Below are 57,671 nucleotides of genomic sequence, written 5' to 3'. Positions count from 1 at the left end.
GGTAAGATCAAAAAGTGGAACGATGCCGCCATCGTGAAACTGAACCCGGGCGTGAAACTGCCAGAAACCAATATCGCGGTGGTGCGTCGTGCTGACGGTTCCGGTACTTCATTCGTCTTTACCAGCTACCTGGCTAAAGTTAATGAAGAGTGGAAATCGAAAGTCGGCGCCGGTTCAACGGTAAACTGGCCAACCGGTCTGGGCGGTAAAGGCAACGACGGCATCGCCGCCTTTGTTCAGCGTCTGCCAGGTTCAATCGGTTACGTTGAGTATGCCTACGCCAAACAGAACAACCTGACCTACACCAAACTGGTGGATGCGGGCGGTAAAGCGGTAAGCCCGACCGAAGAGAGCTTCAGCAATGCGGCGAAAGGCGCAGACTGGAATAAAACCTTCGCTCAGGACCTGACCAACCAGAAAGGCGACAACGTCTGGCCAATCACCTCTACCACTTTCATCCTTCTGCATAAATCTGCCGCTAAGCCAGAGCAGACCGCTGAAGTGCTGAAGTTCTTCGACTGGGCCTATAAAGATGGCGCGAAAGAAGCCAGTGCGCTGGATTACTCGCCACTGCCAAAAGAAGTGACTGAGCAGATCCGTGCCGCATGGAAGACCAATATCAAAGACAGCACCGGTAAAGCGCTGTACTAAGCCATACTCAGTGCGGAACCGAAGGGATTCGGTTCGTCACACAGGGCGGCCTCGTGCCGCCATTTCCATCTTAACGTCGAGAATTCTATGGCTGCAAGCAAGCCGACATTTAAGGCCCCCGGCAAACAGGGCGATATCCTCTTCGGTGCGCTGGTCAGACTGGCTGCGCTGATTGTGCTATTTCTGTTGGGCGGCATTATCGTCTCTCTGATTATTGCCTCCTGGCCCAGCATCGAGAAATTCGGTTTTGCCTTCCTGTGGACCAAAGAGTGGGATGCGCCAAACGAGAATTTCGGTGCGCTGGTACCGATTTACGGCACCCTGATCACTTCCTTTATCGCCCTGCTGATCGCGGTACCGGTCAGTTTCGGCATCGCGCTGTTCCTGACCGAACTGGCGCCGGGCTGGTTGCGTCGTCCGCTTGGCGTGGCGATTGAGCTGCTGGCAGCGATTCCCAGTATCGTATATGGCATGTGGGGGCTGTTTATCTTCGCTCCGCTGTTTGCCGAATATTTTCAGACGCCAGTAGGTAATGTGCTCTCCGGCATTCCGTTAGTCGGCGCACTGTTCGAAGGTCCGGCGTTCGGGATCGGTATTCTGGCTGCCGGGGTGATCCTCGCCATTATGATTATTCCGTATATCGCTTCGGTGATGCGTGATGTGTTTGAACAGACGCCGGTACTGATGAAAGAGTCCGCATATGGCATCGGCTGCACTACCTGGGAAGTGATCTGGCGCATCGTGTTGCCGTTTACCAAGAACGGAGTCATTGGCGGCGTGATGCTCGGTCTTGGCCGTGCGCTGGGTGAAACCATGGCGGTGACCTTTATCATCGGTAACACCTACCAGCTGGACAGCGCTTCGCTGTTTATGCCGGGCAACAGTATTACCTCGGCGCTGGCTAACGAATTTTCTGAAGCCGAATCGGGTCTGCATACCGCCGCGCTGATGGAACTGGGTCTGATTCTGTTTGTGATCACCTTTATTGTGCTGGCCTGCTCGAAGCTGATGGTGATGCGTTTAGCGAAAAGTGAAGGGGCGCGCACATGACAACCATTGAAATGCAGGCGCGTGAAGAGCTGAATGCTTCACGCCGCAAGATGCAGGCGTGGCGCCGGATGAAAAACCGCATTGCGCTGACGTTATCGCTGCTGACCATGGCATTTGGTCTGTTCTGGCTGATCTGGATCCTGTTTTCGACCGTCACCCGCGGCATCGACGGGATGTCGCTGGCGCTGTTTACCGAAATGACGCCGCCACCGAACAGCCCGGGCGGCGGTCTGGCGAATGCCTTTGCCGGTAGCGGCCTGTTAATCCTGTGGGCGACTATATTTGGTACGCCGCTGGGGATTATGGCGGGGATCTATCTGGCGGAATTTGGCCGTAAATCGATACTGGCAGAAGTCATTCGCTTTATTAATGACATCCTGCTGTCGGCGCCGTCGATTGTGGTCGGTCTGTTTGTGTATACCATTGTGGTGGCCAAAATGGAGCACTTCTCCGGCTGGGCCGGGGTGATTGCGCTGGCGCTGCTGCAGGTGCCGATTGTGATCCGCACCACCGAAAATATGCTGAAACTGGTGCCAGACAGCCTGCGTGAAGCGGCTTATGCTCTCGGCACACCGAAGTGGAAAATGATCTCCGCTATCACATTAAAAGCCTCAGTCTCCGGTATCCTGACCGGTGTATTGCTGGCGATAGCGCGTATTGCTGGTGAAACCGCGCCGCTGCTGTTTACTTCATTGTCGAACCAGTTCTGGAGTACCGACATGATGCAGCCGATCGCCAACCTGCCGGTCACTATCTTTAAATTCGCCATGAGTCCGTTTGCCGAATGGCAGAGTCTGGCCTGGGCGGGGGTACTGATTATTACGCTGTGTGTGCTGTTACTGAATATTCTGGCACGTGTAATCTTTGCCAAAAGCAAACATTAATTTAACAGCGCGGCTGCGGCGGCACTGAATAAGAGAGAAGAGAATGAGTATGGTGAATAAAGCTCCCGGCAAAATGCAGGTTCGCGATCTGAACTTCTACTACGGGAAATTCCATGCCCTGAAGAATATCAACCTGGATATCGCCAAAAACCAGGTGACGGCGTTTATCGGTCCGTCAGGCTGTGGTAAATCAACGCTGCTGCGCACTTTTAACAAGATGTTCTCGCTCTATCCTGAGCAGCGCGCGGAAGGCGAAATTTTGCTGGATGGCGAGAATATTTTGACCGCAACGCAGGATATCGCCCTGCTGCGCGCCCGCGTCGGCATGGTGTTCCAGAAGCCGACGCCATTCCCGATGTCGATTTACGACAATATCGCTTTTGGTGTCCGTCTGTTTGAGAAGCTGTCGCGCACTGATATGGACGAGCGCGTACAATGGGCGTTGACCAAGGCGGCATTGTGGAATGAAACCAAAGATAAGCTGCATCAGAGCGGTTACAGCCTTTCAGGTGGCCAGCAGCAGCGTCTGTGTATCGCCCGCGGCATCGCCATTCGCCCGGAAGTGCTGCTGCTGGATGAGCCATGCTCCGCGCTGGATCCGATCTCTACCGGCCGCATTGAAGAGCTGATTACCGAACTGAAGCAGGATTACACTGTGGTGATTGTGACGCATAACATGCAACAAGCCGCACGCTGTTCTGACCATACTGCCTTTATGTATCTCGGTGAACTGATTGAGTTTAGCGATACTGATACGCTGTTTACCAAGCCGCATCAGAAGCAGACTGAAGACTATATTACCGGGCGCTACGGCTGATTTGACTGGAGAAACCATGGATAACTTAAATCTGAACAAACATATCTCCGGCCAGTTCAATGCCGAGCTGGAGCACATTCGTACTCAGGTGATGATCATGGGTGGCATGGTGGAGCAACAGCTCACCGATGCGATTACCGCGATGCATAACCAGGATGGCGAGCTGGCGAAACAGGTGATTGAAGGCGATCACAAGGTCAATATGATGGAAGTGGAGATTGATGAAGCCTGCGTGCGCATCATCGCCAAACGTCAGCCGACTGCCAGTGACCTACGCCTGGTGATGGCGATTATCAAAACCATCTCTGAGCTGGAGCGTATTGGTGATGTAGCAGAGAAAATCAGCCGCACTGCGCTGGAGAAATTCAGTCAGCAGCATCTGCCGCTGCTGGTCAGCCTGGAATCCCTCGGCCATCACACCGTGCAGATGCTGCATGATGTGCTGGATGCCTTTGCGCGTATGGATCTCAATGCGGCAATCCAGATTTACCGCGAAGACAAGAAGGTCGATCAGGAGTATGAAGGTATCGTGCGTCAGCTGATGACCTATATGATGGAAGATCCACGCACCATTCCCAGCGTGCTGACCGCGCTATTCTGCGCGCGCGCCATTGAGCGTATCGGCGACCGTTGTCAGAACATTTGCGAAATTATCTTCTATTTCGTTAAAGGTCAGGACTTCCGTCATGTTGGCGGCGACCAGCTGGACAAGCTGCTGGCTGGCGACGACGGCGGCAGTAATCCCGCATAATCCTTCCATCTCCCAGGGGCGACGTTCTCGCCGCCCATGCCCCTTGCCAGGCGGAGCCGAAAACGGCTCCCCGACGCCGGTTTCAGAGATTACGTGGTAGGGGCGACGTTCTCGCCGCCCGTGCCCCTTGCCAGGCGGAGCCGAAAACGGCTCCCCTCGAGTGTTTCAAATTGTTCCGCCTGCTATATACTTGGCGCACAATTTGAATTGTCTGGTCCTGAAACATGTCGATACCCAAGCACGCGAAGCAGAGCGCGACCCCTGCGAAAGCGATGCTCGCTGCCGTTAGTGGCTATGCCATGGATGGTTTTGATCTGCTGATCCTTGGCTTTATGCTGCCAGCCATTAGTGCCTCTCTGATATTAAATCCCTCGCAGGCCGGTTCGCTGGTGACCTGGACGCTGATCGGCGCCGTGCTCGGCGGTATTATCTTTGGCCATCTCAGTGACCGTCTTGGCCGTATTCGTGTACTGACCTTTACTATTCTGATGTTTTCACTGTTTACCGGCTTATGCGCCGTGGCGCAGGGCTACTGGGATCTGCTGATTTATCGCACGCTGGCGGGAGTTGGCCTCGGGGGGGAGTTTGGCATCGGTATGGCGCTGATTGCTGAAGCCTGGCCCGCCAATAAGCGTAACCGCGCCTCGGCATGGGTCGGTATGGGCTGGCAGCTTGGCGTGCTGCTGGCGGCGTTTATCACCCCTTTCCTGCTGGATATCATTGGCTGGCGCGGCATGTTTCTGGTCGGTCTGCTGCCTGCGCTGCTGTCGTTTATGATTCGCCGCGGCATGGGAGAGCCGGAAGCCTTTAGCCGTCAGGTAGAAACCGCGCCAGCGCTGTCGTTTGTCGCGCGGCTGAAGCTGCTGTTTAAAGACGCGCCAACCAGCAAAGCCAGCCTCGGAATTCTTATCCTCTGCTCGGTGCAGAACTTCGGCTATTACGGTCTGATGATCTGGATGCCAAGTTATCTCTCTTCCAACTTTGGTTTTTCCCTGACTAAATCCGGATTATGGACGGCGGTTACTGTGGTCGGCATGACCTTCGGTATCTGGCTGTTTGGCGTGCTGGCTGACCGTTTTGCCCGCTGGAAGATTTTCCTGATCTACCAGTTCGGCGCAGTAATTATGGTGGTGATCTATGCCCAGCTGCGCGATCCGATGGTGATGCTGTTTACCGGCGCGCTGATGGGGATGTTTGTAAACGGCATGATTGGTGGCTACGGCGCGCTGATCTCCGATACCTATCCGGTGCAGGCGCGCGCCACGGCGCAAAACGTGTTATTTAACCTTGGACGTGGCGTCGGTGGTTTTGGTCCACTGGTGATTGGCCTGCTGGTGACGCAATGGTCGTTTGTCGCGGCGATCACCCTGCTGGCGCTGATCTACCTGCTGGATATTATCGCCACGCTGTTTTTGTTACCGAAGCAGCAGGGCAATGAAGATGCGCTGGGCGCCATTGGCTAACCTCCAGGGGCGGCGTTCTCGCCGCCCGTGCCGATGATATGCGTTGGCAGTAATGACGGCGTTCTCGCCGCCCGTAGCGTCAGGCCGTAATCGACCAGCCGCGCGCTTTCCACAGCGCCGGTAGCTGCGCCATATCGTCAAACATGGTTACCAGCGGATGATCAAGCGGCTGATTATGGGCATCAGCGCAGTAGTAAAATACCGGAATGCCGGCAGCAATGCCGGCTTTTGCACCCGCTTCGGAATCATCGACCAGAATGCAGCGCTCAACTGCGACGTCCATCTTCTCCGCCGCGTGAAACATCAGTTCAGGATCGGGTTTCCAGCGTTCGATATCGTAACCGCTATACAACCGGTCATCAAAATAGCGTAGCATATCGGTTAGCCCAAGGGAGTGCTGCATCTTCTTCACCGTACCGTTCGATACCACGCACATCGGCACACTCACCTGCGCCAGCAGCTGCTGCGCCCCGGCAATCGGTTGCAGGCCGGCATCGAACAGTCGGGCTACTTCCTTGCGGTAAGCGCTTTCCAGTTCTGCCACCGGCACATCCAGCTGATGCTGTGCGCAGACATCGGCAACAATGTCATACAGCTTCACGCCCTTGTACTTTTCAAACATCTCCTGAAGCGATAACGCAACGCCATACTGCGCAAAGGTATTTACATAGGATTGGGTGCAAATCAGTTCGCTATCCACCAGCGTACCGTCACAATCAAAAAACACACATTCAATACTCATCGCGCTTGTCCTTTAAGGGTCGAAGATGTCATCACATCTTTAACCAACTGTGTCAGGATTGCGACCAGCAAATGTCAATTACTGTTAATGGCGGCGATAAAGCGGTAAAAACTGCGCAATCGGTTGCGAAAAATCAATGTGATCCGCATCAAAAATGTGCTTTTTGGTATAGGATAGCCAACGACAACATTTCCTTTCGTTCGGAATCTGATAATGAACAAACAAGGTTTACTGCAGCGCCTGTTTAAACTGCAAGAGCATGGCACCACAGCACGGACTGAAGTGATCGCGGGGTTCACCACCTTTCTTACCATGGTGTATATCGTCTTTGTGAACCCACAAATTCTTGGCGTCGCTGGCATGGATACGCAAGCGGTGTTTGTCACCACCTGTCTGATTGCGGCCTTCGGCAGTATTCTGATGGGGCTGGTGGCTAATTTACCGGTGGCGCTGGCGCCAGCGATGGGGCTGAACGCCTTCTTCGCTTTTGTCGTGGTCGGCGCGATGGGGATCTCCTGGCAGACCGGTATGGGCGCCATTTTCTGGGGCGCGGTGGGCCTGCTGCTGCTGACCATTTTCCGCGTGCGCTACTGGATGATTGCCAATATTCCGGTCTGTCTGCGTGTCGGTATCACCAGCGGCATCGGTCTGTTTATTGCGATGATCGGCCTGAAAAATGCCGGAATTGTGGTGCCAAATAAAGATACGCTGGTGGCTGTCGGCAACCTGACCTCGCACAGTGTTCTGCTGGGCGCGCTGGGCTTCTTTATTATTGCCATTCTGGCCTCGCGCAATATTCATGTGGCGGTACTGGTATCGATTGTGATTACCACCGTTATCGGTCTGCTGTTAGGCGATGTGCAATATACCGGCTTCTTCTCTGCGCCACCGCCGGTAACATCGATTATTGGTCAGGTTGATCTGGCGGGTTCGCTGAACCTCGGTATGGCCGGAATTATCTTCTCCTTTATGCTGGTAAACCTGTTCGACTCCTCGGGCACCCTGATTGGCGTGACTGATAAAGCCGGTTTAGCCGATGATAAAGGCAAATTCCCCCGCATGAAGCAGGCACTGTATGTGGACAGTATCAGCTCGGTCGTCGGCTCCTTTATCGGCACCTCTTCGGTTACCGCCTATATTGAAAGCTCTTCCGGCGTGTCGATCGGCGGCCGTACCGGCCTGATGGCGGTAGTTACCGGTATTCTGTTCCTGCTGGTGATCTTCCTGTCGCCGCTGGCGGCAATGGTGCCGGCCTATGCCGCGGCCGGTGCGCTGATCTACGTTGGTGTGCTGATGACGTCCAGCCTGGCGCGGGTGAAGTGGGACGACCTGACCGAAGCGGTTCCGGCGTTTGTTACCGCAGTTATGATGCCATTTAGCTTCTCGATCACCGAAGGTATCGCACTGGGCTTTATTGCTTACTGTGTGATGAAGGCAGGCTCCGGGCGCTGGCGTGAAATCAGCCCATGCGTGGTCGTGGTGGCGCTGCTGTTTGTATTAAAGATCGTGTTTATTGATGCGCATTAAGCGCGTTGTAACGCGTTAAGCACCGAAAAGGCGGTATCAGGCAACCCTGATGCCGCTTTTTTAATGCTGCTGTACCTGACGCTCCTGCGGCATGCTGGTGAGGCGCAAGGCGCGCGGCCCTATATTCGGTTTACTCACTTCCACATCGCGCAGCGCATGCCAGTTATTTTCCTGATCTAATTCCCACAGACGAAGACGCTGTGTGCCTGGCGACAGGGCGCATGACCATACCATCAGCGGCTCAACATCACTGAGAGCCTGAATATCGGGAAAGGCGGCTGAACGCAGGCGGCCGGAAGCGGGATGCAGGCGTAAAGCATCAGCATCATGCTGGCTTTCACCGGTCAGTTTCAGCACGCTCTGGCGCAGAGTCCATAGCTGGGTGGCGGCCTCAACCGGATCCTGTTGGGCATTGATCCAGGCTTTCTCACCTGAAGAGAGGCATTGCAGCTGATTTTCCACCGTCTGACGGCTATGGGCGCGGACAATCTCCATATCCAGCCCGGCGCGCCCACCCTCTTCTGCCAGCAGTACGCCAACCTGATTACCGGCGTAGGCGATGCTAAAGTCAGGCAGATCGGCATCGGCAAAGCAGGGGCGTCCGCTGCTCATAGTGATCAGCGCCGGTAGTTGCTGCATGCCATACACGCGCAGCATCAGTTCGGCCAGCAACCATCGCGCGGCAAGAAAACGCACACGGCGTTTTTCATTCAGGTTTACGGAATCTTCTAGTAATTTCTGAGGTAGCCGCGATAAACGTGCCGGTGTCTGGACGTACGCCCAGCGTACAAAATGACTTGCCATCTGTCGCTCCGTGAAAATGGTCGGATAATCATCAGTACGTATTGTAAGAATTTTCTGAATCAATTTCATCCGACTTTCCGTTTCCTTACGGAAAATAGGACAAATGACTAATACTGAGCGTGCTAAGTCCCCCAGGCTTAACCTGAAGAGTGGCTGGCGTAAGGCGTTAGCAGGTCACTGAAATCACGTTGCTGGCAAATATCCCGCAGCTTCTGCAGTAGTGAGTCAGGCAATGGCACGCCATATTCCACACGCTGGCGGCGGGTGTGGTTTTCCGGTTCACCCGCCACCAGTACAGGTGCGGTCGGGTCGCTGGCAGGTGTGGCATGCAGCGTATCGATCACTTCATCCAGGCCCTGCTCGAACTGTGCCAGCGGTCCAAAAGCCGTGGGATTGATGGCGAGGAAAAAGTGGCCGATATCCGGGATCTCGCCCGCCGGACGGGTGGCGGCAAAGGCGGAACCCGCCAGTGTGCCAGCCAGAATTTGCGCCATCATCGCCAGGCCATAGCCTTTATGGCCGCCGTTTTGTTCCAGTCCACCCAGCGGAGTAAGCCCGCCTTCCGGCTGCTCATACACGGTGATCATCCCCTCGCGACTGCTGGTTACCGCTTCGCCCCGGGCATCGACCACCCACCCGGCAGGCAGATCTTTCTCCTGATAGTCATAAACTTTGATTTTATTAGCGGCAACGGTGGTGGTGGCCATATCCAGCGCAAAATCTTCATTACGCCCTGCCGGGGCAGCAAAGGCGATGGGATTGGTGCCTAATACCGGCATCGCGGCGCGTGATGGCACCAGCATGCGACTGCGCGTGGTGCTGGTGACCAGTGCTATTTTGCCTCTGGCAGCGGCGTAGCGGGCATATAAACCGGCAGCGCCAAAGTGGTTAGCATTGCGCACCACCACGCAGCCAAGGCCAGACTGCTCACTTTTATCGACCGCCAGCTCGATTGCGCGCTGTGCCGTGGCATGTCCCAGCGCATGGCCGCCATCAAGCACCGCTGTGGTTGGCGTTTCTGACAGCAGACGCGTTTCGCCAGTGGGATGCCACTGAGCATCGCGTAGTAAGCGATCATAGTGTGGCAGCATTGATATGCCATGGGAGTCGATACCCAGCAGATCGGTTTCAATAATTAATTTTGCGGTTTGCTGCGCAGCATCAGCGGCGATACCCCATCCACGCAGGATGGTTTCCGTCTGCTGCAACAGTAATTCCGCAGGAAAAAGGAGAGGTTTTTTCATCAGGCTTTGGCGGCATCATGCAGAAATTCAAAAACGGATGATAACACTGCTTTTTTTAGGTTTTATATGCGCATATGGCAACAGGTTATGCGGAAATCGGCAATATAGCCGTATCAGAGCAGGCAGCAGAGACAGCGGAGGCTGGTGCTTTTGTAAGTTAAAAGCGATGGCGGAAAATAATTGTCCAACAGGGTGTTGGACAATTATTGTGTCTTATTTCCCGATACAGAAACTGGAGAAAATCCGCCCCAGCAGGTCGTCGGAAGTAAACTCACCGGTGATTTCCGTCAGCGCCTGCTGCGCCAGACGCAGCTCTTCCGCCAGCAACTCACCAGCCCATGCGCCTAACAGCTGATGCTTACCCTGCTGTAAGTGCTGTGCCGCCAGTTCCAGCGCCTGCAGATGACGACGACGGGCAAGGAAGCCACCTTCCATATTGCCAGCGAAACCCATGCTCTGTTTCAGATGGTCGCGCAGCAAATCAATACCTTCGCCAGTACGTGCTGACAGACGAATTAGTGAGTGGTTATTCACTTCGCTGATACCCAGAGTTTCACCGGTCATATCCGCTTTATTACGCACTACGGTAATCGGTAAACTGGCGGGCAGACGGGCAATAAAATCAGGCCAGATATCTGCCGGTTCGGTGGCATCGGTGGTGGTGCCGTCAACCATAAACAGCACGCGGTCCGCCTGCTCAATCTCCTGCCAGGCACGTTCAATACCAATGCGCTCTACTTCGTCACTGGCTTCACGTAAGCCCGCAGTATCAATAATATGCAGCGGCATGCCGTCGATATGGATATGTTCGCGCAGCACATCGCGGGTGGTGCCAGCAATATCGGTCACGATAGCGGCGTCACGCCCGGCTAAAGCATTCAGCAGGCTGGATTTACCGGCGTTCGGCCGCCCGGCGATCACCACTTTCATCCCTTCACGCAACAGGCTGCCCTGACGCGCTTCCGCACGTACCGCGTCGAGATCGGCGATTACCGTATGCAGCTGCCCTTCAATTTTCCCGTCAGAGAGAAAGTCGATCTCCTCATCCGGGAAGTCGATAGCCGCTTCAACATAGATTCGCAGGTGAGTAAGTGCTTCCACTAAATGATTTACGCGCGCGGAAAAAGCGCCCTGCAACGAGTTCAGCGCCGAGCGTGCCGCCTGCTCTGAACTGGCATCGATCAGGTCGGCAATCGCTTCTGCCTGGGCTAAATCGAGCTTATCGTTGAGGAAGGCGCGTTCGGAGAACTCGCCTGGCTGCGCAATGCGCACGCCGGGCAGCGCGACAATACGTTTCAGCAGCAGATCGAGGATCACCGGGCCGCCATGGCCCTGCAGTTCCAGCACATCTTCACCGGTAAAGGAGTTCGGACCAGGAAACCACAACGCGATCCCCTGATCGAGCGCGTTACCCTCAGCGTCACGGAATGGCAGATAATCGGCGTAACGGGGCTTAGGCAGTTTGCCCAGCAGCTGTTGCGCGACGTCGGCCGCTCTGGCGCCGGAAACGCGCAGGATACCGACGCCGCCGCGTCCCGGAGGTGTCGCCTGGGCTACGATCGTATCGCTATGGCTCATGTTTAACTCTCTTTTGCTGCAAAAAAATAAGGCGGTCAATTGACCGCCTTATGATAACCATTGTGCCATTTTTTAGCACGGGCGGCGAAAACGCCGCCCCTACAAGTTTTACGGTAATTCGTAGCGAATTACGCTTTTTTCTTGTCGCGGCTATGCAGGCCACGTTTTTCCAGGCCGCGATAAATCAGCTGCTGCTGGAGAATGGTCACCAGGTTACTGACGATGTAGTACAGCACCAGACCTGACGGGAACCACAAGAAGAACACGGTGAAGATAACCGGCATAAAGGTCATGATCTTCTGCTGCATTGGATCGGTCACGGTGGTCGGTGACATCTTCTGAATGAAGAACATCGTCACGCCCATCAGGATCGGCAGGATGTAGTACGGGTCCTGTGCGGCAAGGTCATGGATCCACAGTGCAAACGGCGCATGACGCAGTTCAACCGAGCCCATCAGCATGTAATACAGGGCAAGGAAGATTGGCATCTGAATAATCAGCGGGAAGCAGCCACCCAGTGGGTTGACCTTCTCGGCTTTATACAGCGCCATCATCTCCTGCGACATTTTCTGCTTATCGTCACCTAAACGCTCACGCATCGCCGCCATTTTTGGCTGCAGCATGCGCATTTTCGCCATCGAGGTGTACTGCGCTTTGGTCAGCGGGTACATGATGCCGCGCACGATAAAGGTGATCACGATAATGGAGAAGCCCCAGTTACCGATAAAGCTGTGCAGGAATTTCAGCAGTTTAAACAACGGCTGAGAGATAAACCACAACCAGCCGTAATCCACGGTCAGATCGAGGTGCGGTGCAACCGCCGCCATCTTGTCCTGGATTTCCGGGCCAACCCACAGGGTTGCTGCAAGGTTCTGCTGCGCGCCTGGCGCCACCGTTACCGGCGTCGATTTGTAGCCAATCGCCGCCACACCGTTGCCCAGGTTAGTGGTATACAGTGAGTTATTGCCGGTGGTCATTGGCACCCATGCGGTAGCAAAGTATTGCTGCAGCATCGCCACCCAACCGTTGGCGGTTGAGGCGCTCAGGTTTTCGTTATCGGCGATGGTGTCAAATTTGTATTTTTCATACTTAGATTCGCTGGTGGAGTAAGCCGCACCGCGGAAAGTATGTAATGCAAAGTTGTTGCTGCCGGTATCACGATGCTTAGGCAGGTCGATGGTTTGCTTCAGCTGACCAAACATCGCCACTTCCAGCGGCTGCTGTGTGGTGTTGTTCACCTGATAATCGACGCCAATTGCATATTCACCGCGCTTCACAACGAAGGTCTTGGTGTAAACCGCACCGTTTTCCGCAGTGAAAATCATCGGGATACGCAACTCGCTCTGACCCGGGGCCAGTTCGAAGTGATCCTGCTGGGTGGTAAACAGTGGACGCGCGCCGTTAGACGGATTGTCCGGACCGTTACGCCCGGTCAGGCCACTCTGTGCCTGATACAGGAAAGACGGCGTGGTTTCCAGCAGCTGGAACGGCTGATCAGAACCCAGTTTGTCCGGGTAAGTCAGCAGCAGAGCCTGTTCGATATCACCACCGCGGGTGTTGATGTTCAAAGACAGGACATCAGTCTTAACGGTGATCGTCTTACCCTGACCGCTGGCTGGAACGCCCTGGTTGGCGGCATCACCTGCTGCGCTGGTCGTGTTTTGTGTGGTCTGGGTCTGCTGTGGCTGCGGAGCATTGTCCGTCTGCCAGGCTTGCCAGATCATAAAAGACACGAACAGAAAAGCGATGAGAAAAAGATTACGTTGCGAATCCATCGTTAATGTTCTCTGTTATCGTCGGTTTTGGGCGGCACCGGATCGTCGCCACCTGGGTTCAAAGGGTGGCATTTTAATACGCGTTTCACTGTCAACCAACTGCCTTTTATCACACCAAACCTGCGCAATGCCTCAATACTGTATTGAGAGCAGGTTGGATGGAAGCGACAGTGCGGTCCTAACAGCGGACTGATGACGCGCTGATACACACGTATCAGCGCAATCAGGAGCCGCGAGCCAGGCGACAGTGACGACGCCATAGTTTCTCCAACGCTTCCGCCAGCGCACGATTATCCAGATCAGCAACCCCTTTCTTCGCCACTACCACAAAATCCATTGATGGCAGTTCGTGTTGTCGCAGGCGAAAGCTTTCGCGGGTCAATCGCTTGATCCGGTTACGCTCATGCGCACGCTTAACATTTTTTTTAGCGACGGTAAGACCGATGCGGGGATGCCCCAGCGCGTTAAGGCGGCCGAGAATGGTAATTTGCGGCATGCCAGCCCGTTGTGGCTGCTGGAAGACGAAAGTGAAATGAGTGGGAGTTAACAAACGTAACTCCCTGGGAAATGCGAGCTTAACCACTCAGGGTTAGCTTTATTACTTGGAAACGGTCAGACGAGAACGGTTTTTAGCACGACGACGTGCCAGAACCTGACGACCATTTTTTGTTGCCATACGAGCACGGAAGCCGTGTGAACGGTTGCGCTTCAGTACGGACGGTTGAAAAGTGCGTTTCATGGCGATTTCTACCTAAACTTGAAAAAAATTTCACTTGGTGACGCGTGTATGGGCCAGTAAATATGACCGACGCCTCAGTGTGTCTTTAATAAAGAGGCGGGATTGTAATAATTGTACAGTCCAGAGTCAATTTACTTCGCATTATGGCGCGTCCTGATGTCCCGGGTTGACCCGTAAAACCAGCCAAATCGGGCCAGAGCGCAACACGTCGGGGCGAGAATTATACGGCGTCCATTATAAAGCGCAAGGATCGGCCAGGATCTTATCGCGATCGTTTGCCAGCAAATTACGCGAAAACGTGATGGCGCCAGGAAAAATCACCGAATCCGGACGATCCTGAATGCCTTTTGAGCAGGGTGGCGTACACTTATCAGCCTGTGGATAAAATGGATCAAAACTGTGTAGAAAGTGAAGATCTCTGGCGCGCTTTGCGCTATGATCCGCCCTTCCGCTAACGATCCTTCCGTTGATCGTCATCGGATTAACCGCAGATAGCGGTTCGCATGCGTTTCGTCTGCATGCGTCAACAATGATTAAATTATCGTTTCAGCGCCTTTTTCTTATCGATTTTGTTCGAGTGGAGTCCGCCGTGTCACTTTCGCTTTGGCAACAGTGTCTTGCCCGCCTGCAGGATGAGCTACCTGCCACAGAATTCAGCATGTGGATACGCCCGCTACAGGCCGAACTGAATGACAATACACTGGCCTTGTATGCACCAAACCGGTTTGTACTCGACTGGGTTCGTGATAAATATCTCAATAATATCAACGGATTATTAAATGAATTCTGCGGCGCGGACACACCGTTGCTGCGTTTTGAAGTGGGCAGTAAGCCGGTAACGCGCACCATCAGTCAGCCCGTTGCCGCCAGCGCCAGCTTCAGCGCGCCACCTGCTCCGGCGGGGATCCTGCGCCCTGCGCCATCACGTCCAAGCTGGGATAATGTTCCGGCACCGGCCGAGCTTTCGTACCGTTCGAACGTCAACACCAAACATAACTTCGACAACTTCGTTGAAGGTAAATCAAACCAGCTGGCGCGCGCAGCTGCGCGTCAGGTTGCCGATAATCCAGGTGGCGCGTATAACCCGCTATTTCTGTATGGCGGCACGGGCCTCGGTAAAACGCACCTGCTGCATGCGGTAGGTAATGGCATTATGGCGCGCAAGCCGAATGCCAAAGTGGTGTATATGCACTCCGAGCGCTTTGTGCAGGATATGGTGAAAGCGCTGCAAAATAATGCCATTGAAGAGTTCAAGCGCTATTATCGTTCTGTCGATGCGCTGCTGATCGATGACATTCAGTTCTTTGCCAATAAAGAGCGCTCGCAGGAAGAGTTTTTCCACACCTTTAATGCGCTGCTGGAAGGTAACCAGCAGATCATTCTGACCTCGGATCGTTATCCAAAAGAGATCAACGGGGTGGAAGATCGTCTGAAGTCGCGCTTTGGCTGGGGCCTGACGGTGGCGATTGAGCCGCCGGAACTGGAAACCCGCGTCGCGATTCTGATGAAAAAAGCCGATGAAAACGACATTCGCCTGCCGGGCGAAGTGGCGTTCTTTATCGCCAAGCGCTTACGCTCTAACGTGCGTGAGCTGGAAGGCGCACTGAACCGTGTGATTGCCAACGCCAACTTTACCGGCCGGGCGATTACTATCGATTTTGTGCGTGAAGCGCTGCGCGATCTGCTGGCGCTGCAGGAAAAGCTGGTCACCATCGATAATATTCAGAAGACGGTGGCCGAGTACTATAAAATCAAAGTGGCTGATTTGCTCTCCAAACGTCGCTCCCGTTCAGTGGCGCGTCCGCGCCAGATGGCGATGGCGATGGCGAAAGAGCTGACCAACCACAGTTTGCCGGAAATCGGTGATGCTTTCGGGGGTCGCGACCATACGACCGTGCTGCATGCCTGCCGTAAAATAGAGCAGCTACGCGAAGAGAGTCACGACATTAAAGAAGATTTCTCAAATTTAATCAGAACATTATCTTCCTGACGCTATGAAATTTATTGTAGAACGCGAGCATTTACTCAAGCCATTACAGCAAGTCAGCAGCCCACTGGGCGGCCGTCCAACGCTGCCTATCCTTGGCAACCTGCTGCTGCAGGTGAATGAAGGCAGCCTGTTGCTGACCGGCACTGATTTAGAGATGGAAATGGTAGCGCGTGTCGCGCTATCGCAGGCGCATGAGCCGGGGGCAACCACCGTGCCGGCGCGTAAATTTTTCGATATCTGTCGTGGTCTGCCCGAAGGGGCGGAGATCACTGTGGTGCTGGAAGGTGACAGAATGCTGGTGCGCTCAGGCCGCAGCCGCTTCTCATTGTCCACCTTACCGGCCAGCGATTTCCCGAATCTCGACGACTGGCAGAGTGAAGTTGAATTCACCCTGCCGCAGGCCACAATGAAACGCCTGATTGAAGCCACGCAGTTTTCGATGGCCCATCAGGACGTGCGTTACTATCTGAACGGCATGCTGTTCGAAACCGAAGGTGAAGAGCTGCGTACCGTCGCCACCGACGGCCACCGTCTGGCGGTCTGTTCGATGCCGGTAGGTCAGGCGCTGCCGAACCATTCGGTGATTGTGCCGCGTAAAGGGGTGATTGAGCTGGTACGTCTGCTTGACGGTGGCGATACGCCGCTGCAGGTGCAGATCGGCAGCAATAATATCCGTGCGCATGTCGGCGACTTTATCTTCACCTCTAAACTGGTGGATGGCCGTTTCCCTGACTACCGTCGCGTATTGCCGAAAAACCCGGATAAAACGCTGGATGCGGGCTGTGATCTGCTGAAGCAGGCTTTTGCCCGCGCGGCGATTCTGTCAAACGAGAAGTTCCGCGGCGTTCGCCTCTATATCAGCGAAAATCAGCTGAAAATTACGGCGAACAACCCGGAGCAGGAAGAAGCGGAAGAGATCCTCGACGTCACCTATGGCGGCACCGATCTGGAAATTGGCTTTAACGTCAGTTACGTGCTGGATGTGCTGAACGCGCTGAAATGTGAAAATGTGCGTTTACTGCTGACCGATTCGGTTTCCAGCGTGCAGATCGAAGATGCAGCCAGTCAGTCGGCGGCCTATGTCGTCATGCCAATGCGCTTGTAATTGCTGAATTTATCACCATATCGTAGGGGAGGCGTTCTCGCCTCCCGTGCGGGAGCCGATAACGGCTCCCCTACAGCGTCTGTGGAATATCTTTACCTATGGCTTTAACCCGCCTCCTTATCAAAGATTTCCGTAATATTGAAAATGCGGATCTCGCGCTTGCGCCTGGTTTTAACTTTCTGGTCGGCGCCAATGGCAGCGGCAAAACCAGCGTGCTGGAAGCCATCTATACCCTTGGCCACGGGCGTGCGTTTCGCAGTTTGCAGGCCGGGCGCGTGATTCGTCACGATCAGGATGCCTTTATCCTGCATGGGCGTATCGACGGTGCGGAACGTGAAATCTCGCTCGGTTTAACCAAAAATCGTCAGGGCGACAGCAAAGTGCGTATCGACGGCAGCGACGGCCATAAAGTGGCGGAGCTGGCGCAGTTACTGCCAATGCAGCTGATTACGCCGGAAGGTTTTACCTTGCTTAATGGCGGGCCAAAATACCGCCGTGCCTATATTGACTGGGGCTGTTTTCATAACGAACCCGGCTTCTTTAACGCCTGGAGCAATTTGCGGCGGCTGTTAAAGCAGCGCAATGCGGCGTTGCGCCAGGTCTCTCGTTACCAGCAGATCCGTGCATGGGATCAGGAACTGGCTCCGCTGGCGGAGCAGATCAGCCAGTGGCGCGCGCAATATAGCGAGGCGATCGCGGCGGATATTACCGCGACCTGCGCCCAGTTTCTGCCGGAGTGTCAGCTCAGTTTCTCTTTCCAGCGCGGCTGGGACAAAGAGAGTGACTATGCCGAACTGCTGGAACGGCAGTTCGAACGCGATCGTGCGTTAACTTATACCGCCAGCGGCCCGCACAAAGCGGATTTTCGTATTCGCTCTGAGGGGACGCCGGTAGAAGATTTACTGTCGCGCGGGCAATTAAAGCTGCTGATGTGTGCTTTACGCCTGGCGCAGGGTGAGTTTCTCACCCGACAGAACGGGCGACGTTGCCTGTATCTGATAGATGATTTTGCCTCTGAGCTGGATGAGAGTCGTCGTCGCCTGTTAGCGACGCGTCTGAAGGCCACTCAGGCCCAGGTTTTCGTTAGTGCCATCGGTGCAGAGCATGTCATCGATATGACTGATGAAAAGGGCAAGATGTTCCACGTAGAACAGGGTAAAATAGCGGTTCAACCTGAAGATTAAATGAGCGAGAAACGTTGATGTCGAATACTTATGACTCCTCAAGTATCAAAGTTCTGAAAGGGCTTGATGCGGTACGCAAACGCCCGGGTATGTATATCGGCGATACGGATGACGGCACCGGTCTGCATCACATGGTATTCGAGGTAGTGGATAACGCCATTGACGAAGCACTCGCCGGGCACTGTTCAGATATTACTGTGACCATTCATGCTGATAACTCAGTCTCCGTACAGGATGATGGCCGTGGTATTCCGACCGGCATCCATGAAGAAGAAGGTGTCTCTGCTGCCGAAGTTATCATGACGGTGCTGCACGCCGGTGGTAAGTTCGATGACAACTCGTATAAAGTTTCCGGTGGTCTGCACGGCGTAGGCGTGTCAGTGGTTAACGCCCTGTCACAGAAGCTGGAGCTGACCATTCGCCGTGAAGGCAAAGTCCATCAGCAGGTTTACGTGCATGGCGTGCCGCAGGCGCCGCTGGCGGTCTCGGGTGAAACCGATATTACCGGTACTCGCGTACGTTTCTGGCCAAGCCACGAAACCTTTACCAACGTCATTGAATTTGAATATGAAATTCTGGCGAAGCGTCTGCGTGAACTTTCGTTCCTGAACTCGGGCGTCTCTATCCGTCTGGAAGATAAGCGCGACGGCAAAAGCGATCACTATCACTACGAAGGCGGTATTAAAGCGTTCGTGGAGTATCTGAATAAAAACAAAACGCCGATTCACCCAAATGTGTTCTATTTCTCCACCGAGAAAGATGGCATTGGCGTGGAAGTGGCGTTGCAGTGGAATGATGGTTTCCAGGAAAACATCTACTGCTTTACCAATAACATTCCACAGCGTGATGGTGGTACCCACCTCGCCGGTTTCCGTGCGTCGATGACCCGTACGCTGAACGCCTATATGGATAAAGAAGGCTACAGCAAAAAAGCCAAAGTGAGCGCCACCGGTGACGATGCGCGTGAAGGCCTGATTGCCGTGGTATCGGTAAAAGTGCCGGATCCGAAATTCTCTTCACAGACCAAAGATAAACTGGTGTCATCTGAAGTGAAAACCGCGGTTGAGACGCAGATGAACGAACGTCTGGTCGAATATCTGCTGGAAAACCCTTCCGATGCGAAAATCGTGGTCGGTAAAATTATCGATGCGGCTCGTGCGCGCGAAGCGGCGCGTCGCGCCCGTGAAATGACCCGTCGTAAAGGCGCGCTGGATCTGGCGGGCCTGCCAGGTAAACTGGCGGACTGTCAGGAGCGCGACCCGGCGCTGTCTGAAATCTACCTGGTGGAAGGGGACTCGGCTGGCGGCTCCGCCAAGCAGGGTCGTAACCGTAAAAACCAGGCGATTCTGCCGCTGAAAGGTAAAATCCTTAACGTGGAGAAAGCGCGTTTTGACAAAATGCTCTCTTCACAGGAAGTGGCCACGCTGATTACGGCGCTGGGCTGCGGCATTGGCCGTGACGAATACAACCCGGATAAACTGCGTTATCACAGCATCATCATCATGACCGATGCCGACGTCGATGGCTCGCATATCCGTACGCTGCTGTTGACCTTCTTCTATCGTCAGATGCCGGAAATCGTTGAGCGCGGCCATATCTTTATTGCCCAGCCACCACTGTACAAAGTGAAGAAAGGCAAGCAGGAACAGTACATTAAAGACGATGAAGCGATGGATCAGTATCAAATCGCCATTGCACTCGACGGCGCGACGCTGCATATCAATGCCGATGCACCGGCGTTAGGCGGCGAGCAGCTGGAGACGCTGGTTTCCGAGTTCAACTCGACGCAGAAAATGATCAAGCGTATGGAACGCCGTTATCCGCTGGCTCTGCTGAATGCGTTGATTTATCACCCGACGCTGAGCGAGCTTGTAGAAGAAACCGCGGTACAGAGCTGGATCGAAGGCCTGGTGAACTATCTCAATGAGAAAGATCAGCACGGCAGCAGCTACAGTGCGGTCGTCCGTGAAAACCGCGAACTGCATCTGTTCGAGCCGGTTCTGCGTATTCGTACCCACGGCGTCGACACCGATTACCCGCTGGATAACGAGTTTATGCTGGGCGGCGAGTACCGCAAAATCTGTGCGCTGGGTGAGAAACTGCGCGGCCTGATCGAAGAAGATGCGTTTATCGAACGTGGCGAGCGTCGTCAGCCGGTTGCCAGCTTCGAGCAGGCGCTGGAGTGGCTGGTGAAAGAGTCACGTCGTGGTCTGTCAGTACAGCGCTACAAAGGTCTGGGCGAAATGAACCCGGAGCAGCTGTGGGAAACCACCATGGATCCGGGCAGCCGCCGTATGCTGCGGGTGACGGTGAAAGATGCCATCGCTGCTGACCAGCTGTTCACCACCCTGATGGGTGATGCGGTTGAACCGCGTCGTGCGTTTATCGAAGAAAACGCCCTGCGCGCAGCGAATATCGATATCTGATTGCTGCGGATTGCTGCATAAGCCTGATAAAAAGGAACGGCCCTGGCCGTTCCTTTTTTTATGCAGTTTTACTTATCCATTGGCGTTACGGCTGGTCAATGTGAGCTGAATCGCGCTAGCATGGATGAAAACCGTTAGCTGACGAGGATGTTATGGCGATAAAACTGATTGCGATCGATATGGACGGCACGCTGCTTAATCATCAACACAACATTACCCCACGGGTGAAAGAGGCGATTGGCCGCGCGCGTGAGAAAGGGGTGTATGTGGTGCTGGCGACGGGCCGCCCTTATATCGGTGTGGCGCGCTATCTGCTGGAGCTGGATTTGCAGCAGGAAGGCCAGTTCTGTATCACCAATAATGGCGCCCTGGTTCAGCGCGCAGTCAACGGTGACTGCATCGCCGAAGTTACGCTCTCCTTTGATGACTACCTGTTATTTGAACAACTTTCGCGTGAGTTAGGTGTGCATCTGCATGCGCTGGACAAATCACGGCTGTATACCGCCAATAAAGATATCAGCGAATATACCGTGCATGAGGCTTCGCTGACTGGTATCCCGCTACACTATCGTAGCGTGGCGGAGATGGATCGCACGCTGACCTTCCCCAAAGTGATGATGATTGATTCGCCGGAATTGCTGGATAGCGCGATTGCGCGTATTCCGGCGGAACTGCATGAAAATTACACCATTATGAAAAGCGCGCCTTACTACCTCGAAATCCTGAATAAACAGGTAAATAAAGGAGCGGGCGTAAAAGCGCTGGCCGATCAGCTGGGTCTGGCGCGGGAAGAGATTATGGCGATTGGCGACCAGGAGAACGATCTGGCGATGCTGGAGTTTGCCGGCACCGGCGTGGCGATGGCCAACGGTATCGATGCGGTAAAAGCGATCAGCCAGTTTGTCACTAAAACCAATATGGAAGATGGCGTGGCGCTGGCCATTGAGAAGTTTGTGCTGTAACCGCAACAGTTTGCTGGCTTATCTGTCCTGATGCCAGCGAATGTTTTACCCTTAGTGCATGCCTCACTAAGGGTAACCCCGATGACGGAAAAACAGCTTACTTTTGATGACCGGAACCATCAGCTCACCAATATCAACATCTGGACCGCCGACAGCCAATGGCTGGTCTACGATCTGCGCCCTTCCGGCGCCTCCTTCACCAGTCTGACCATCGAGCGCGTCAATACCCGCACGGCGGCGACAGAAGTGTTGTATCAGGCCAGTCAGGGGGCGCACGTCGGCGTGGTGACCGCCAGTCCCGATTTACCGCCGCGTTACGTCTGTATTCACGGGCCGGAAAACCCCGATGCATACTGGCAGTATGATTTTCATCATCGCCGCGGGGTGATCGTCCAGCATGGCGTGGCGGAAAACCTTGATGCCTGCGATATCACCCCGCCTTTTACGCCCGGAGCGCTGCGTGGCGGCTCGCATGTGCATGTTTTTAGCCCCGACGGTTCACGTCTGAGTTTTACCTATAACGATCATGTGATGCATGAATGGGACCGCGCCGAAGATTTGCGTAACGTCGGGGTTGCGGTGCCGCTGCATGCGGTTTGTCCGCACAAACAGCATCCGCGTGAATACGATGGCAGCCACTTTTGCGTACTGGTCAGCCAGACCACCGCCACACCGGTGCCGGGCAGCGATGAGATCAATCGCGCTTACGAAGAGGGCTGGATGGGTGCTGAAGGCTATCGCAAACCTGACGGCAGCCAGCAGCGCTGGGCGCTGGCGTTTATTGGCGATACGCTGGACAGCAATGGCGAGAAGCTCTCCGAGGTGTTTATTGTCGATCTGCCAGCCAAAATGCAGGACTTCGCGCTGGCGGGCGATCTGCCGCTGGAAGGCAGCGCAACGCGTTTACCGGCGCCGCCGCGTGGCGTAATACAGCGTCGCCTGACCTTTAGCGGCGGGCGTCGCTATCCCGGCGTGGTCAGCCAGCCGCGTCACTGGCTGCGCGCTTCACCGGATGGCAGCGCCATCGCTTTTCTGATGAAGGATGATACGGGTGTGGTTCAGCTATGGACCATTTCGCCGAACGGCGGTGCGCCGCAGCAGATCACTGACAGCAGCAGTGATATTCAGTCCGCTTTTAGCTGGCATCCTGACGGGCAGGCGGTGGCACTGGTGTGTGATAACAGCGTAATGCTGTGTGAGATAGCCAGCGGCAGGATGCAGAGAGTAACGGCGCGCAGCGATCAGGCGCCGGGGGGTGATGCGGTAGTGATATCGCCTGATGGCCAGCAGGTGGCCTTTACGCGCGATATCAACGGTTATCGTCAGATCTTTACGGCTGCGCTGAGTTAGACGCCATCGGCGCCACAGTTTTCAGACTGTCCTCGGTGTGCGCCAGTTTTTCACTGCGCAGCACGCGCTCGCGCGGTGAATCCTCACTTTTATCATCATCAGAACGCAGGTAATCCCACGGCAGCAGTACGGTGTCCATCACCGCGGAGAACGGCAGATCGATCACCGCCAGCGGTTTCAGCGCCCAGCTGCTGTTATCGTCTGTGATAATGGCGGCGCTGGCGCGAGTGCCGGGATAATAACCCTGGTTCGGCCCGGTATGGGACATGACGCTTGAACAACCTGTCGTACCTGCCAGTGCGCAGCATGCAAATAAACCGGCTAAACGGTAATTATAAATTGCTTTCATCTCTGATTATCCCTTCAGTCATGGACATATGCCTGGCTGAGTTTCTCCGTCGACGGGCAGGGAAACGTCCCGGTTACTCTGTGGTAACTCTTGCCCGATTCCCGACGGAATCTCTGCTGAGTGTATGCCATTCGCAGCAATATGGTTAAAAAAATTACAGGATTGGCTCTTGAAAGCGGCAGCATCGTCACCATTTTTAAATCAAGGTCACAAAGAGTACGCCGACAGGGTACCGCTTTAATGACTGGCAACCTGTCCATTGTGGAAGGCTGTGATGACAACTTGCTGAAAATCAGGAGCTATTACTATGCGTAACTTTGATCTCTCTCCACTTTACCGTTCTGCCATTGGTTTTGATCGTCTGATTAACCTGCTGGAATCTAATCAGGGCCAGAGCAACGGTGGTTATCCTCCCTATAATGTGGAGCTGGTGGATGAAAATCACTACCGAATTACGATTGCGGTGGCAGGTTTTGCCCAGAGTGAACTGGATATCACCTCCCACGACAATCTGCTGATTGTACGCGGCGCCCATGCCGAAGAGCAGCAACCTGAACGGCAGTATCTGTATCAGGGGATCGCCGAGCGTAATTTCGAACGTAAATTCCAGCTGGCCGAACATGTGCATGTACGTGATGCACGTTTAGAGAACGGCCTGCTGTATATCGAGCTGGAGCGTGTGGTGCCGGAATCGATGAAACCACGTCGGATCGAAATTCTGAAATAACGCTAAGTGCGGGGCCAGTCTGATGCTGGCCCCGTTATTATTACTGATGCTGCTGTCGCGTGATGCGGGCGGATGTCAGTAAGCCGCCAAACATATTCAGCAGTAATCCCGCAATAATAATCGCCGCTCCGGCAAGCTGCATCGCCGACAGCGTTTCATCCAGCAGCAACGCCGCACTGAGTATCCCCACCACCGGCACCAGCAGCGCCAGCGGCGCGACGCGCCAGGTTTCATAGCGACTTAGCAGATTCCCCCAGATGGCATAACCTACAATAGTGGCAATAAACGCCAGGTAAATCAGCGCCAGAATGGTGGAAGCGTTAATATTGACCAGGCTTAACACGATAGCTTGTGGCCCTTCGTACAGCCATGAACAGAGAAAGAATGGCGCCACCGGCACCAGCGCGCTCCACACCACCAGCGACATCACCGGCACGTTGCTATTGCGCATAATCACCTTATTGGTGATATTTCCCAGCGCCCAGGAGAGTGCGGCGCCCAGCGTTAGCAACAACGTCACCAGCGTAATGCCGCTGCCGCTCTGCTTATCCATCCCTGCTTGCGCCAGCACCAGCATACCTGCTGCTGCCACCAGAATGCCGGCGATATGATTCCAGCGCAGTTTTTCCGAAAGCATCACTGCGCCCAGCAAAATGGTGAAAAACGCCTGCGCCTGAATCACCAGCGAGGCAATGCCCGCGGGCATCCCCAGTTTGATGGCGAGAAACAGAAAGGCGAACTGACCAAAACTGATGGTCATGCCATAAACCACCAGCCATTTGAGCGGGATTTTGGGCGGTTTGACAAAGAAAATCGCTGGCAGCGCCACCAGCGCGAAACGCAATCCGGCCAGAAGAAACGGCGGCATATCGTGAAGACCCACTTTAATAACGACAAAATTCACCCCCCAGGCAATCACCACACAGAGAGCCAGCAACATATCTTTGACCGACATAACACTTTCCTTCTTCGACGCGCGGGTTAAGCGTTAGCCGTAACCGGCGCATTAACGCGAATCGCACTGATTAGCCTCTGGTGCGGCCTTCTGGCGGCATCACCACAGTTGCAAATGCCAGGCACGGGCGGCGAGAACGCCGCCCCTACGGGATGGTTAACTCCAGGCGATCGCATTCTTCATTTTCTTGTCGGTTAAACCGAAGAAGAACCCCATCGTAATGCGGGTATCACCGGATACCCGGTCGATTTCGTGGTAGTAAGCGGGATTGAAAATATAGACATCGCCTTTACGCGGGCTGAATTCACAGGTTTCGCAGTCATCCACTACCGCGCTTTGATAACCCAGCTCACCCGGCGTTTTGAACTGCTCATCTTCCTGCTGCCACTTCTTCTTGTAGACGCGCAGCACGCCGCCGCTGTCGCACGCCTGCAGACAGACCACGCAGCTCAGCTGATGCAGAATATTGGTCACTGCCAGGCCGCTCTCGGCGGCATCCCGTACGATCAGATCGTTGTGCAGCGGGTTGGCGACGCCGTCGGCATGAAAACGCACAATCGCGCCGGAATAGGTTCCCAGCTCAGGCTCCTGCGCAGTTTGCAGCGTTTCCAGCTTCAGCGCCTTCTTCACCCACTGATAGACGCTCTCTTTTAGCGTCATCAATGAAGCGGGCAACGACGGTTGCAGATCACGCAGTTCAGTAAAGTAGTTTCCTGGCGTCGCGGTGTATTGCGCCAGATAGGGGCCAAGAGTGGTTAATGCATCATTGGGGGGAGAGGGGTATCGTGTTTTGTCCCGACACTGTGTTAAGTCTTTGACTACTGTATTGGCGACATCCGCTGTCAAAAAACCCCGTAACACCAGCAACGGGATACGCGCGGTAACAATATCATCAAGCCAGGTAGTATCGACAAACATGCCAGGATTAATAACGCGAATCTGATTAAAAATGGCCATGATCTACTCCGATAAAGTGAATCCATTAAGCTCATGATTGTTCATTCGACGCCAGCCAGACACGAACCTCAGTATGTTGTTCTAAAGACAAAGAAGAGTATCGCGTACAAGCTGTAAGGCTATACGATAGCCTGGGATCACTTTGTTGTGAGCAGAAATATTTTATTTAGTTATATTAACTAATACAATCAATGGCTTGATAAGGTGTCGTGAAGGGCGGTTATCGCCAGGTTGCCGGGCAGGTTAAGCTGGCAATCCGCGATGCCAGTGACATCATAGAAGAACGTCACCCTCCCCCATAAATGGAGGAGGGCGGGGGCGGGGGAACAACCGTCTGCCAACCCGCTTACACCGCTTCCACGTGAGCGCGCTCAACCTCTTCCGCCAGAATGCGAATACCTTTCTCAATCGTCTCGCTGTCCGGCACATAGTTCATGCGCATGCACTGATGGGTGTGCGGCCATTCATGTTCCAGTCCGGGGAAGAAGAAGTGGCCGGGCACCATTAATACGCCACGCTGCTTCAGGCGCTGATAGAGCAGTTCGGTACTAATCGGCAGATCCTGAAACCACAGCCAGAGGAAAATTGCCCCTTCCGGTTTATGGATCAGGCAGCGTTCTGCGGGTAAATAGCGGCGAATAACCGCAATCGTCTCGTTAACGCGCTGCTGATAGAAAGGTTTAATCACCTCTTCAGACAAACGTAACAGATCGCCACGCTTAATCATCTCGGTGGCGATAGCTGGCCCGATACTGCCCGGCGCAAGGCTGATAATGCCGTTCATATTGCTGATCGCGGAGATCACTTTCTCATCGGCAATAATAATGCCGCAGCGCGAACCCGGCAGACCCAGTTTCGACAGGCTCATACACAGGATAATATTCGGATTCCACAGCGGGCGTACTTCGCTAAAGATAATCCCCGGGAACGGCACGCCGTAAGCATTATCGATCAGCAGCGGGATATCGTGCTGTTGCGCCAGCACATCGAGTTTCATTAACTCTTCGTCGGTAATCACATTACCGGTGGGATTGGTCGGGCGTGAGACGCAGATTAAGCCGGTATCGTCGGTGATCTGCAAATGCTCGAAATCGACATGATATTTAAACTGTCCTTCCGGCAGTAATTCAATATTGGGTTTCGCCGAAACAAACAGGTCTTCATCAAGGCCGGCATCGGCATAGCCGAGATATTCTGGTGCCAGCGGAAACAGTACGCGCTTTTTGCTGCCGTCGGCCCGGCGACCGGCATACAGGTTAAACAGATAGAAAAACGCGCTCTGGCTGCCGTTGGTCAGGGCAATATTCTGCGGTGAAATCTGCCAGCCAAGGTGTTCGCGCAGCATCTCAGCCAGCGCATCCAGCAGAACGGCTTTGCCGCGCGGGCCATCATAATTGCACAGTGCATCGGTCAGTTTGCCTTCATCATGCATCTGTTGCAGCAACTGCTGAAAATAGTCATTCATTGCCGGAATTTGCGCCGGATTACCGCCGCCCAGCATTACCGCGCCGGGCGTGCGTAAGCCTTCGCCCATATCTTCCATCAGGCGGGTAATGCCTGAATGGCGTGTAAATTTGTCACCAAAAGCCGAAAAAGTCATAACCTGTAAATCATTTGTTATCGCATAGGGTCAATCACCATAACGCCGCGTTAAAAGGGGTGCAATGGCTATCGTGTGGCGGGATGTGAACTTCGCGAACGGGCAGGGGCGGCGAGAACGCCGTTATGACTTATCGCGGAAATTATCGGGACGGGTGGCGAGAACGCCGCCCCTACGGTCACCTGATGTAGGGGCGGCGTTCTCGCCGCCCGCTAACAAGATTATTTCAACAGCTGTGGGTTAACGCAGTTCTTCTCAACTTTACCGGTCAGGGCGGCGATCAAGTTATCCACCGCATCTTTCGCCATGCCATAACGTGTTTCATGGGTAGCGGAACCGATATGCGGCAGCGCCACCACATTTGGCAGCTCCAGCAGCGGAGAGCTGGACGGCAGCGGTTCCTGCTCAAAGACGTCGAGACCGGCGGCATAGATTGTGCCATCTTTCAGCGCCGCGATCAGCGCCTGCTCATCCACCACCGGGCCGCGTCCGGCATTGATCAGAATCGCGCTCGGCTTCATTTTCGCCAGCTGCTCCTGGCCAATCAGATGATGGGTCTGTTCGGTCAGCGGCAGGCTGATACAGAGGAAATCGGACTCTTTCAGCAGCGTATCAAGATCGCAATACTGTGCGTCAAACCGCTGTTCCGCTTCTTCATGATGCTTACGTGCGTTATACAGAATCGGCATGCTAAAACCGAAGTGGGCACGCTGCGCCAGCGCCAGGCCGATACGACCCATCCCCAGAATCCCCAGTTTCTTATGATGCACATCAATGCCAAACCAGTCCGGGCCGACGCTGCTCTGCCACTCGCCAGCTTTAACCCGCTCGGCAACTTCCACTACGCGGCGGGCGGATGCCAGTACCAGCGCCATCATGGTGTCGGCCACGGTTTCAGTCAGCACGGTTGGCGTATGCATCAGCACCACTCCGCGCTGATTCAGCGCGTCGACGTCAAAATTGTCATAGCCCACGGAAACGGTCGACGCCGCGCGCAGTTTTGGCGCTTTGGCCAGAAACTCGCCATCTACTTTGCCACCAGAGCCGAGAATGCCTTCCGCTGATTGCAGCACCTCTGCATATTTCGCGATATTTTCTGGCGTCAGGCCGCTGATTTCAGTTACGGAAAAGTGTTGGTCAAGACGCTGGCGTAAATCGTCAGGCAAGGACTTATACAGCACCACTGAAGGTTTCATGCGTGTCTCCCTGTTAAAAGCATGTTGGGCGGCAAGTTTGCCGCCCTGGATAATGTTAACGACGGGGCCGCTTTCAGGCGTGTTTTGCGCCCGGACCCACCGCTGGCTGCTGAGCAGCCGCGGGTTTAACGATAAGCGTTAGCCAGACCGCAACCAGCAGCGCCGCACCCATAAAGATATAGGAGGCTGACGGGTTGCCGGTGGCGCCATTAAGATAGCCAACAAACCATGAGCCGGTAAAGGAACCCAGTGCGCCCATGCTGTTAATCAGCGCCATGGCACCCCCGGAGACATTGCGCGGCAACATCTCCGGAATAATGGCGAAGAACGGGCCATAAGGGGCGTACATCGCGGCGCCTGCAATCACCAGCAGGGCATAGGAGATCCAGAAATGTCCCGGCCCAATCAGATATGAACCTAAAAACGCCAGCGCGCCAATTAACAGTAACGGCCAGACAAACAGTTTACGGTTCTGTAACTTATCCGACGCCCAGGAGACAATAATCATCGCAATGGTTGCCGCCAGATAAGGTACCGCCGAAAGCCAGCCTGCCTCTACCATACCCATTTGTGTGCCGTTGCGCAGTATTGATGGCAACCACAGCACGAAACCATAAACCCCGATGCTCCAGGCGAAATACTGCATACACAGCAGGATGACATTGCGCGATTTAAAGGCAGCGCGATAGTTGGGCACCGCTTTAATGCTCTCCTGCTCTCTTTTCAGCTCGGCCTGTAGCGCGGCTTTCTCTTCGTTGCTCAGCCATTTGGCCTGCGCCGGTTTATCCTGCACCATAAACCACCAGGCGACTGCCCAGATCACCGCCGGAATACCTTCAAAGATAAACATTTCCCGCCAGCCGAAGGATTCAATCAGATAACCGGAGACCACCGACATCCACAGCACCGTCACCGGATTACCGAGGATCAGGAAGGTATTGGCGCGCGAGCGCTCCGATTTGGTAAACCAGTTACTGATATAAATCAGCATCGCTGGCATCACCGCCGCTTCCACCACGCCAAGCACAAAGCGGATAGCGGCCAGCATCGGGATATTGCTGACCACTCCGGTCAGTGACGCGCAACCACCCCACAGAATCAAACACCAGAAAATCAGCTTTTTCACACTGCGGCGTTCAGCATAAATTGCGCCGGGGATCTGGAAAAAGAAATAACCAAGGAAGAACAGGGCGCCCAGCAGCGATGACATACCCTTAGTAATGCCTAAATCGTCATTGATACCCGCCGCAGAGGCGAAGCTAAAGTTCGCCCGGTCGAGATACGCCAGACTGTAGGTGATAAACACGATGGGCATGATGTACCACCAGCGTTTAGGCGCGATCGTGTGTTTCTTCATAATGTTATCCTCTGTTGAGGTGGCCGCATTCTGCTCTCAGGGAGATCGATGCGATTTCGTTATTTGCAGGGCACGACAATTCGCGGCAACGTTAATCGTCGCCAAGCTCAGCGCGCGTCGGCAGCCCTTCGCTGTCGCCGATCACCTGAATCGCCAGTGAACCGATTTTGTTGCCGCGTTTAATCGCCTGCGGCAACGTTTTCCCTTCCAGTAACGCGCTGATCACGCCAACCGCAAAGCCATCGCCTGCGCCAACGGTATCCACCACGTTTTCCACTCTGACGGCGGCGACCTGGCCTTTCTCGCCTTGCGCGGTTTTATACCAGGCGCCGTCACTGCCGGTTTTAATGATCACCGCCTTCACGCCCTTATCGAGCCAGAAGTCAGCCATCGCTTCCGGCTGGCTATAGCCGGTGAGGATTTTCCCCTCTTTTTCACCCGGTAATACCCAGTCGGCATATTCGGCCAGCAGGTTAAGTTGCTTCACCATTTCGCGCTCGCTGGACCACAGCACCGGGCGCAGATTGGGATCGAAAGAGATGGTTTTCCCCAGCGATCGCATCTCTTTGGCGGCATATTTAGCGAGTTCCAGCGAGCTGTCGGAAAGCGCCGCTGCGACGCCGCTCAGATGAAGATGGCGCGCCGCGCCAAAGTAATCGCGGTCAAAATCGTCAACCGAAAGATGACTGGCGGCGGAGCCTTTGCGGAAGTACTCCACCAGCGGATCGGAGCCATCATCAACTTTCGACTTCAGCTGAAAACCGGTGGCATAGCGTTTATCGACCGTTACCTGACGGCGATCGACCCGCTCTTTATCCAGCTGCTGGCAGGTAAAGCGGCCAAATGAGTCATCGCCGACGCGGCTGACCCAGCCGACATTCAGGCCGAGGCGCGCCAGACCAATTGCCACATTCAGTTCCGCGCCGGCAATCCGTTTGATAAAACTCTCTGCCGCCGCCAAATCACCGGTTTCGCGCGCCACAAACATCGCCATCGCTTCGCCTATGGTGACCGCATCCAGCGTGCCATTTGTATGGGTTGTCATCCGATCACTCCTCGCGCAGCAGGTTAACGTAGTAACGGGTAACGGCGGTCAGGTCGTCACCTTCCAGTGGAAACTCAATACCGCGCGGCACATCCGCAGGCAGCCGTTTCAGCAGCTCACGCCATGATCCGTCGCTATCATCGAGCGCCACGGCGCGGTACGTGTCGTGATGCGCGGCGGCGGCTTTAACATGTACATAGCTGACAAAACGTCCGAGATTTTCGGCCGCCACGCGCGGGTCATCGCCCACCCACAGCCAGTTCGCCATATCAAAGGTCATGCTGTTGGGCATCCGTACCGCGGCGCAATCAGCAAAAAAATCTTCCAGCGGCTGGCGTTTGCCAGATTCGGTCTGGTCATTTTCTACCACCACATGCAGCGGATAAGCCGCCAGCCGCTGTTGCAGCGCCTGGCAATCAAAACCGCGCGCATAGTTACCCAGCGAGAATTTCAGCAGCTGGGCATTGAGCTGGCTGGCTTCATCAACCCGCTGATCAAGCTGCGGATTTAGCGTGCCGTCAGCCATAAACAGCGCCTCGGGCACCGAATAAAAGGCGATCAGCTGATGCTGTTTAATCGCGTGGCCCAGTTCAGGCAAGCGCTGAAGCTCTTCTGCACTCAACAGTTCACGGCGAATTTCAACGCCATCAGCGCCCGCTTCGGCAATAACCGGCAGTAAACCTTGCTGACCACCCGCGGCTTTAACCTGTTGCTGACCATAAGCAGCGGTCACCACAATCACTTCTCTTTTCACACTTTCCTCCGGTCCGGTGTGTCTCGACGTTATAAAAACGTTAAATGGAACCGGTTCCAAAGCAAAGGAGCAGAGTGTGAAATTATGATCGCGCTCACGATGTGAGCAAAATTTAGGATTATTTGCCGTGGAACGGCAGGTATTGGCAGGGGCGGCGAAAACGCCGCCCCTACGGATTACGGATGTAGGGGCGGCGTTCTCGCCGCCCGCGGGATTAATTATTGCGGAGAGGTGGAACCGCGAATCACCAGCTCGCCGGGAAACATCTGTTCGGCCAGCGGTTGTTCGTCGCCGTCAATCCGGCGAATCACCTGTTGCAGAGCGGCATAGCCAATCTGCCAGGTCGGTTGTTTTAAGGTGGTGATGCCGACGCCCGCCAGCTCGGCCCACTCCAGCTCATCAAAACCCAGCAGGCCGATGTCCGGCCCCCAGCGCAGGCCAAGACGGCGTAGCGCGCGCGCCACTTGCAGGGTTAACGAACCGTTTGCCACCATCACCGCGCAGTTATGCTGCTGATGACGCTGGTAAAAGTCGCGCAGAATGCTGTCGAGTTTCGCTGCTTCATTGAGTGCGGCTTCAGCCTGCTCGGCGCTGGCCAGCTGATGGCGTTGCGCGGTGGCTTTAAACGCCTGTAAACGTTCGAGACGGGTGTTAACCAGTCCCAGCGGTTCGCTGAGAAACAGAATCGCCTGATAACCGTTAGCCAGCAGATGCTCGGTAGCGACACTGGCGGCTTCGGCGTTATTCAGGCCGACCACATCACAGGCGAAATCAGGGATTTTACGGTCAATCAGCACCATCGGCAGCAGCGACTGTTGCAGCATACTCAGCGCCTCTTCGCGCATGCCGACGGCGTTGACCACAATACCTTCCACCTGATAACTGCTCAGCAGTTGCAGATAGTGGCGCTCCTGATCCACTTCGTTATTGGTGTTACACACCAGCAGGGTAAAACCCTGCGCGCGGCAGGCGGCTTCAATGCCGGACAGCACATCAACAGAATAGGGATTGGTGATATCGGCGATAATCAGGCCGATCAGACGGGTACGGCCACGCTTCAGCCCGCGCGCCATCTGGCTGGGACGATAATCAAGGGCGGCAATCGCCTCTTCAATTCGCTGTTTGAGTGCGGCGGAAAGCGCATGATGTTCGCCGTTAAGATAACGCGAAACACTGGTTTTGCCGGTACTTGCCGCTTTTGCGACATCGCTGATGGTGGCTCGTGCGGCCTTGCGCTTCATGGCTATCCTCTGCATTCGATTGGGCCAGAGACTAGCACAGCTTTTTAGCCGACGTTAATAGCGGAGATAACAGGGGCAGTGTGTCGCCCCTGTCGGCCTGAGGGAATTACAGCGGGCTCAGGGTAATTTCTACACGGCGGTTTTGCGCTTTGCCATCTGCGGTACTGTTACTGGCAATCGGATGATCCGGTCCCAGTCCCTGGGTGCGGATGCGGTTTGCCGCCACGCCCTGGGTAATCAGTGAACTGCCGACACTGTCAGCGCGCTGCTGTGACAGCGTCATATTCAGCGCCCGGGTGCCGGTGCTGTCGGTATGGCCGATAATCGTCACTGCGGTTTTTGGATACTCTTTCAGCACCATCGCCACGCCGGTCAGGGTGTTGGCGCCCGCCGGTTTCAGCGTGCTGCTGCTGGAATCGAAAGTGACGTTATTTGGCATATTGAGAATGATATTGTCACCGTTTCGCGTCACGCTGACGCCGGTGCCTTTCATCTTCTCACGCAGTTTAGCTTCCTGCACATCCATATAATAACCTGCACCGCCGCCGAGTGCCGCACCTGCGGCGGCGCCAATCAGCGCGCCTTTACCGCGGTCTTTCTTCGAAGATGAGAGTACGCCGACACCTGCGCCTAAGGCCGCGCCCAGTCCGGCGCCGATACCGGCTTTGCCCGCCTGGGATTCGCCGGTATAAGGGTTAGTGGTACAGCCGGAAAGGGCAATAGTGCCGCTCAGTAACAAGGCGATGGTGATAATGCTTTTTTTCATGGGTGTTCCCTCAAACGTCTTTCTGGAAGATGTAATTACATCTATAAGCGGCACAATTATGCCGCTTAAATGTGAGGGAAAACTCTAAGATTAGGTCTTAAAGTGTAAATCTGCGCTACGAAAGGTTATCTGGATGGCAAAAGCAGTCGGTCACATGATCGTTAACCAGCCCGCAGGCCTGCATAAATGCGTAACAGGTGGTTGAGCCGACAAATTTAAAGCCGCGTTTTTTTAACGCTTTTGATAGCGCATCGGAAGCCGCGGTTTTAGCCGGCGCCCCGGCGAGGCTGGTCAGATGATTGATCTGCGGCCGGTGGTCGACAAAACTCCAGATAAAATCGGCGAAATCCTCGCCACTGGCTTCCATCGCCAGATATGCGCGGGCATTAACCATAATTGCTGTCAGCTTGCCGCGATGGCGAATCAGTCCGCTGTCCTGCATTAACACATCAAGTTCCTCTTCCCCCATCAGCGCCACTGCACTGGGATCAAAACCTTTAAAGGCGCGGCGATAGTTTTCGCGTTTCTTTAATACGGTAATCCACGACAGCCCTGCCTGCTGGCCTTCAAGGCAGATCATTTCATACAGCGCTTTGCCCTTCGTTTGCGGAATGCCCCACTCGCTGTCGTGATAAGTCAGGTAGAGAGGATCTTGTGTTACCCAGCCGCATCGTTGCATTTTCAAATCCCTTCCTGCTAAAGGCGCAAAATTTGTTGGTTTTATCCTTGACGTGGCATTTGATCGGTCAATAGTTAACCAGTAGGATAAAGTGACACTATGACTGATAAATAATACTAACAACTCGCCAATTTGGCTCTTTTTTTGGAGTCGGACGATGCTGCAGAAAAGAGAGTGGAGTGGTCGCCGTTTAGCCTTTGGGGGGCTGTTAACGGCCTGGCTTTTAACCCTTACCCTTCAGGCGCATGCCTGGGATCAGCTGTATGTGTTTGGCGACAGCCTGAGCGATAGCGGCAATAACGGCCGCTACACCTGGGATGGCGCCACGCATCCGCTGTATGACGATATTCTGGCGGAAAAAATTAATCAGACGCTGCGTCCTTCGGATGATGGCGGCACCAACTATGCCGCCGGCAATGCGGTGGCGGTGGCGGCGCTTAACCCGGCCGATAATACTCAGCAGCAGGTTGATAATTATCTGAACGCCACCGGAGGGCGTGCTGATGGCAATGGCCTCTATATTCACTGGGTTGGCGGTAATGACCTTGCCGCTGCAGCGCTGAATCCGGGGTCGGCAACGGAAATCGTCAACAACAGTGCATTTGCCGCCGCCAGCCAGGTGCAGACGCTGGTGGCTGCCGGCGCCAGTACGGTGATTGTGCCGACAGTGCCGAATGTTGGCGCCACGCCAGCCTTACTGCAACAGGTTATCAGCGTGGGTTTATTGCCGGTGGCGGATACCGCGCTGGCGCTGGCTTTTCAGTCGCTAAACAGCCAGAGCACCTTAAACAGCGCGGCACGGCAGCAGGCGATTCAGGATGCGATGGTTGCCGCAGCGGGTGCGCTCACTACGGTGCCAGCACTGCAACAGGCAATTGCCGATCAGCTCTATGCCAGCTGGCAGCAGCTTAGCAGTCAGCTGGCGGCGCTGACCGATAGCTACAATCAGCAGGAAGATCGCTATTTAGCCTCATTTAACGGCAATATCGTGCGCGTTGACGTCAATGGCCTGTTTAATGAGGTGCTGGCAGATCCGGCGCGTTACGGGCTAAGTAATACTGCCGGAATGGCTTGTCCGCCTGGCGTTTCTGCGGCAGTGTGCAGCGTCTCGACGCCCGGTTTCGCCCGTGAGCAGGCGTATCTGTTTGCCGATCCGCTGCATCCCAGCCCGAATGTCCATCTGTTAATCGGCGACTATATGCAGTCGGTGCTGGATGCGCCGGTGCAGGTGATGGCGCTCAATCAGGCGACCCAGGCAATGGCGCGTGATATGCGCAATACCCTCGACAGCCGCCTGCAACAGCAGCGCCATAGCAATAATCCACAGGGCTCGCTGAGTGTGTATGGCGGTTATGCCGGTCAGCATAATGATGTTAATCGTGAACTGGGGGATGGCAATGCCACCACCCATAATCTGACTCTGGGTGTCGATTATAAACTGACCGATCGCTGGCTGGTGGGGGCGCTGGTGTCCGCTTCTGACGATAAGCAGCGCCCGACGCCTGATTACGACTACAAAATGCGCGGCTGGCTGGTGTCGGCTTACAGTGAACTGTCATTGTTCGAGGGCGGCTGGGTGAACGCCGATCTGCACTTTGCCACCGCAGATTACGATGATATTGAACGGCGCATCACCTTAGGCCCGGCGACGCGCCGTGAGCAGGGCGCAACCGATGGCAAACAGCTGGGGGCGCGCGTCTCCGGCGGCTGGGATTTCCCGGTTGCCAGCTGGCTGACCACCGGCCCGACGCTGCAGTACGCCGTCGATTACAGCAGAGTGGCGGGTTATAGCGAACAGGACAACCTCAGTACTTCAATGCGTTTCAACGATCAGACATATCATTCGCAGACTGGCGCGGTAGGCTGGCGTCTCGACTCGCAGCTTGGCTGGGTGAATCCCTGGGCGGAAGTGAGTTATAACCACCAGTTCGGTGATGATGTCTGGCGCGCCGGCGGCGGGCTGAAATCGACGCAAACCTCTTTTACGCGTGACAGCGCGGAGCAGGACAGCAACTGGGTGGATGTCAGGGTCGGCGCCCATATGCCTCTGGGGGAAAACCTGGCGGCCTTTGCCTCGGTTTCACAGACCGATGGTCTCAGTTCTGGCGAACAATTTATGTATAACCTTGGCGTCAGCGCCCGCTTCTGAATTTGGCTTAACGTCAGGCGCCATGCCGCTTCGCTAAGGATTATGGCATCAAAAGCGAAGTTAAAATGTCACGGATAAATATAATTCTCGGGCTAATCATTATTATGGAAATTTTATGCAGTCCGAGCTTGTAGTCCTTCGCAATAAACTTTTGGCTTTTGTGGCCTGTGCCGTTTTTCTGTCCCTGATGATGGGGCTGGTGTATATCGATGTAAACTGGATGAATAATGCCCTGCATGAGACGTCTTTTACTGAAGGCGCCCAGGAGCTGATTCTGGCGATAATCGCCTCGTCATTTTTTATTGCCGCCGCGCGCCATGCTGAATATCGTTCCAGCCTGCAGCTGATCGGTGGGTTTTTTACCTGTATGTTGATCCGTGAGATGGATTTCCTGTTTGATGAGATTCGCCACGGTGCCTGGGTATGGTTTGCGCTGGCAGTGACGGCGATTTGTCTGACTCACGCGCTGTTGCATCTGCAAAAATGCCTGCGCGGACTGGTGCATCTTTTGCAGCATCCGGCATGGAATATGATGGCCGCCGGTCTGTTGACGATTCTGGTGTTTTCGCGCCTGTTTGGCGTCGAGGCGTTATGGCAGCATCTGATGCTTGATGGTTATCACCGCACGGTGAAAAATATGGCGGAAGAGGGCAGCGAACTGCTCGGCTACAGTTTCTGCCTGTTTGCCAGCGTACGCTATTTATGGGCAATGAAAACGGTGCCGGAAAAAAAGCCACAATTTGAGTTGCAGCAGCAAAACTGATTTATTGTCGCCATTACGCCCTTCAGCGGCTGATTTATGCGATCTCTCTCTCTAAAATTGTTAGAATCAGATGGGGGTGGAGAGCTTTCTCCCCTCCCGTTGCTGAGAATTAACCTCAACCAGAGACTGAGCCATGTCTGTCAAAATCTTAACCTCAACGATCATTGGCCTCGATGCCTTTCGCCAACATCCGCTTGCTGCGCTGGCTTCTGCTGAGCAGGGCGCGGTGGCCGTGTTCGATAACAACGCGCCGGTGATGTATGCGGTGACGCCGGATCGACTGGCTCAGCTGCTGGCGATTGAAGCTGCCTCTTCTCAGGCGCGTTCCGATGTGGCGCTTGAGGAGAGCCTGTTTGATGACGATCTGGCCCATCCTGAGGCTATCCCGGTGCCTGGCGGTAAATTCGCGCTCTATCAGGGCTGGCAGCCGGATGCTGATTTTGTTCGTCTGGCGGCAGTCTGGGGAGTGGCATTAAGCTCAGCGGTGACGCCAGCCGAACTGGCCTCGTTTGTCAGCTACTGGCAGGCGGAAGGGCGCATGTTCCACCATGTGCAGTGGCAGCAAAAGCTGGCGCGCAGCATCCAGTTAAGTCGCGCCGCCAGTGGCGGCCAGCAGAAACGGGATCTTAACCATCTTCCTGAACCTGACCAATCCATTCCTGATGGCTTTCGAGGTTAGCGATGAAAAACAGTGCCGACTTGTTTAAACGAATCCAGCGCTTAGTACCTGCGCATATTAAGCCCAAGTTTAAGGACAGCGCCGAGCTGTTTGCCTGGAATCAGGAACAGGGGCGCATCCGCTCGCAGGATATTGCCCGTGAAAATCGAGCGATGAAAATGCAGCGTATTCTTGGACGCTCCGGCATCCGTGAACTGCATATCAACTGCTCATTTGATAACTACCGTGTTGAGAGTGAAGGGCAGCAGCTGGCGCTGGATCGTGCGCGGCAGTATGCGGAAGAGTTTGACGGCAGCATCGCCAGCTTTGTCTTTTCCGGCAAGCCTGGCACCGGCAAAAACCATCTGGCGGCAGCGATTGGTAACTTTCTGATTCTGCGTGGTAAAAGCGTGCTGGTGGTGACGGTTGCCGATCTGATGTCCAATATGAAAGGCACATTCAGCGGTGGCAACGGCGTGACCGAAGAGAGCCTGATCCATGAGCTGAGTACCGTCGATCTGCTGGTGATTGATGAGATCGGTATGCAGACCGAATCGCGCTACGAGAAGGTGATTATCAATCAGATTGTTGACCGCCGCTCCTCATCAAAACGTCCGACCGGCATGCTGTCGAATCTCGATATTGCCGGGATGAACAACCTGCTTGGCGAACGCGTGATGGATCGTATGCGTCTTGGTAAAAGCCTGTGGGTACGTTTTACCTGGGACAGCTATCGCAGCCGTGTGACCGGGGAAGAGTATTAACCTACTCCACCCGTTTAACATCCGGATACTTCTCGCTGGCGGCTTCATGAAAAATATCACCGAGCCACAGCGGGATCTCTGCTTCGCTAATCTCATCGGGGATAATGACGTCATAAATCCGCGAAAATTTTCTTTCAGTCATATCCACGCGAAACAGCTGCCAGCCTGATGGGGTTGGCTTAACGCCGATATAGCGTCCAAAGACATGATAAATCATCATATGCAATCCCCCCACCTCGTTTAACCCGCCGTATTACGCACCAGTTCCGCCAGCAAATTATTTACTGCATCACTCATCGGGGTAAAACGGCTTAACGGCGAACGGGTAACCACCACAAATACGCCAACGTTATGTTGCGGTACCATCGCCATATAGGTGATAAAACCGCCGCCGCCGCCAGTTTTTTGAATAATGCCCGGCAGTCCGTTTTTCGGCTCCATATACACCCAACCCATTCCCAGTGCATCGGCTTTGCCCGGCACATCCATACCCTCCACTTTGGTGAGCTGACTGCGACGATAGATCAATGTTTGTAAGCGGTCGGCCTGTGGGCTGCGGTGATGCACATCGGAATCGAGGAACTGCTGCATCCAGCGGCCAATATCGTCCGGTGTGGAGTAGATGCCGCCGCTGCCGATGGCGGCCAGCGTATTGTTGCACGGGCTGGCGCCTTTCTCCGGCACCATCAGGCGCGCGCACTGTTCCGGCGACGGGGTAAAGGTGGTGTCTTTCATCCCCAGCGGGCGGGTGATTTTATTGTTCAGTAGCGTCGGATAGGGGGTGCCTGCGGCGCGCGCCAGTGCATCGCCCAGCAGATCATAGGCGAGGTTTGAGTACGAGGCGCGGGCGCCTGGCGGCGTCGTCAGCTGAGCGGTTTGCAGCCAGTTCCAGCGCTGGTCACGGGTTGGCCAGATAAAGACCGGGCGTTGCGCTTTGCCGCCTGGCTGTTCGCGCGGCAGGCCGCTGGTATGGGTCGCCAGGTTGATTAACGTAATTGGCTGACCGCTCCAGGCGGGCACCCGGCTGCCGGGTGGCGCGTATTTGCTCAACGGATCGTCAAGACGCAGACGCCCTTCCTCAGCCAGTTTTACCATCACTTCACTGGTCAGCAGCTTACTTAGCGAAGCAATGCGGATCAGCGAATCTTTTTGTGGTCGCACATTATTGCCAGGGCGGGTGTCGCCAAAGCTGGTGAACACGCGCTGATTGCCGTCAATGGCGACCATCGCCATACCGGTGGCAGCGGTGCCATAAAATATATGTTCTGCATAACGATCAACGATTTGCGATGCCAGCAACGGATCGGGCGAATCGTTTGCCATACTGCGCAGCGGTAGTGCGATAACCATTAGCGCCAGCAAAAAAGAGAGTGGTGATTTCAACGGCAGATTATCCAGATGGGTTAACAGGGAATATTCAGCATAGTAGTCATTTCTGTTATCACTGGCACTAATCATATCGTAGAAAACGGTGATTTTTTATCAGCCCGCGCCGCTACAGCGTGACCTCGCTAAAACGCTCACGATACTCGCCTGGGGTGCTGGCATAACTCTTTTTAAACACCGAATAGAAATACTGAAGCGACGGATAGCCGCACATCTGCGAAATTTCATTGATCGACATCGACGAGGAGATTAACAGGGTGCGTGCCTTCTCCAGCTTTTCACTGTGAATCAGCGCGTGAATGGTTTCCCCGGTCTCATCTTTAAAGCGTTTTTCCAGATTGGATCGCGACATACCGACCGCATCCAGCACCTGCTCGACCTTGATGCCTTTACAGGCATTAAAGCGGATATAGTGCATCGCCTGGATTACCGCCGGGTCATGCAGCGAACGGTAGTCAGTGGAACGGCGCTCAATCACTTTTACCGGCGGCACCAGAATCCGCTGCAGCGGCAATACCTGTTTATCGAGCAGGCGATGCAGCAGCTTCGCCGCCTGATAACCCATCTGTCTGGAGCCTTGCGCCACCGAAGAGAGTGCTACCCGTGACAGATAGCGTGTCAGCTCTTCATTATCGATACCGATAACACACAGCTTCTCCGGCACCGGAATTTTCAGATGTTCACACACCTGTAGCAGATGGCGTGCGCGTGCATCGGTGACGGCGATAATACCGGTTTGCGGTGGCAGGGTTTGTACCCAGTCCGCCAGACGGTTCTGCGCATGCTGCCAGTTTTCCGGCGCGGTCTCCATGCCCTGATAAACCACACCCTGATAGCGCTCCTGCGCTACCAGCTGGCGAAAGGCATATTCCCGCTCCTGCGCCCAGCGTTTGCCGCTCGACAGCGGTAAGCCGTAAAAGGCGAAGCGGTGCACCCCTTTCTCTTTCAGATGTAAAAATGCGCTCTCCACCAGCGCAGCATTGTCGGTGGCGATATAGTGGACCGGCGGATAGTCCTGCGGATGATGGTAAGAACCGCCGACGCCGACAATCGGCACATTGACCGGTTGCAACAGGGTTTCGATCTGCTGGTCGTCATAGTCGGCAATCACGCCGTCGCCGAGCCATTCACGAATATTTTCAATACGGCAGCGGAAGTCCTCTTCAATAAAAATATCCCAGTCAGTCTGCGACGCCTGTAAATATTCCCCCACACCTTCAACCACCTGGCGGTCATAGACTTTATTGGCATTAAACAACAGGGTGATGCGAAAACGTTTGTCGGTCATGGCGCTTCCTCCCCACGAAATCAGGCATGCTATTTCAATAACACGCCGCGAGATCGGGCAGAAAAAAATGAGTGAGCCATGTGATCGCTATCGACAATCAAATGCGGCGTTTGGTGGCTGAGTCCATCCATACCGCCAGCAGCAGGATCGCTCCTTTCACGATGTACTGCCAGAAAGTCGGCACATCCATCATGCTCATACCGTTATCCAGCGAAGCCATAATAAAAGCGCCCATCACTGCACCTGCCACGGTGCCGATACCACCCGCCAGGCTGGCGCCGCCAATGACGCAGGCGGCAATCGCATCCAGTTCCGCGATATTCCCCGCGGAAGGCGATCCTGCCCCCAGACGTGAGCTAAGAATTAAACCGGCAATCGCCACCATCAGGCCGTTAATGGCAAATACCGCCATTTTGCTGCGTGCCACATTAATCCCTGACAGGCGCGCGGCGTCGAGATTGCCGCCAATCGCGTAAATCCGCCGGCCAAAGGCGGTGCGCGTCGCCATAAACATCCCGGCCAGCAGCAGCAGTGCCAGCAACAGCACCGGCGTCGGTACGCCGCGATAGTCGTTCAGCATCCAGATAGCGCCCAGCACCAGAATGGCGGTCAGCGACTGGCGGGTAACCGAACCGCCGGCGGAGCCTTGCGGCAACCCCATGCTCTTGCGGCGCAGGCGTAAGCGCCACTGCCAGAAGATAAACACCATCAGTCCAAACACGCCAAACGCGAAGCCGATACCGTCCGGCAGATAGCTCTGACCAATTTGCGACATCGCCGGCGTGGTGGGCGCCACCGTGGTGCCGTTGGTGATGCCGACCAGAATGCCGCGGAACGCCAGCATCCCGGCGAGGGTGACGATAAACGACGGTACTTTGCGGTAGGCCACCCACCAGCCATTCCACGCGCCAAGCAGCAGTCCCAGCACCAGTGTGACCACAATGGTCAGCGGCAGCGGCCAGCCGAGCCAGACGTCAAAAATGGCCGCCACGCCACCGAGTAATCCCATCATCGAACCGACCGACAGATCGATCTCGGCGGAAATAATCACAAACACCATGCCAACCGCCAGAATGCCGGTGATCGCCGTCTGGCGCAGCAGGTTAGAGATATTGCGCGCGCTCAGATAAGCGCCATCGGTCATCCAGGTGAAAAACAGCATAATCAACAGGATAGCCGCCAGCATCACCAGCACCTGGAAGTTAAGCAGGCGGAATTTACCGGTTGAAGCGCTTGCTGCCGGTGATAACAGGCTGCGCTGAGTCGAATCAGTCTTAAGCATAATGTTCGCTCCGAAGTGCCGCTTCCATCACCTGTTCCTGTGTCAGGTTCTGGTTAACTAAGTCGGCTTTAATTTGTCCCTGATGCATCACCAGCACGCGGTCGCTTAATCCCAGCACTTCCGGTAGTTCGGAAGAGATGACGATAATGGCGATGCCCTGCTGCACCAGCTGATTGATCAATTTATAGATTTCGACTTTCGCGCCGATATCAATGCCACGCGTCGGCTCATCAAGGATCAGAATGCGCGGATTAAGCAGCAGACATTTCGCCAGCACCGCTTTTTGCTGATTACCGCCGCTCAGGCGGCCAATCGCCAGCTCCGGCGATGAGGTTTTGACCTTCAGGCGGCTGATAGCCTGCTGAATCGCCAGCTGCTCCTGTGCATCGTCCAGCGTGGAGAGCGTGCCGCTAAACTGGTCGAGCGCCGCCAGCGTGATGTTTTTACCGACCGCCATCACCGGCACAATGCCATCTTTTTTGCGATCTTCCGGCACCATCGCGATGCCCTGCGCCAGCGCCTGCTGACAATCATTTATGATGACCGGTTGACCATCAATCAGGATTTTTCCCTGCCAGCGGCCGGGCCAGACGCCGAACAGACACTGCACGGTTTCGGTTCGTCCGGCGCCGACCAGCCCGGCAATACCGAGAATTTCACCGCGATGCAGGCTAAAACTGATATCGTTGACCCGCCGGATATGGCGATTCACCGGATGCCAGGCGGTAAGATTCTCCACGCGTAAAATTTCACTGCCGATCTGATGCGCTTCCGCGGGATAGAGTGACGTCAGCTCACGACCGACCATCATGGTGATAATCTCATCTTCACTTATTGCGGCGGCCGGACGGGTGCCGATATGCTTACCGTCACGGATCACGCTGATGGTGTCGGAGATGGCTTTCACTTCGTTGAGTTTGTGCGAGATATAGATGCAGGCGATGCCGTGTTCACGCAGATTTTTCACAATCGCCAGCAGTACCTCGGTCTCCTGCTCGGTAAGCGAGGCGCTGGGTTCATCAAGGATCAGCAGTCGAACCTGTTTATTCAGCGCGCGGGCAATCTCCACTAACTGCTGCTGACCGAGGCCCAGCTCACCAACGCGGGCATCCGGCGACACATCAAGTTTGACCTGCGCCAGCAGCTGCTGACAGCGCAGCGTCATGGTTTCATAATCGACCACACCAAAGCGTGTCAGCTCGGCGCCAAGAAAGATATTTTCCAGCACCGTCAGCTGGCGTACCAGCGCCAGTTCCTGATGAATAATCACAATCCCTTTGCGCTCAGTATCGCGAATACCGCTGGCGCGAATTTCGTCACCGGCAAACAGAATAGTGCCCTGATAGTCGCCTGCGGGGTAAAGACCGCACAACACTTTCATCAGCGTCGATTTACCCGAGCCGTTTTCGCCACACAATGAGAGCACCTCACCGGCCTGCAGAGTGAGGCTGACATCATCGACCGCTTTGACCGCGCCAAACATCTTGGTGATGTTTTTCATTTCCAGCAGCGTTGTCACTGTTACCTCCAGGGAGCGCATAGCACAAGAGAACCGCCAGCCTCAGGCTGGCGGTTACGGGGGAGAGATCAGAGATCGCTTTTCTTATGGAAACCGTCGGCGATAACGGTGCTGTCGATATTGGATTTATCCACGGCAATCGGTTCCAGTAACCAGGAGGGAACCTCTTTCAGGCCGTTATTCAGTTTCGCGTTGGACTTTGGCTGCTGGTCATTACCCAGTTCTACCGCGATTTTGGCGGCTTCATCGGCCAGTTTGCTGATCGGTTTATACACCGTCATCGTCTGAGTGCCGTTGTTAATCCGTTTGATGGCCGCCAGATCGGCATCCTGACCGGAAATCGCCACCTTGCCAGCCAGACCCTGCGCACTCAGCGCCTGAATCGCCCCGCCGGCAGTGGCATCATTGGAAGCCACTACCGCATCGATTTTATTGCTGTTAGCGGTCAGCGCATTTTCCATAATTTTCAGCGCGTTTTCCGGTAACCAGGCATCGACCCACTGATCGCCCACCACCTTGATTTTACCGGCGTCGATCAACGGCTTCAGCACCTTCATCTGGCCGTCACGGAACAGGCGCGCGTTGTTATCCACCGGCGAGCCGCCCATCAGGAAATAATTGCCCTCTGGCACCCGCTTAACAATGCTGCTGGCCTGCATTTCGCCAACCTTTTCATTATCGAAGGAAATATAAAAATCGATATCCGCATTATTAATCATCCGGTCATAAGCCAGTACTTTAATTCCTTCGCGTTTGGCTTCGGCAATCACATTACTTAATACCTGACCGTTATAAGGAATAATCACCAGCACATCGACGCCGCGGTTAATCATATTTTCTATCTGCGACATCTGGGTTTCTTCATTGCCGTTTGCCGACTGGACAAATACTTCGGCGCCCAGCGATTTGGCTTTGCTGACAAATATATCGCGATCCTTTTGCCAGCGCTCGAGACGCAGGTCATCTATCGCCATGCCGATCTTAACCTCTTTTGCAAAACCTGCGTGGCTGACCAGAGCCAGCGCGGCACATACCGCCAGTAAAGCTTGTTTCATCTTCATCGTCGTCACCTTGTAGGGTTGGCTGCTTTTGACATTCGCACTGTCAGGCGGATGAATTGTTATCACAGCCAGAGGTAACGGCAATTACAGATTTTCCTCCTGCCGTTATGTTTTTTGGTTTATTTACGGAAGTATGATGGTGATCTGGTTTTCACTACTTACGCTGCCGTCGCGCTTATTTTGCGAGCTGGCGCACAGTTGGGTGTTATCTTAACGCCGGAGTGAAATAACGTAATTGAGCGAAAATTATTGCGCTACCACAATCAGCGCAAGTTAATGCGGTTATTCTATTCCATGGCAATCTTGAGGAGCCTGACATGCACGCTTATTTTGATCAGCTAGAGGGTGTTCGTTACGAAGGATCACAAACCAGTAATCCGCTGGCGTTTCGTCACTATAATCCCGATGAAATGATTCTGGGGAAACGCATGGCCGATCATCTGCGTTTCGCCGCCTGTTACTGGCACAGTTTCTGCTGGAATGGCGCCGATATGTTTGGCGTCGGTTCGTTTGACCGTCCGTGGCAGAAGGCCGGTGATGCGCTGGAACTGGCGAAGCGTAAAGCCGATGTCGCTTTTGAATTTTTCCAGAAACTGAATGTGCCTTACTACTGTTTCCATGATGTCGATGTGTCGCCGGAAGGGGATTCACTGCAAAGTTATCTGCATAATTTTGCCGTAATGACTGAGCTATTGCAGGAGAAGCAGCAGCAAAGTGGCGTGAAACTGTTATGGGGTACGGCAAACTGCTTTACCCATCCGCGCTATGGTGCCGGCGCAGCCACCAATCCTGATCCTGAAGTCTTCGCCTGGGCCGCTACCCAGGTTAACAGCGCAATGAATGCCACCCATCAACTGGGCGGTGAAAACTATGTGCTGTGGGGCGGACGTGAAGGCTATGAAACCCTGCTGAATACCGACCTGCGTCAGGAACGCCAGCAGATTGGTCGTTTTATGCAGATGGTGGTGGAGCATAAACATAAGACTGGCTTCCAAGGCACGCTGCTGATCGAGCCGAAACCGCAGGAGCCGACTAAACATCAGTATGATTACGATGTGGCGACGGTCTACGGCTTCCTGAAACAGTTTGGGCTGGAAAAAGAGATTAAAGTGAATGTCGAGGCCAACCACGCCACCCTCGCCGGGCATTCATTCCATCATGAAATTGCCACCGCCATTGCGCTGGGCATCTTTGGCTCCGTGGATGCTAACCGAGGCGATCCGCAGCTGGGCTGGGATACCGATCAGTTCCCCAACAGCGTGGAAGAGAACGCGCTGGTGATGTATGAAATTATCAAAGCAGGCGGATTTACCACCGGCGGTTTAAACTTTGATGCCAAAATCCGTCGTCAGAGCACTGATAAATATGACCTGTTCTATGGCCATATTGGCGCGATGGATACCATGGCGCTGGCGCTGAAAGTGGCGGCGCGGATGATTACCGAGGGTGAACTGGATAAACGTGTGGCGCAGCGTTACAGCGGCTGGAACGGCGAGTTTGGCCAGCAAATCCTGACCGGCGAATTCTCGCTGGCGGCGCTGGCGCAGCATGCACAACAGCAGAAGCTCAATCCGCAGCATCAGAGTGGGCGTCAGGAGCAGCTGGAGAATCTGGTGAATCACTATCTGTTCGATAAATAACCGTTGAGAGGCAGGCATCATGGTAATCGGCATCGATTTAGGCACCTCGGGCGTTAAAGTAGTGCTGCTGAATGCGCAGGGGCAGGTGCTGGCCAGCAAAACGGAGAAGCTGAGCGTTACGCGGCCAAAACCGCTGTGGAGCGAGCAGGATCCTGAAAGCTGGTGGCTGGCGACCGACCACGCGCTACAGGCGCTGGCCGCGGAGCAGGATCTCAGCCAGGTGCAGGCGATCGGGCTGAGTGGTCAGATGCATGGCGCGACGCTGCTGGATGCGCAGAACCGGGTGTTGCGTCCGGCGATATTGTGGAATGACGGTCGCAGCGCCGCTCAGTGCCGCGAGCTGGAAGACTTAGTGTCTGATTCGCGTCAGATTACCGGCAATCTGATGATGCCCGGCTTTACCGCGCCCAAGCTTTTATGGGTTAAACAGCATGAACCGGCGATCTTTGCACAGGTGGCAAAAGTACTGTTGCCCAAGGATTATCTGCGTTTTCGTCTTACCGGCGAGTTTGCCAGTGATATGTCGGATGCTGCCGGTACGATGTGGCTGGATATGGCGGCGCGTGACTGGAACGACACTCTGCTGGCGGCCTGTGGATTGCAGCGCGACCAGATGCCTGGGCTGTTTGAGGGTAATCAGATGAGCGGCCAGCTAAGTGCGCAGCTGGCGCAACGCTGGGGAATGACAACGGTGCCGGTGATTGCTGGCGGCGGCGATAATGCCGCCGGGGCGCTGGGTGTGGGAATGTATCAACCCGGCCAGGCGATGCTGTCGCTGGGCACCTCGGGCGTCTATTTTGTGGTAAGCGACGGTTTCCGCAGCAATCCGCAGAGCGCGGTGCACAGTTTCTGCCATGCGTTGCCGAATTGCTGGCATCTGATGTCAGTGATGCTCAGCGCCGCCTCCTGTCTCGACTGGGCGGCGCAACTCAGTGGCTGTCAGGATGTGCCGGAACTACTGGCAGAAGCGGAGAAGGCGCAAACCGATGTGCCGCCGGTCTGGTTTCTGCCCTATCTCTCCGGCGAGCGTACGCCGCACAATAATCCCGAAGCGAAAGGGGTCTTTTTTGGCTTTACCCATCAGCATGGCCGCCCTGAACTGGCGCGCGCAGTGCTGGAGGGAGTGGGATTTGCGCTGGCGCAGGGTATGGATGTGCTGCATGCCACCGGGGTTAAACCGCAGACGATTATGCTGATTGGCGGCGGTGCGCGCAGTCCATTCTGGCGTCAGATGCTGGCCGATATCAGCGGTCAGACGCTGGATTACTGTACCGGCGGCGACGTGGGTCCGGCGCTTGGCGCGGCGCGACTGGCGCTGATCGCCCTGCATCCGCAGCAACCGCTGGCCGATTTACTGCCTGCTTTACCGCTTGAGCAACGCCACCAGCCGGATCTATGCCGTTATCAGCACTATCAGGCGCAACGTGAAACCTTTGCCCGGCTGTATCAGCAGCTGGAACCGTTAATGTCGGTATAAGCCACGGGCGGCGAGAACGCCGCCCGTGTTGATTTGTCCCTCTGGCTCGCGCTTATGTCCGTTTTTGGCCTTCATTCGCTGCTGATTCCCCGCCATTATTGACCTTATTCTCACTGATAAGGTGTCCTGAAATGTCTAAAACTGCACTGTTAGTGATCGATATCCAGCAATCGTTTTATCAACGTGGCTATCAAGAGACCGCGGAAACCCCGGCTTTTGAGTTAAAGGTCAACCAGCTGATCGCCGGTTGTCAGCGTAAAGGGTGGCTGCTGGTGGATGTATTTCATGTTGAAGCGGAAGGGCCATTTTCCCGAGCCTCAGGTTTAGTCGAGCGCATGCCGTTTTTACATCATCAGGCGGATAAAATTGTTTATAAAAACGTGCATAATGCGCTGACTGGTTCTGGCCTCGACGAGTGGCTACGCCAGCAGCAGGTCACCGATCTGATTGTTTGCGGCATCCGCACTGAGCAGTGCTGTGAAACCACCACGCGTGTGGCTTCCGATCTGGGCTATAACGTCACCTTTGTCACCGAAGCGACGCTAACTTCGCCGATCAGCCATAAAGGCATTACGCTGAGTGTGGCCGATTTGCGCCACCGTACGGAGAGCGTATTGATTAACCGTTTTGCGGCGATCCATACCGTGGAGAGCTGCTTGCAGGAGCTTATCTGATATGCCGATACCGGTATGGTTTTTAACCTTGCCAGGGGTGATGGCGCTGGATCTGACTGGCCCGGCGGAAACGCTGAAGCTGGCGGCGGGGGCATTTTCCCTGCGTTATATCGGCCCGCAGGAAACGGTTATTTCTTCAACCGATATGATGATCGGTAATATTGCGCCGCTGCCGGAGAACTTACCGGATGGCAGCTTGCTGGTGGTACCGGGGTCGTACAATTCCGCCGTCTGTTTCGATACCCCACAAGCGCGGATTGCTCAGCACTGGCTGACGCGTCTGCAACCGGCTATCCATGCAGGCAAAATTACACTGGTCTGCGTCTGTTCCGGCACGGTGCTGGCAGCGCGCGCCGGATTAATGCATGGCGTGCAGTGCACCACGCATCATGAGGTTCTGGCGCGGCTGCGTGCCGCCGCCCCGGGGGCGCTGGTGAAAGAGAACCGTATTTTTGTCGAAGATCGCGGTATCTGGACCAGCGCAGGGATTACCGCCGGTATCGATCTGGCGCTGCATCTGATTCACCAGCTGTGTGGCCCGCAGGTCGCGCTGGATGTGGCGCGGGAGATGGTGGTTTATTTTCGCCGATCGGGAGACGATCCGCAGCTATCGCCGTGGTTATGTCACCGAAATCATCTTAATCCGGCGATTCATCGTGCTCAGGATTTATTGATACATCAGCCGGAAAAAAGCTGGCAGCTGGAAGAGATTGCGGCGCGTGTGCATGTCAGTTCACGCCATCTGACGCGCCTGTTCCGTCAGCATCTTGGCATCAGCGTGCGCGACTACCATGAGCAGCTGCGGCTGGCGGTGGCGCGGCAACGGGTAAATCAGGGCGAAGGCGCAGAGCGCGCAGCGCTGGCCGCCGGATTCTCCTCATCACGCCAGCTACGGCGCGCGGAACTGCGCTGGCGGGAGTAGACTTTTGCTGGTGGTTTTCGTTTCTGTGCAGTGGGTTATCTATACAGAAAAGACATATTTAAGGTGTTTGAGCGTAGAGATAATCTTGATGCTTATTTTTATTGCCGGACTATTTCACCATTTTTTAATTTTATATAACTGTTATCTCCAATTGTAAATATCGGCGCTTCATTTTTAAATCTATATATCGTCATATATTTATTCTTATCGATGCACTTTTTATCTGAGTTGATTGCATCAAAACAAAGTCTGTCAGCGTTCCCTTCTGTCTTGTAACCATCACCAAAATCCCAAATATTGATATAAAATGTTCCATCCAGGTCGGAAGGGGAAAGCTTTTTTTCTTCTTCTAGTTTGTTAATGTTATGTTGCCACCACTTTATTTTCCCTGCATCTGTTATTGGTGGGTTTTCAATAAGTATATCAGTGGAATTTCGATACTGATAAATAGCGATAATTTTCACGGGTTTTAGTAATTCGTATGCTATATAGATAGCACATAAAATTATAATAAATAATATCATTATCTTTCTATATTTTGTCATTTCTATTTCCGATTATTTCCAGTGTTGCTTCCATATTAGTCATAAATGGTTTAAAGGCTAGTTGATTGTATCTTTGAAGCACAAACCAGATACGAAAGAAACGAAACTGGTAAAATTTGAATTTCAAAATGTCTTCATTGTCCAATCCAAAGTGATCCTGTACTCGGTAATGAACTATAGCACGATATTCATCTTTTTGAATATGAAGAGATTTTATTGTAATGTGGGTTGCATATGTGTCATGAACAGTAATCCCCATTCCATTGAAGCTATCCTGAAATTTTGCAAATTTTGGCAAGTATGAAGTTCTGATCAAGGTATCAAATTCATCTTTTTTATTAACAGGATAATAGCCATTGTTCCAGTCTGTAAATTTTGTCAGCGCTATTTTTATTCTGCTTAACGAACTATCTTTAGCTTTGTCATTAAGTATGCGCTTTTCCAGAGCAGCATTTAGATGAAGGCTACGAAACGGCATCCCATTGCAATTCTGCATATGAGTAATCATTTGCTCGATAAGATGCTTGTATGGGCCGTAAACGGCGAATGGACGGGAGAGTTGACGAAACTCATCAAACAGGATCCTCGCACATTGCTCTCTGCTAAGCTTCTTCCCGGCGCCACGAGAACCGTAAAACATCGATTGCGGTTGCCTGAATGGCGTAATTTCCGTCAACGTATAAGGGTCAACCTTTGCAGACACTTCTGTCAGATTAAAATGCCTTTTCAACGTAGTTTCGCTCAAATCACCGCATCGCATATCGGAGGCGGTGTAATCATCCATCCGCTTTTGGCTTTTGAATAGGGTACAGGGAAGTTGTAATGCTGACATAAGGCACACTCCTTGTGTGATTTTCCATGCTGATCCTCAGTCATAAATAATATGTGGAGACTGGCGAAAAAGTAAACACCGAGTTTTAGTCTCCTGTTTTCCACTAACTCACCAGATGATATTTATCGATACGACGCAATCCCAGCGCCAGCAGCAGGCTGCCCGCAAGTGTTACGGCAAAGATTAGCGGAATATCCAGCAACGGCTGGCCGGTATGGTCGAGATGATGGGTGCGCATAAAATGAATAAACAGCGCGTGGAAGCCATAAATCGGCAGGGAGTTGCGCGAAATCAGCGCCAGGCCGGGCAACGCGCGCTGATTGAGGCAATTTTTAAACAGCACCATCAGGCTGACGGCGGCGATAAACACCAGGGGTCCGCAATACAGATACCAGGTATCGGAGAAGGCGCCATTAATATGCAGCTCTTTTTTGGTGCCAATCGAAATGCCCACCACGCAGGCGGCAAATAACAGCCCCACCAGCCAGCTGATACCTCGCTTATTGGTCTCCATCATGCCAATAGCGCGACCCAGCAGGGCATACAGCACGTAGTAAAAGGTATCGCCGCCGATATACAGATTGACCGGCAGCCAGTGAAAGGGTCCCACCGACTGATCGACGGTATTCGGATTGGCGACCACCGCCAGCACCAGTACCAGCGCCGCAACATAGCGTGCGCGCACCTGTTTCACCTGAATCAGCGGCGACAGCAGGTAAATCACCATAATCGCGAAGAAAAACCACAGGTGATAGAACACCGGTTTTTGCAGTAAGTGTGTGATGGATATCATTTCGCTGATGGGAGTCAGCAGGGTGATATAGGCCAGCGCCACTGCGCTGTAAAACAGCAGGCAGAGCACGATACGCAGGAAATGTCGGTTCTGCGCGCTACGTTCACCAAAGAACAGATAACCTGAAATCATAAAAAAGATCGGCACACAGACGCGTGAGGCAGAGTTCAGCAGATTGGCAAGATCCCAGTGGTGTTCGGCCACTTGCGGGCTATTGGTAATGTACCAGGTGGTGGTATGGATCATAATCACCATTAAACAGGCCACGGCACGTAAATTATCTATCCAGCCAATCTTTTGCGACATCTGTTCCTCTTATTTTCCTTCGCTTCAATGCTGATTTGAGGGTAGATGGATCAAGGGGCTTCAACAACATCTGTCGCTAAAAATCGGACTGAGCTGAGTCAGATTCCATACGGCATTATATAATGGGCGCCTTAGCGAAGAGAGTTACTGGCCAGATCCTGGCAGGGATGGAAGATTTAACGTTGAACTTCAGACAGATAGATTGATTTCCTGGTGGGCCAAACGGTGCAAATAGTTCGCTGATTACGCTCTGTACGATTTTTTTAATGATTAGTGGTCGCAGCTTAAAAAGTACGCGTCAGAAACTGTCCAAATCCGGGGGTAACCTGTATTGCGCCATCACGGAATACGGTAATGCCGCGGATCAGGGTGCATACCACTTTCCCGCGGCATTTCATGCCGTCAAAAGGACTCCATTTACCCAGTCCGTGAAATTTTTCCCCGCTTACCGTCCAGTTTTCATGGGGGTCATACAGGACTAAATCAGCATCTGCCCCCAGCGTGATAGCGCCTTTTCGCGGCCAGAGATGAAACACCTGCGCCGGACCGCTGGCGGTCATCCGCGCCACCTCGCTCAGTGGCATGGCGCGCCTGATATGACCTTCACTGAACATTAGCGGGCCGAGGGTTTCCACCCCAGTCAGCCCTTTCACCGCATCCCAGATGCCATTTTGACCCAGCCGTTTTTGCTCTGGCGTACAGGGATAGTGGTCGGAAGCCAGCACATCAATTTCACCATTGTGCACCCGCTGCCACAAAGCGTTGACCACCGGGCGCGGACGGAGCGGCGGGCTACAGCGGACATTGGCACCCATGCGCACCAGATCGTTTTCGTCGAGCAGCAGATAGTGGGGACAGGTTTCGCAGCTGACCCGCACCGCTGGTCGTGCTGCCGTAATCATCTGCACGGCCTGCGCTGAACTGACGTGGACAATATGCGTGCGTACGCCGGTCTGCCTGGCGAAGTGCAGTACGCGACCCACGGCTTCGGTCTCCGCAATTTCCGGGCTTGCCAGCGCATAAGCACGGTTATGGTTGCGTCTGATGGCGCGCTGTTCGCTGGCGGCGCCGATTAAAATGTCATGGTTCTCGGCATGCACGCCGATCAGGCCGTTAAAGCTGGCCAGTTCACGCATGGTGCGCAGCAAAATGTCATCATTTAATCGCGGCAGCCCTTTTTCATCACAGGCAGCACCATCCGGCGAGTCGCTGCACAGAAAAGCCTTAAAGGCGATGGCGCCCGCCTGCTGCATCTTTGCCAGTTGCGAGAGATTTTCCCCGTCGAGTCCCGCCCAGAGAGCGAAGTCCACCACACAGTTGCGCGCCAGCATCTCGCGTTTGGCAATAAAACTGTCAAGGGTGGTGGCTGGCGGCGACGAGTGCGGCATTTCGATAATGGTGGTGACGCCATGGGCTGCCGCGCCGCGCGTGCCTTCACGCAGCTCCTGCTCCGGGAAATCATGGGCGGCGGTGAAATGGGTATGGACATCAATGGCGCCGGGCATCACCACCAGCCCACTGGCGTCGATAATCTCATTGGCCGTCGGTAACGGACTACCGTGCGCCAGAATAGCGGCGATTTTGCCGTGTGCAATCAACAATTCGGCATCGATTTCTCCACCGGGGGTAACGATTAAACCGTTCACGATCAATGTGCTCATCACCTGTTCTCCTGTGCTACCTGTGCCAAACCAACATTGGTTAGCCGTCAGCAATATCTATCATTCGCTTAGCGCAGCGGGCATCCGGTGTAGAACTGATTTCACTTTGCGGCAGGACAAAACAGAAGAAAGTGGCGGCTGGCCATTACCCTTTTGGTAATCAACCCGGTCAAAGGGTATACTGGCGCACACTTTTTTCATCCACCGTATCGCGTGCGAATTCATCATGCAAAAGTTTGATACTAAGACCTTTCAGGGCCTGATCCTGACCTTGCAGGATTACTGGGCGCGCCAGGGCTGCACCATTGTTCAACCACTGGACATGGAAGTGGGCGCCGGCACCTCACATCCTATGACTTGCCTGCGTGCTTTAGGGCCGGAGCCAATTGCCGCTGCCTATGTGCAGCCGTCACGTCGTCCCACCGACGGTCGCTATGGCGAAAACCCGAACCGCTTACAGCACTATTACCAGTTCCAGGTGATCATCAAGCCATCGCCGGACAATATTCAGGAGCTGTATCTGGGTTCTCTGCAAGAGCTGGGTATGGATCCGACCATCCACGATATTCGCTTTGTTGAAGATAACTGGGAAAACCCGACGCTGGGCGCCTGGGGCCTCGGCTGGGAAGTGTGGCTGAACGGCATGGAAGTGACGCAGTTTACCTATTTCCAGCAGGTTGGCGGACTGGAGTGCAAGCCGGTTACCGGTGAGATCACCTACGGTCTGGAGCGTCTGGCGATGTATATCCAGGGCGTCGACAGCGTTTACGATCTGGTATGGAGCGACGGTCCGCTGGGCACCACCACTTACGGTGATGTGTTCCATCAGAACGAAGTGGAGCAATCCACCTATAACTTTGAACACGCGGATGTCGACTTCCTGTTTACCTGCTTCGAGCAGTACGAGAAAGAGGCACAAAGCCTGCTGGCGCTGGAGAAACCCCTGCCGCTGCCGGCTTACGAACGTATTCTGAAGGCGGGCCATACCTTTAACCTGCTGGACGCGCGCAAGGCGATCTCAGTGACCGAGCGTCAGCGCTATATTCTGCGGATTCGTACTCTGACCAAAGCCGTGGCGGAAGCTTATTATGCGTCGCGTGAGGCGCTGGGCTTCCCGATGTTGAACAGAAAAAAATAAGAGGCCGCCATGACTGAAAAAACATTTCTGGTGGAGATCGGCACCGAAGAGCTGCCACCAAAGGCGCTGCGTAGCCTGGCGGAATCTTTTGCCGCCCACTTTACTGCTGAACTGGATGCCGCCGACCTGGCGCACGGTGAAGTTAGCTGGTTTGCCGCACCGCGTCGTCTGGCGCTGAAAGTCGCCAGTCTGAGCGCCTCACAGCCAGATCGTGAAGTTGAAAAACGCGGCCCGGCGATTGCCGCCGCCTTTGACGCCAGTGGCGTCGCCACGAAAGCCGCCGAAGGCTGGGCACGAGGTTGTGGTATCACCGTTGATCAGGCCGAGCGTCTGAGCACCGATAAAGGCGAATGGTTGCTGTATCGCGCCCTCAGCAAAGGCGAAAGCGCGCAGGCGCTGCTGCCGGCGATGGTGGCAACCGCGCTGACGAAGCTGCCAATTCCCAAGCTGATGCGTTGGGGTGATAAAGAGACGCAGTTTGTGCGTCCGGTGCATACCGTGACCCTGCTGCTGGGCGATGAGTCGATCCCGGCCACCATTCTTAGCATCGATTCTGCGCGTACTATCCGTGGCCATCGCTTTATGGGCGAGTCAGAATTTACTATCGATAACGCGGACCAGTATCCACAGATTCTGCTGGAGCGCGGCAAAGTGGTTGCTGACTACGAAACGCGTAAAACGCTGATCAAAGCGGATGCGGAAGCCGCAGCGCGTAAGATTGGCGGCAAAGCCGATCTGAGCGAAAGTCTGCTGGAAGAAGTGACCTCGCTGGTGGAATGGCCGGTGGTGCTGACTGCGACCTTCGAAGAGAAGTTCCTCGCGGTACCGGCGGAAGCGCTGGTGTACACCATGAAGGGCGACCAGAAGTACTTCCCGGTGTACGACGATAACGGCAAACTGCTGCCGCACTTTATTTTCGTCACCAATATCGAGTCGAAAGATCCGCAGCAGATTATTTCCGGTAACGAGAAAGTGGTGCGTCCACGTCTTGCCGATGCGGAGTTCTTCTTTAACTCGGACCGTAAAAAACGCCTCGAAGACCATCTGCCGCGTCTGGAAACCGTGCTGTTCCAGAAACAGCTGGGCACCCTGCGCGACAAAACTGACCGTATCCAGGCGCTGTCTGGCTGGATTGCGGCGCAGATCGGCGCTGATGTAAATCATGCTACCCGCGCTGGCCTGCTGTCGAAGTGTGACCTGATGACCAATATGGTGTTTGAGTTTACCGACACCCAGGGTGTGATGGGCATGCACTACGCGCGCCATGATGGTGAAGCGGAAGATGTCGCGGTGGCGCTGAACGAGCAGTATCAGCCGCGCTATGCCGGTGACGATCTGCCTTCAAATCCGGTGGCTTGCGCGCTGGCGATTGCCGATAAGATGGATACGCTGGCCGGTATTTTTGGCATTGGACAGCATCCAAAAGGCGATAAAGACCCGTTTGCGCTGCGTCGTGCAGCACTGGGTGTATTGCGTATTATCGTCGAGAAAAACCTCGCGCTCGATCTGCAAACCCTGACCGAAGAAGCGGTGCGCCTGTATGGCAGCAAGCTGACCAACGCGAAGGTTGTCGATGAGGTTATCGACTTTATGCTCGGTCGCTTCCGTAGCTGGTATCAGGAAGAGGGTCACAGCATTGATACGTTGCAGGCAGTGCTGGCGCGTCGTCCAACCCGGCCGGCGGACTTTGATGCGCGTATGAAGGCGGTTTCCCACTTCCGCAGCTTGCCGGAAGCGGCAGCGCTGGCTGCGGCCAATAAACGTGTATCCAATATCCTCGCTAAATCGAACGAAACTCTGAATGACAGCGTGCAGGCCTCGCTGCTGAAGGAAAACGAAGAGATTCAGCTGGCGACCTTTGTGACCGCGCTAAGCAGCAAGCTGCAGCCGTTCTTTGCCGAAGGCCGTTATCAGGATGCGTTAATCGAGCTGGCGCAGCTGCGCGAGTCGGTGGACAACTTCTTCGATAAGGTGATGGTTAACGCTGACGACCAGGCGGTACGGATTAACCGTCTGACGCTGCTGACGAAGCTGCGTGAGTTGTTCCTGCAGGTAGCGGATATTTCGTTGTTGCAGTGATATCAGCGGGCGGCGAGAACGCCGCCCCTACCCTCAATTGATGTAGGGGCGGCGTTCTCGCCGCCC

The 57,671-nt window shown here is 54.5% G+C and carries 54 protein-coding genes (1 of these 54 running past the window's edge); 25 read left to right on the top strand and 29 right to left on the bottom strand.

Annotated elements, in window-relative coordinates:
* The 6 genes from pstS to N5923_RS01760 form a co-directional block, all read left to right on the top strand.
* Positions 1–651, top strand: partial view of a phosphate ABC transporter substrate-binding protein PstS gene (pstS, locus tag N5923_RS01785; protein WP_267141756.1) — the 3' portion only. It extends 390 nt beyond the left edge of the window; the window shows 651 of its 1,041 coding nt (coding positions 391–1,041); the start codon falls outside the window, past its left edge; its stop codon occupies positions 649–651.
* Positions 652–738: 87 nt separating this feature from the next.
* Entirely contained in the window at positions 739–1,701 is a 963-nt protein-coding gene (gene pstC / locus N5923_RS01780; protein WP_267141755.1) for a phosphate ABC transporter permease PstC, read from the top strand.
* Positions 1,698–2,585 (top strand): phosphate ABC transporter permease PstA, encoded by an 888-nt coding sequence (gene pstA / locus N5923_RS01775; RefSeq protein WP_267141754.1) that lies wholly within the window; start codon positions 1,698–1,700, stop codon positions 2,583–2,585. Before pstC ends, pstA begins: the two co-directional genes overlap by 4 nt.
* A 43-nt stretch (positions 2,586–2,628) precedes the next feature.
* Positions 2,629–3,402 carry a phosphate ABC transporter ATP-binding protein PstB gene (gene pstB, locus N5923_RS01770; protein ID WP_017800299.1) on the top strand — a complete coding sequence of 258 codons (774 nt, stop codon included), beginning with the start codon at positions 2,629–2,631 and terminating at the stop codon, positions 3,400–3,402.
* 16 nt (positions 3,403–3,418) lie between these two features.
* Entirely contained in the window at positions 3,419–4,153 is a 735-nt protein-coding gene (gene phoU / locus N5923_RS01765; protein ID WP_267141753.1) for a phosphate signaling complex protein PhoU, read from the top strand.
* A 224-nt stretch (positions 4,154–4,377) separates the two neighbouring features.
* Complete coding sequence (locus N5923_RS01760; RefSeq protein WP_267141752.1) at positions 4,378–5,616, top strand: MFS transporter; 1,239 nt, start codon at positions 4,378–4,380, stop codon at positions 5,614–5,616.
* Between the two features lie 79 nt (positions 5,617–5,695).
* On the opposite strand, the gene yieH is transcribed toward N5923_RS01760, so the two are convergent.
* A complete protein-coding gene (gene yieH / locus N5923_RS01755; protein WP_267141751.1) occupies positions 5,696–6,358 on the bottom strand; it encodes a 6-phosphogluconate phosphatase in 663 nt (220 codons plus the stop codon).
* Positions 6,359–6,429: 71 nt separating this feature from the next.
* On the opposite strand from yieH, the gene N5923_RS01750 reads away from it, so the two are divergent.
* Both N5923_RS01750 and N5923_RS01745 read left to right on the top strand, forming a co-directional pair.
* Positions 6,430–6,606: a hypothetical protein gene (locus N5923_RS01750; RefSeq protein WP_267141750.1), complete on the top strand. Its 177-nt coding sequence runs from the start codon at positions 6,430–6,432 to the stop codon at positions 6,604–6,606.
* Positions 6,572–7,885: an NCS2 family permease gene (locus N5923_RS01745; protein ID WP_267141749.1), complete on the top strand. Its 1,314-nt coding sequence runs from the start codon at positions 6,572–6,574 to the stop codon at positions 7,883–7,885. Before N5923_RS01750 ends, N5923_RS01745 begins: the two co-directional genes overlap by 35 nt.
* Before the next feature lie 60 nt (positions 7,886–7,945).
* Here the strand turns inward: N5923_RS01745 and N5923_RS01740 are convergent, their stop codons facing one another.
* The 7 genes from N5923_RS01740 to rpmH form a co-directional block, all read right to left on the bottom strand.
* Entirely contained in the window at positions 7,946–8,689 is a 744-nt protein-coding gene (locus N5923_RS01740) for a 4'-phosphopantetheinyl transferase family protein (RefSeq protein WP_267141748.1), read from the bottom strand.
* 137 nt (positions 8,690–8,826) lie between these two features.
* Complete coding sequence (locus N5923_RS01735; protein WP_267141747.1) at positions 8,827–9,933, bottom strand: Ldh family oxidoreductase; 1,107 nt, start codon at positions 9,931–9,933, stop codon at positions 8,827–8,829.
* A gap of 213 nt (positions 9,934–10,146) precedes the next feature.
* Complete coding sequence (mnmE, locus tag N5923_RS01730; RefSeq protein ID WP_267141746.1) at positions 10,147–11,511, bottom strand: tRNA uridine-5-carboxymethylaminomethyl(34) synthesis GTPase MnmE; 1,365 nt, start codon at positions 11,509–11,511, stop codon at positions 10,147–10,149.
* A gap of 128 nt (positions 11,512–11,639) precedes the next feature.
* Positions 11,640–13,286 (bottom strand): membrane protein insertase YidC, encoded by a 1,647-nt coding sequence (gene yidC / locus N5923_RS01725; RefSeq protein ID WP_267141745.1) that lies wholly within the window; start codon positions 13,284–13,286, stop codon positions 11,640–11,642.
* Between the two features lie 2 nt (positions 13,287–13,288).
* On the bottom strand, positions 13,289–13,546 hold the full coding sequence (gene yidD / locus N5923_RS01720; protein ID WP_267141744.1) for a membrane protein insertion efficiency factor YidD: 258 nt from the start codon (positions 13,544–13,546) through the stop codon (positions 13,289–13,291).
* On the bottom strand, positions 13,510–13,869 hold the full coding sequence (gene rnpA / locus N5923_RS01715; RefSeq protein WP_026111604.1) for a ribonuclease P protein component: 360 nt from the start codon (positions 13,867–13,869) through the stop codon (positions 13,510–13,512). The genes yidD and rnpA overlap by 37 nt, the downstream gene beginning before the upstream one ends.
* Before the next feature lie 15 nt (positions 13,870–13,884).
* The gene (gene rpmH, locus N5923_RS01710; protein ID WP_071590502.1) at positions 13,885–14,025 is read right to left on the bottom strand and encodes a 50S ribosomal protein L34; all 141 of its coding nucleotides are present in this window, start codon (positions 14,023–14,025) and stop codon (positions 13,885–13,887) included.
* A gap of 589 nt (positions 14,026–14,614) precedes the next feature.
* On the opposite strand from rpmH, the gene dnaA reads away from it, so the two are divergent.
* From dnaA to N5923_RS01680, 6 genes are all read left to right on the top strand, one after another.
* The gene (gene dnaA, locus N5923_RS01705) at positions 14,615–16,015 is read left to right on the top strand and encodes a chromosomal replication initiator protein DnaA (RefSeq protein ID WP_267141743.1); all 1,401 of its coding nucleotides are present in this window, start codon (positions 14,615–14,617) and stop codon (positions 16,013–16,015) included.
* A 4-nt stretch (positions 16,016–16,019) separates the two neighbouring features.
* Positions 16,020–17,120, top strand: coding sequence for a DNA polymerase III subunit beta (gene dnaN, locus N5923_RS01700; RefSeq protein WP_267141742.1), 1,101 nt, complete (start codon positions 16,020–16,022; stop codon positions 17,118–17,120).
* A gap of 98 nt (positions 17,121–17,218) precedes the next feature.
* Positions 17,219–18,304 carry a DNA replication/repair protein RecF gene (gene recF, locus N5923_RS01695; RefSeq protein ID WP_267141741.1) on the top strand — a complete coding sequence of 362 codons (1,086 nt, stop codon included), beginning with the start codon at positions 17,219–17,221 and terminating at the stop codon, positions 18,302–18,304.
* 17 nt (positions 18,305–18,321) lie between these two features.
* Positions 18,322–20,730: a DNA topoisomerase (ATP-hydrolyzing) subunit B gene (gyrB, locus tag N5923_RS01690; RefSeq protein WP_267141740.1), complete on the top strand. Its 2,409-nt coding sequence runs from the start codon at positions 18,322–18,324 to the stop codon at positions 20,728–20,730.
* Between the two features lie 152 nt (positions 20,731–20,882).
* On the top strand, positions 20,883–21,692 hold the full coding sequence (gene yidA, locus N5923_RS01685) for a sugar-phosphatase (protein WP_267141739.1): 810 nt from the start codon (positions 20,883–20,885) through the stop codon (positions 21,690–21,692).
* Positions 21,693–21,773: 81 nt separating this feature from the next.
* The gene (locus tag N5923_RS01680; RefSeq protein WP_267141738.1) at positions 21,774–23,042 is read left to right on the top strand and encodes a DUF3748 domain-containing protein; all 1,269 of its coding nucleotides are present in this window, start codon (positions 21,774–21,776) and stop codon (positions 23,040–23,042) included.
* Here N5923_RS01680 and N5923_RS01675 read toward each other — a convergent pair.
* Positions 23,023–23,391, bottom strand: coding sequence for a YceK/YidQ family lipoprotein (locus N5923_RS01675; RefSeq protein WP_267141737.1), 369 nt, complete (start codon positions 23,389–23,391; stop codon positions 23,023–23,025). The genes N5923_RS01680 and N5923_RS01675 overlap by 20 nt on opposite strands.
* A 307-nt stretch (positions 23,392–23,698) precedes the next feature.
* Here N5923_RS01675 and ibpA point away from each other — a divergent pair, with 307 nt between their 5' ends.
* Positions 23,699–24,118, top strand: a complete 420-nt coding sequence (gene ibpA, locus N5923_RS01670; RefSeq protein ID WP_267141736.1) for a small heat shock chaperone IbpA — start codon at positions 23,699–23,701, stop codon at positions 24,116–24,118.
* A 40-nt stretch (positions 24,119–24,158) separates the two neighbouring features.
* Here the strand turns inward: ibpA and N5923_RS01665 are convergent, their stop codons facing one another.
* The 10 genes from N5923_RS01665 to N5923_RS01620 form a co-directional block, all read right to left on the bottom strand.
* Positions 24,159–25,073, bottom strand: a complete 915-nt coding sequence (locus N5923_RS01665; RefSeq protein WP_267141735.1) for an EamA family transporter — start codon at positions 25,071–25,073, stop codon at positions 24,159–24,161.
* Positions 25,074–25,229: 156 nt separating this feature from the next.
* Positions 25,230–26,030 (bottom strand): 2OG-Fe(II)-dependent halogenase WelO5 family protein, encoded by an 801-nt coding sequence (locus N5923_RS01660; RefSeq protein WP_267141734.1) that lies wholly within the window; start codon positions 26,028–26,030, stop codon positions 25,230–25,232.
* A gap of 346 nt (positions 26,031–26,376) precedes the next feature.
* On the bottom strand, positions 26,377–27,630 hold the full coding sequence (locus N5923_RS01655; RefSeq protein WP_267141733.1) for a valine--pyruvate transaminase: 1,254 nt from the start codon (positions 27,628–27,630) through the stop codon (positions 26,377–26,379).
* Positions 27,631–27,851: 221 nt separating this feature from the next.
* Positions 27,852–28,826, bottom strand: coding sequence for a glyoxylate/hydroxypyruvate reductase GhrB (gene ghrB / locus N5923_RS01650; protein ID WP_267141732.1), 975 nt, complete (start codon positions 28,824–28,826; stop codon positions 27,852–27,854).
* 73 nt (positions 28,827–28,899) lie between these two features.
* The gene (locus tag N5923_RS01645) at positions 28,900–30,183 is read right to left on the bottom strand and encodes an MFS transporter (RefSeq protein WP_267141731.1); all 1,284 of its coding nucleotides are present in this window, start codon (positions 30,181–30,183) and stop codon (positions 28,900–28,902) included.
* Between the two features lie 91 nt (positions 30,184–30,274).
* On the bottom strand, positions 30,275–31,228 hold the full coding sequence (locus tag N5923_RS01640; protein WP_267141730.1) for a sugar kinase: 954 nt from the start codon (positions 31,226–31,228) through the stop codon (positions 30,275–30,277).
* Between the two features lie 4 nt (positions 31,229–31,232).
* Positions 31,233–31,982 carry a sugar phosphate isomerase/epimerase family protein gene (locus N5923_RS01635; RefSeq protein WP_267141729.1) on the bottom strand — a complete coding sequence of 250 codons (750 nt, stop codon included), beginning with the start codon at positions 31,980–31,982 and terminating at the stop codon, positions 31,233–31,235.
* Positions 31,983–32,200: 218 nt separating this feature from the next.
* Entirely contained in the window at positions 32,201–33,223 is a 1,023-nt protein-coding gene (locus tag N5923_RS01630; RefSeq protein WP_267141728.1) for a LacI family DNA-binding transcriptional regulator, read from the bottom strand.
* A gap of 106 nt (positions 33,224–33,329) precedes the next feature.
* Positions 33,330–33,989, bottom strand: a complete 660-nt coding sequence (locus N5923_RS01625) for an OmpA family lipoprotein (protein WP_267141727.1) — start codon at positions 33,987–33,989, stop codon at positions 33,330–33,332.
* 115 nt (positions 33,990–34,104) lie between these two features.
* Entirely contained in the window at positions 34,105–34,668 is a 564-nt protein-coding gene (locus N5923_RS01620) for a DNA-3-methyladenine glycosylase I (RefSeq protein ID WP_267141786.1), read from the bottom strand.
* 157 nt (positions 34,669–34,825) lie between these two features.
* On the opposite strand from N5923_RS01620, the gene N5923_RS01615 reads away from it, so the two are divergent.
* From N5923_RS01615 to dnaC, 4 genes are all read left to right on the top strand, one after another.
* The gene (locus N5923_RS01615) at positions 34,826–36,817 is read left to right on the top strand and encodes an autotransporter outer membrane beta-barrel domain-containing protein (protein WP_267141726.1); all 1,992 of its coding nucleotides are present in this window, start codon (positions 34,826–34,828) and stop codon (positions 36,815–36,817) included.
* A gap of 115 nt (positions 36,818–36,932) precedes the next feature.
* Positions 36,933–37,580: a hypothetical protein gene (locus N5923_RS01610; protein WP_267141725.1), complete on the top strand. Its 648-nt coding sequence runs from the start codon at positions 36,933–36,935 to the stop codon at positions 37,578–37,580.
* 133 nt (positions 37,581–37,713) lie between these two features.
* Positions 37,714–38,259 (top strand): primosomal protein DnaT, encoded by a 546-nt coding sequence (gene dnaT / locus N5923_RS01605; RefSeq protein ID WP_267141724.1) that lies wholly within the window; start codon positions 37,714–37,716, stop codon positions 38,257–38,259.
* Between the two features lie 2 nt (positions 38,260–38,261).
* Positions 38,262–39,002 carry a DNA replication protein DnaC gene (dnaC, locus tag N5923_RS01600; RefSeq protein WP_267141723.1) on the top strand — a complete coding sequence of 247 codons (741 nt, stop codon included), beginning with the start codon at positions 38,262–38,264 and terminating at the stop codon, positions 39,000–39,002.
* Position 39,003: 1 nt separating this feature from the next.
* Here the strand turns inward: dnaC and N5923_RS01595 are convergent, their stop codons facing one another.
* The 6 genes from N5923_RS01595 to xylF form a co-directional block, all read right to left on the bottom strand.
* Positions 39,004–39,222, bottom strand: a complete 219-nt coding sequence (locus N5923_RS01595) for a DUF7661 family protein (RefSeq protein ID WP_267141722.1) — start codon at positions 39,220–39,222, stop codon at positions 39,004–39,006.
* Between the two features lie 20 nt (positions 39,223–39,242).
* Entirely contained in the window at positions 39,243–40,460 is a 1,218-nt protein-coding gene (ampH, locus tag N5923_RS01590) for a D-alanyl-D-alanine-carboxypeptidase/endopeptidase AmpH (RefSeq protein ID WP_407704361.1), read from the bottom strand.
* Between the two features lie 37 nt (positions 40,461–40,497).
* A complete protein-coding gene (xylR, locus tag N5923_RS01585) occupies positions 40,498–41,676 on the bottom strand; it encodes a D-xylose utilization transcriptional activator XylR (RefSeq protein WP_267141721.1) in 1,179 nt (392 codons plus the stop codon).
* A 97-nt stretch (positions 41,677–41,773) separates the two neighbouring features.
* Positions 41,774–42,958, bottom strand: a complete 1,185-nt coding sequence (gene xylH / locus N5923_RS01580) for a xylose ABC transporter permease XylH (RefSeq protein ID WP_267141720.1) — start codon at positions 42,956–42,958, stop codon at positions 41,774–41,776.
* Positions 42,951–44,477, bottom strand: a complete 1,527-nt coding sequence (locus tag N5923_RS01575) for a xylose ABC transporter ATP-binding protein (protein WP_267141719.1) — start codon at positions 44,475–44,477, stop codon at positions 42,951–42,953. Before N5923_RS01575 ends, xylH begins: the two co-directional genes overlap by 8 nt.
* A 68-nt stretch (positions 44,478–44,545) precedes the next feature.
* Entirely contained in the window at positions 44,546–45,538 is a 993-nt protein-coding gene (xylF, locus tag N5923_RS01570) for a D-xylose ABC transporter substrate-binding protein (protein ID WP_267141718.1), read from the bottom strand.
* Positions 45,539–45,855: 317 nt separating this feature from the next.
* Here xylF and xylA point away from each other — a divergent pair, with 317 nt between their 5' ends.
* The 4 genes from xylA to N5923_RS01550 all read left to right on the top strand — a co-directional run bounded on the left by xylA (position 45,856) and on the right by N5923_RS01550 (position 50,251).
* Positions 45,856–47,178, top strand: coding sequence for a xylose isomerase (gene xylA / locus N5923_RS01565; protein WP_267141717.1), 1,323 nt, complete (start codon positions 45,856–45,858; stop codon positions 47,176–47,178).
* 19 nt (positions 47,179–47,197) lie between these two features.
* A complete protein-coding gene (gene xylB, locus N5923_RS01560) occupies positions 47,198–48,655 on the top strand; it encodes a xylulokinase (RefSeq protein WP_267141716.1) in 1,458 nt (485 codons plus the stop codon).
* A 131-nt stretch (positions 48,656–48,786) separates the two neighbouring features.
* The gene (locus N5923_RS01555) at positions 48,787–49,329 is read left to right on the top strand and encodes an isochorismatase family protein (protein WP_267141715.1); all 543 of its coding nucleotides are present in this window, start codon (positions 48,787–48,789) and stop codon (positions 49,327–49,329) included.
* 1 nt (position 49,330) lies between these two features.
* Positions 49,331–50,251: a GlxA family transcriptional regulator gene (locus N5923_RS01550; protein WP_267141714.1), complete on the top strand. Its 921-nt coding sequence runs from the start codon at positions 49,331–49,333 to the stop codon at positions 50,249–50,251.
* Positions 50,252–50,349: 98 nt separating this feature from the next.
* On the opposite strand, the gene N5923_RS01545 is transcribed toward N5923_RS01550, so the two are convergent.
* From N5923_RS01545 to allB, 4 genes are all read right to left on the bottom strand, one after another.
* A complete protein-coding gene (locus tag N5923_RS01545; RefSeq protein ID WP_267141713.1) occupies positions 50,350–50,796 on the bottom strand; it encodes a DUF943 family protein in 447 nt (148 codons plus the stop codon).
* The gene (locus N5923_RS01540; protein WP_267141712.1) at positions 50,783–51,628 is read right to left on the bottom strand and encodes a YPO3983 family protein; all 846 of its coding nucleotides are present in this window, start codon (positions 51,626–51,628) and stop codon (positions 50,783–50,785) included. The genes N5923_RS01545 and N5923_RS01540 overlap by 14 nt, the downstream gene beginning before the upstream one ends.
* A gap of 103 nt (positions 51,629–51,731) precedes the next feature.
* Entirely contained in the window at positions 51,732–52,727 is a 996-nt protein-coding gene (locus N5923_RS01535) for an acyltransferase (RefSeq protein ID WP_267141711.1), read from the bottom strand.
* A 284-nt stretch (positions 52,728–53,011) separates the two neighbouring features.
* A complete protein-coding gene (gene allB / locus N5923_RS01530) occupies positions 53,012–54,388 on the bottom strand; it encodes an allantoinase AllB (protein ID WP_267141710.1) in 1,377 nt (458 codons plus the stop codon).
* A 226-nt stretch (positions 54,389–54,614) separates the two neighbouring features.
* On the opposite strand from allB, the gene glyQ reads away from it, so the two are divergent.
* Both glyQ and glyS read left to right on the top strand, forming a co-directional pair.
* Entirely contained in the window at positions 54,615–55,526 is a 912-nt protein-coding gene (glyQ, locus tag N5923_RS01525) for a glycine--tRNA ligase subunit alpha (RefSeq protein ID WP_267141709.1), read from the top strand.
* Positions 55,527–55,535: 9 nt separating this feature from the next.
* Positions 55,536–57,605, top strand: coding sequence for a glycine--tRNA ligase subunit beta (gene glyS, locus N5923_RS01520; RefSeq protein ID WP_267141708.1), 2,070 nt, complete (start codon positions 55,536–55,538; stop codon positions 57,603–57,605).
* Positions 57,606–57,671 lie beyond the last annotated feature (66 nt).

Source organism: Winslowiella arboricola (genome assembly GCF_025527015.1).
GTDB lineage: Bacteria > Pseudomonadota > Gammaproteobacteria > Enterobacterales > Enterobacteriaceae > Erwinia > Erwinia arboricola.
This window is presented reverse-complemented; position numbering and strand designations above follow the sequence as displayed.

Coding starts and splice junctions, on each gene's coding strand:
- ibpA (WP_267141736.1), top strand. CDS start 23,699: ATGCGTAACTTTGATCTCTCTCCACTTTACCGTTCTGCCATTGGTTTT.
- pstC (WP_267141755.1), top strand. CDS start 739: ATGGCTGCAAGCAAGCCGACATTTAAGGCCCCCGGCAAACAGGGCGAT.
- yieH (WP_267141751.1), bottom strand. CDS start 6,358: ATGAGTATTGAATGTGTGTTTTTTGATTGTGACGGTACGCTGGTGGAT.
- N5923_RS01750 (WP_267141750.1), top strand. CDS start 6,430: ATGTCAATTACTGTTAATGGCGGCGATAAAGCGGTAAAAACTGCGCAA.
- glyS (WP_267141708.1), top strand. CDS start 55,536: ATGACTGAAAAAACATTTCTGGTGGAGATCGGCACCGAAGAGCTGCCA.
- xylF (WP_267141718.1), bottom strand. CDS start 45,538: ATGAAGATGAAACAAGCTTTACTGGCGGTATGTGCCGCGCTGGCTCTG.
- N5923_RS01620 (WP_267141786.1), bottom strand. CDS start 34,668: ATGCAACGATGCGGCTGGGTAACACAAGATCCTCTCTACCTGACTTAT.
- gyrB (WP_267141740.1), top strand. CDS start 18,322: ATGTCGAATACTTATGACTCCTCAAGTATCAAAGTTCTGAAAGGGCTT.
- N5923_RS01630 (WP_267141728.1), bottom strand. CDS start 33,223: ATGAAGCGCAAGGCCGCACGAGCCACCATCAGCGATGTCGCAAAAGCG.
- yidA (WP_267141739.1), top strand. CDS start 20,883: ATGGCGATAAAACTGATTGCGATCGATATGGACGGCACGCTGCTTAAT.
- N5923_RS01660 (WP_267141734.1), bottom strand. CDS start 26,030: ATGGCCATTTTTAATCAGATTCGCGTTATTAATCCTGGCATGTTTGTC.
- ampH (WP_407704361.1), bottom strand. CDS start 40,460: ATGATTAGTGCCAGTGATAACAGAAATGACTACTATGCTGAATATTCC.
- N5923_RS01640 (WP_267141730.1), bottom strand. CDS start 31,228: ATGACAACCCATACAAATGGCACGCTGGATGCGGTCACCATAGGCGAA.
- N5923_RS01595 (WP_267141722.1), bottom strand. CDS start 39,222: ATGATGATTTATCATGTCTTTGGACGCTATATCGGCGTTAAGCCAACC.
- N5923_RS01550 (WP_267141714.1), top strand. CDS start 49,331: ATGCCGATACCGGTATGGTTTTTAACCTTGCCAGGGGTGATGGCGCTG.
- glyQ (WP_267141709.1), top strand. CDS start 54,615: ATGCAAAAGTTTGATACTAAGACCTTTCAGGGCCTGATCCTGACCTTG.
- yidC (WP_267141745.1), bottom strand. CDS start 13,286: ATGGATTCGCAACGTAATCTTTTTCTCATCGCTTTTCTGTTCGTGTCT.
- N5923_RS01740 (WP_267141748.1), bottom strand. CDS start 8,689: ATGGCAAGTCATTTTGTACGCTGGGCGTACGTCCAGACACCGGCACGT.
- N5923_RS01610 (WP_267141725.1), top strand. CDS start 36,933: ATGCAGTCCGAGCTTGTAGTCCTTCGCAATAAACTTTTGGCTTTTGTG.
- N5923_RS01615 (WP_267141726.1), top strand. CDS start 34,826: ATGCTGCAGAAAAGAGAGTGGAGTGGTCGCCGTTTAGCCTTTGGGGGG.
- xylR (WP_267141721.1), bottom strand. CDS start 41,676: ATGACCGACAAACGTTTTCGCATCACCCTGTTGTTTAATGCCAATAAA.
- dnaC (WP_267141723.1), top strand. CDS start 38,262: ATGAAAAACAGTGCCGACTTGTTTAAACGAATCCAGCGCTTAGTACCT.
- N5923_RS01645 (WP_267141731.1), bottom strand. CDS start 30,183: ATGAAGAAACACACGATCGCGCCTAAACGCTGGTGGTACATCATGCCC.
- recF (WP_267141741.1), top strand. CDS start 17,219: ATGGCTTTAACCCGCCTCCTTATCAAAGATTTCCGTAATATTGAAAAT.
- mnmE (WP_267141746.1), bottom strand. CDS start 11,511: ATGAGCCATAGCGATACGATCGTAGCCCAGGCGACACCTCCGGGACGC.
- N5923_RS01760 (WP_267141752.1), top strand. CDS start 4,378: ATGTCGATACCCAAGCACGCGAAGCAGAGCGCGACCCCTGCGAAAGCG.
- xylB (WP_267141716.1), top strand. CDS start 47,198: ATGGTAATCGGCATCGATTTAGGCACCTCGGGCGTTAAAGTAGTGCTG.
- rpmH (WP_071590502.1), bottom strand. CDS start 14,025: ATGAAACGCACTTTTCAACCGTCCGTACTGAAGCGCAACCGTTCACAC.
- N5923_RS01665 (WP_267141735.1), bottom strand. CDS start 25,073: ATGTCGGTCAAAGATATGTTGCTGGCTCTCTGTGTGGTGATTGCCTGG.
- N5923_RS01675 (WP_267141737.1), bottom strand. CDS start 23,391: ATGAAAGCAATTTATAATTACCGTTTAGCCGGTTTATTTGCATGCTGC.
- xylH (WP_267141720.1), bottom strand. CDS start 42,958: ATGCTTAAGACTGATTCGACTCAGCGCAGCCTGTTATCACCGGCAGCA.
- phoU (WP_267141753.1), top strand. CDS start 3,419: ATGGATAACTTAAATCTGAACAAACATATCTCCGGCCAGTTCAATGCC.
- N5923_RS01625 (WP_267141727.1), bottom strand. CDS start 33,989: ATGAAAAAAAGCATTATCACCATCGCCTTGTTACTGAGCGGCACTATT.
- pstB (WP_017800299.1), top strand. CDS start 2,629: ATGAGTATGGTGAATAAAGCTCCCGGCAAAATGCAGGTTCGCGATCTG.
- N5923_RS01745 (WP_267141749.1), top strand. CDS start 6,572: ATGAACAAACAAGGTTTACTGCAGCGCCTGTTTAAACTGCAAGAGCAT.
- N5923_RS01655 (WP_267141733.1), bottom strand. CDS start 27,630: ATGACTTTTTCGGCTTTTGGTGACAAATTTACACGCCATTCAGGCATT.
- N5923_RS01680 (WP_267141738.1), top strand. CDS start 21,774: ATGACGGAAAAACAGCTTACTTTTGATGACCGGAACCATCAGCTCACC.
- pstA (WP_267141754.1), top strand. CDS start 1,698: ATGACAACCATTGAAATGCAGGCGCGTGAAGAGCTGAATGCTTCACGC.
- allB (WP_267141710.1), bottom strand. CDS start 54,388: ATGAGCACATTGATCGTGAACGGTTTAATCGTTACCCCCGGTGGAGAA.
- N5923_RS01540 (WP_267141712.1), bottom strand. CDS start 51,628: ATGTCAGCATTACAACTTCCCTGTACCCTATTCAAAAGCCAAAAGCGG.
- dnaT (WP_267141724.1), top strand. CDS start 37,714: ATGTCTGTCAAAATCTTAACCTCAACGATCATTGGCCTCGATGCCTTT.
- N5923_RS01555 (WP_267141715.1), top strand. CDS start 48,787: ATGTCTAAAACTGCACTGTTAGTGATCGATATCCAGCAATCGTTTTAT.
- N5923_RS01735 (WP_267141747.1), bottom strand. CDS start 9,933: ATGAAAAAACCTCTCCTTTTTCCTGCGGAATTACTGTTGCAGCAGACG.
- N5923_RS01545 (WP_267141713.1), bottom strand. CDS start 50,796: ATGACAAAATATAGAAAGATAATGATATTATTTATTATAATTTTATGT.
- yidD (WP_267141744.1), bottom strand. CDS start 13,546: ATGGCGTCGTCACTGTCGCCTGGCTCGCGGCTCCTGATTGCGCTGATA.
- dnaN (WP_267141742.1), top strand. CDS start 16,020: ATGAAATTTATTGTAGAACGCGAGCATTTACTCAAGCCATTACAGCAA.
- N5923_RS01535 (WP_267141711.1), bottom strand. CDS start 52,727: ATGTCGCAAAAGATTGGCTGGATAGATAATTTACGTGCCGTGGCCTGT.
- ghrB (WP_267141732.1), bottom strand. CDS start 28,826: ATGAAACCTTCAGTGGTGCTGTATAAGTCCTTGCCTGACGATTTACGC.
- xylA (WP_267141717.1), top strand. CDS start 45,856: ATGCACGCTTATTTTGATCAGCTAGAGGGTGTTCGTTACGAAGGATCA.